Here is a 40,788-nt window from a genome sequence, read left to right as displayed (position 1 = left end):
AGCCCATGGCGCCAGGCCCATCGTGTTGTGGATTTGTACCGAGACAGCGGGTTCAAGCTGGGTGCGAGTCACCGAGGTGTTGATGAGCAGCCCGACAGCGTCAGGAGAGACTCCGGCCTCGGCCAGGGCTTTGACCCCGGCTTGGGCTGCCCCGTGGACGTAGTCTTCCGGACCTTCCCACATTCGACGGGCCGTGACCCCTGCGACACGTTCTAAAAGCCGTTTTGGAAGGCGGAGGCGTTTGAGCACGGCCGCGAGTCGTTCGTCGAGCATATCCGATGTGACTTCTAACGGAGCGGTCACTTCGACCACAGAGAGTAAAGCCGCGTTGTGGTGAATTGAAACCGCATTAGAACTCACGTTGGACTGTCCATTTCTGTGTACTTGCATCGAAACTGGTGCTCGAGTTTCAGTCTCTTGACTTGTCATAACTTCTCAGCTTAGCGCGGTTTTTAACCCCGCGCGATTCCCGTGAGGTCTCATCACCTTGCAGCATAGTTTCTCCTGCAGTGGACCCAATGTTTGGGTTACACCAAACTGAAGAATGCCGGCACCGTGATCACTAAGATCGCGAGAAATACGACCAGGCCAACCTTACCTGAACTCAACGCGTCTTCGGGATCTAACAGACGCAGCAGCCGTCGAGATGTCGGGGTGTCATCTATTGCCTTAGATGGGAGGGCTTCGGCTGTGAAAGTTTCGGTCGTATTAATTGTATGAACCAGGGCAGTGGTGAGGTCTGTTTGCCGATGTTGCATCAGAGCCGCATCATCGGCCAAAATTTCGGTGAGCTCGGTAACTTCGTTCACGGCAACACTAGTGACTGGGAGCCATGGTGCAGCCTTGTGCCAGGCCTGAAACGCCAGACGCAGCAGATCGTGGCGTTGTGTCAGGTGGGCGGCTTCGTGTGACAGGACTGCTTTGAGCTGTGGCGTTGACAGTGTATCCAGCAACCCCTGAGAAACAATCGTTAGAGGTTGATTAGACCCTGGCAGGCAATACGCCAGAGGATGATCCACCGGGAGCACACGGGTGGTTTGAGCCGAGTGTGAACCGTCGAGCAACTCACGGTCATGTTCCTGCAAAGAGGCTGATAACAGTTCGACGAATTCACGATGCTTCTTGCGTTGAGTAAAGGTTCGATATGCGGTGTGCACCAGCACAAGGGCGAGGTGTCCAAAGATGATGAACCCCAGCGTAATGGCGGCAAAGCTTAATGGATGCCATCGTGGATCGTAGGCCAGGCCTTCGAACCCTTTGGCTTGGAAGACGCGCCATAGCTCGGAACCTGCACTAATAATGCCCGCTCCAAAGGGCTGCAGCCCCCAGGTCAGGGGTGCTGTGACTAAGGACAGGCCACCGCTGATGCCGATGGCTTGCCAGAGGATCAGTGCTGCACCTGGTGCGCGAGAGGGCCACTTGGCTTGTTGTAGCCACAGTGGCGCAGGCCAGGCCAATAAGATTGCTAGGACTGCAAGCCCGTACGGTGTCAGAACAGATCTCCCGTCGAATGGTATTTACTGGTCGCGCGAGCTGAGTAGCTGCTGGACTTTTTGTGCATCCGACGGGTTGATGCCACCAATAAATCGTGCCAACACGGCATGTTTGTCCACGGCCGAACCCAGCACGTTATTCAATAACTGTACGGTGTGTTCTTCGCGAGAGGTTGCGGCGGAGAATTCGTGAGGTCGGCGGGCATCATCTTTGACGACAAAACCTTTTTTGTGCAACCGTCCAAGCACTGTGAGTACCGTGGTGATCGCCGGGCCACTTTCATGGCGTTGAGCCAGTAGTTCGCGCACCTGGTTTGCGGTCATCGGCTCGGCTGCATCCCACAGCAAATCCATAATTGCTTGTTCAAGTTCGCCCAATGAGATCCCTTCTATCTTCGTCACCAACGCAGCTGGTCTCCGTGATGACCGGCCGAATGAAGCGTCCGTGGTGAGTTCGTCATTACATTGTAGCGGGGTTGTGCCAAAATTTTCTACGTCATGTAGAAGCATGATTTCTACAATGTGTAGAAATGTGGTTATGATGAGTGTGGATTGGCTGAAAGCAGCCGGTGTATCTGCGCCCAACGAACTAAAATGTACAAGTGGCGTAGTGCAAGTGTACTTTCCTACGTTTCGATCACCAGTAAGTTGTGCTGGTGGGGGAGGGACCCTGATGGATCCTCTTGAGGTAGCTCGGTGGCAGTTCGGGATCACAACGGTCTACCACTTCTTGATGGTGCCGTTGACCATTGGCCTGGGCATCGTCCTAGTCGCAATGCAAACCGCCTGGCATCGAACAGGTAAAGAACATTACCTGCGGATGACCAAGTTCTGGGGCAAAATCTTCATGATTAACTTCATCATGGGTGTTGCCACCGGTCTGGTCCAAGAATTTCAATTCGGTATGGCTTGGAGTGAGTACTCTCGGTTTGTCGGCGATGTCTTTGGTGCGCCGTTGGCCTTGGAAGCACTCCTTGCCTTCTTTTTAGAATCGGTCTTCATCGGTATTTGGGTCTTTGGCTGGGGACGTGTAAACCCCCGAGTCCACTTGGCGGCCCTATGGCTGGCCGTACTGGGGTCTGTGATCTCTGCGTACTTTATTCTGGCCGCCAACGCATTCATGCAACATCCCGTTGGCATTGAACTCGTTGACGGGCGCGCCGAAATGGTGGATTTCTGGGCTGTGATGACCAACTCGACCTTGCTGCTCCATTTCCCGCACACCATTTTTGGGGCGCTGGCAGTTGCCGGATCGATGCTATTAGGCATCGCCTGGTATCACCTATGGAAGCGCCGCAAAGACGGCATCGATACGGTTGATGAACAGGGCTACGTCGTCGTGGGCTCATCGGGTTCTAAAGCCCGGGACGAAGCAGACTACCGTGGCTGGCGTTCATCATTTCGCTGGGGCGGTTGGATAGCCATTGTGGCCTTTTTAGGTACTGCCTTTACCGGGCACGCCCAGGCTCAGATGATGATCGAACAACAGCCACTGAAAATGGCCTCAGCCGAAGCCGCCTGTCACGATGGCACTGGATTCTCCGTGTTGTCAGTTGCTAGCGGCGACAGCGGCGGTGCAACGACCTGTGACGACGTTGTCGGGGTATTTGAAATCCCGGGGCTGTTGTCCTTCCTTGCCCACAACGATTTCACTACTCCGGTTGAAGGCGTTAACACCCTGATCCCGAAGTATGAAGAAGCCTACGGCACTCACCTGCCCGACGATCCACGCTACGGTGAACGCGCCGGGGCAGAGATCGAATACCTGCCGATCATGGAAGTCACCTACTGGGGCTTCCGTTTGATGATCACCTTTGGTGGAATCGCCGCACTGGCAGCAGCCATCGGCCTGTTCATTGGTCGAAAGGGCACCGTACCGCACGACAAGACGCTGATGAATATGGCCTGGCTTTCGATTCTAGCGCCATTTGCCGCCAACTCGACCGGTTGGATCTTCACTGAGATGGGCCGTCAACCATTTACCGTGGCGCCTAATCTCAACGGTGTTGACCAGGTGTGGCAATTTACTGCGGCGGCAGTGTCTCCCGGAGTCAGTGGTGAGGAGATCTTGTTCTCGCTGATTGCTCTGACGCTCATCTATGCGCTGTTGCTCGTGGTCGAAATTGTGCTGTTAGTCCGTTATACCCGGGGTGGTCACCCGGCGGCTATGCCGGAACTGTTGGCCGATGAACACCATGACGATGACGGCGATAAACCATCGTCCGACGTGTTGTCCTTCGCATACTGATGCGGGCCACAACAATAATAGAAAGGTAATACATTCTCATGGAATTTCTTCCAACGTTGTGGTTCATTCTGATCGCAGTGCTGTGGACCGGATATCTGGTGCTGGATGGTTTCGATCTGGGCGTGGGCATGCTGCTGAAAGGCTGGGCGAAAAACGAATCTCAGCGCCGCGTACTTCTCAATACGATCGGCCCGGTGTGGGACGGCAACGAGGTGTGGCTCATTACCGCAGCCGGAGCGACATTTGCGGCATTCCCGCATTGGTATGCCTCAATGTTTGCCGGGCTTTACATTCCGTTGACCATTGCACTGCTGGCGCTGATCTTACGCGCTGTCTCTATCGAATATCGCGGCAAATCCCATAGCCAACGTGCCCGTAATATTTGGGACTGGTGCATGGCCGGAGGCTCCTTTTTTGCAGCCTTCGCCATTGGCGCGATGCTGGCGCTGACCTCAACTGGGTTACCACTGAATGAATACGGCGACCGAATCGGCGGACCATTTTCATGGTTGAATGGCTGGGCTGTCATCGGTGGGCTGTCTGTGGTCGGCATCTCATTGGCCATGGGCTGGGCATTCCTGTCGCTGAAGACCTTGGGCGCGCCTCGCGAAGCCGGCAACTATCATCTGCGCCGCTACCTGCCGATCTACCTGGCGCCGGCTGCGATTTGGGTCATCGGTGTGGTGTTGCGTTATCCCAAGATCGCCTCAGTAAGCATGGTCGTGCTGGCGGTAATCGGGATGATCATCTCCTGGTTTGCCTCTCGCCAGCGCAAAGAAGGCCTCACCTTTATCGGCATGGCGATCTTCGTAGTCCTGGGTGTTGGAGCGATCTTTACCTCACTGTTTCCCAACGTCCTGCCGTCTACGATCGATGCGGCCTACAATCTCACGGTGACGTCTTCGTCCTCGTCGGATTACACTCTGACCATCATGGCGATTGTCACCGCGATCTTCTTACCGATCGTGCTGGCCTATTCCGTCTGGAGTTACTGGACGTTTCGCAAACGCCTTGGCGAACAGCACATCCCTGAATCCGCAGTGGTGACGCCGGTCTGATCCCAGAACTGCCTACCTCACGCACAGGACGTCGAGCCTTCATGGGGCTCGGCGTCCTCGCCGCGGTCAAACTCACCGGGTGGATCCTCATCGCCGTGGCCCTGGCCCGCGGTATCAGCCACCTGGCTGCCTCACTGCCCGCATCCGATGCCGCACAGCTGTTGCAGCTGCTGTTCAACTCACCGCGCACCTCACCGGGACTCATCGATTCCCTAGTGGAATACACCACCAGCAGCCATTTTCTAACCACTCTGGCGTTCGGCTTCAGTGGAGCCTTACTACGCGGACTGGCCCAATGGGGCCAACAGGTGCTGGCCACACGTGGGGCACTGGGTGAAAAAGAACACCTGCGTGAACAACTCGTCCGGCACCGTCTGGCCGCAGCAGGCGCTCACGCCGATCGGGCTGGTGAAGACACCATCCTGGCTTCCAAAGGCCTCGATGGGCTGGACGACTACTACACAGACTTCCTACCCGCACTGGTTTCGGCAGCAATCATCCCCTTCGGCTTGGGCATTTGGATCCTGGTGCACGACTGGGTCAGCGCCGTTATCCTCGTGTTGACCATCCCACTGATTCCCTTATTCATGATCCTGATTGGTCGTTTCACCGAACACCGCGTTGATGAGGCGGCCTCTGGTTTGCACAAACTTTCCCAACACCTGCTGGAATTAGCACGCGGTCTGCCTGTGCTGGTGGGACTGCGCCGGGCCGGAATGCAACGCAAAGCGCTGGCAGACGTGTCGAATAGCTATCAGCGCACCACAATGAACACGCTGAAAGCTGCGTTCATGTCGGGGCTGGCGCTCGAGCTGATTTCTACGTTATCGGTGGCTATTATTGCTGTCTTTATTGGTGTGCGCCTGGTCAATGGTTCCATGGAGCTCTACGCCGGCATCATGGTCCTGACGCTGGCCGCAGAAGTGTATCTGCCATTTCGGGATATCGGTTCGGCCTATCACTCCTCTGAGGACGGCGTGGACGCGCTCAAGCGGGCCAAAGCACAAATCAACCAGCCGGTGCCCCAAACGATGCGACAGCTGCTGGACACGAAAAACCGCCACGACGACGCCGTCGAATTGCGTGACATTACCATTGCTTATAAGGCGTTGCGTCGAATCGAGGACCCAACCTACACGGGTCCCGAATATCTGACACCGCAGCAATACGCTCAAACCAAACAGGATAAAGCCGACAGTGACGACGTCGAGGACACGGCATCGGTACCACGCTATGCGGTTGAAATACTAGAGCCGGTGGTCCGGGATTTCAACCTGCGCCTGACGCGTGGCCAGTACACGGTCTTTGGCGACGCTTCAGGCACCGGCAAGTCCACGGTGCTCAAAGCCCTGGCTGGCCTTTTGACCGATGCAGAAGCGACCTTTGACGGTCAAACCGTAGGGTTGACTGATCGCCCCCTGGCCTATTTGAGCCAGCATCCCACGTTTGTCAGCGACACCGTGCACGATGAACTCCTACTGGCCGCCCAAGCCATCCAACCAGCAGCGGAACATGAAACTGCGATGAGGTTGGGCCTGGAGTCGGCCGGACTGGCAGGATACCAAGCCCGCCGAATTGACGAGTTATCACCAGGGGAGCGACGTCGCCTCGGTTTTGCACGCGTGCTGGTCCGACTGCTCGTAGCGAGAGCCCAGGCCGAGTCACAAGGCGCATGGCTGGTAATACTGGATGAGCCCACCGCGCACCTCGACGCTCATTCGGCCGCCAGAATCCGTACTGTGCTGCGCGGACTGGCTGCTGGAACCTTACCGGATGGTTCCCACCTGCCGATCATCCTGCTGGTGTCCTCGCACGATGAACTGATCCATCACGATGCCCATCAACTGGTTGGCAACACCGTGGTGGGTGCGCAGTTCGAAATCGGCGGTGACGAAACTCCCGCCGAAAAAGTTGAGAGCAAACCCACCGTTGTGGATGTCGCGCCGCAGCCCTCGGTCAGCTTGATCGACTGGTTTTGTTTTCTGCCGCTGAATGAAGGCAAATTCATCAGTGGCATCGGATGGGCCGTGGCCGCACTATTATCGGCCGCACTATTATCGGCCCTATCGGGGTGGCTCATCGTCCAAGCCTCCTACGAGCCACCCATCTTATACCTGTTGGCCGTCATCGTCGCAGTACGGTTCTTCGGCATTGGACGAGCAGTGTTCCGATATGCCGAACGACTCGCCGTCCATGATGCAGTGTTGAGCTGGGCCAATCGCATCAGACTGAAAGTCTGGGATGTCCTGGGCAGTCAAGCCGGTCAGTGGAATCGACTCACCCGCTCCGGGGGTGCCTTATCGGTGCTGATTTCTGATGTTGATCAGCTCCGGGACGCCGTTCCCCGTGTTATTGTGCCGATCCCAGCGGCCATCATAACCTGGTTGGTGAGCACCGGCATTGTTGCCTATATGGCTCCCGGATCGTGGTGGCCAGCCCTCGTGTCCGGAATTCTCGCGTTTTGCGTGGTCCCGATTGTCGTACACTTCGTGGACGCAAAAACCACCACCCAGCTGGCGGATCACCGTACCTGGTTGGTTTCTGCCGTCTCCCGGTTATTCGGCTCAGCAGCTGACACCGCAGGCAACGGGATGGCCACCCGCGCCGCCGACCGCTTCGCAGCAGCCGATGCCCGTACATCCGCGCCCCTAAAACGCAGTAGCTTGGCTGCTGGGCTCGGGGAGGGACTGGCCACCATGATCTCGGCCTGGGCTGCGATTCAAACCATGTGGGTTGCCATCAGCAATGGTATTTCTGCACCGAATACCGCCCTGGTTGTGATGCTGATGCTTGCTCTGGCCGAACCCTTCGGATTATTTAGTCAGGCTGCCCGAGAATCTCGTCTCCTGAACCATCAATTGTCCAAACTCTTGCCTTTATTACAAGGAAACACCACGCCGGGTGCCGATTGGGTTGAAGTCGAAGACGTCACGGATACCGGAATTGACACGCTGCACCTTGACGACATCACGGTGGGATATCGACCAGATGCCCCGGTCGTATTGGATGGTTTATCCTTGACGGCGTCCAAGGGGGATTTCGTGGTGGTCACCGGTCCGTCGGGGTCCGGAAAATCAACACTGCTGGCTGTTTTGCTCGGATTCTTACAACCGCTGGATGGTACGTACCGGTTGACTGCCGCAACCAGTAATCCTGCCGAAGCGCTTCAACATGTGGCCTGGTGCCCTCAGGAAGCCTACCTATTTGATTCCACGTTGCGCTCGAATCTCGCCCTGGCCAGAGATCCAGCCCAGCGACCCACCGACGAAGAGCTCTTGGCGGTGCTTGACACCGTGGGACTCACCGACTGGTTAGCAAGTTCACCAGAAGGCCTCGACACCCGTCTGGGACCGTCAGGGCATTTCATTTCTGGCGGCCAACGTCAACGTGTAGCCGTAGCCCGGGCACTTCTAGCTGACGCCCAGGTCGTGTTGCTTGATGAGCCCACCGCCCACCTGGGAGTCGATGAGGCCGCTGCACTGATCGCCGACCTGCAAACTGCGCTGGCCAACAAAATCGTCATCATGGTCACCCACGACCAACGTTTCGCTTCGATGGCCGACTCCCTCCAACTGCACTAGGGCAGCCAGGGCAGTCACACCGTGCGGCTAGTCCTGATCAACGTCCTGGGATGGTAACACCGGCGAAGTACCCCGGCCGATCACCCCGATGGCCGAATCCAACATGATACCCGAGGCATCGCGTTCGGAGTGCTCCTGCGGCAAAGCTCGTGCCACCCCGCCGGTGGTCGAAGCCAGCGGGTGCGGTCCTGCCCATGCCAGTTCTAATGCAATCTCGCCGCGTAAGAACCGGTGAGCGCGCACCCCCTGGGTATTGCGGCCCTTAGCTGCAAACTCTTCCAGTGTCGTCACCTTGGCTGTCGGGGAAGCTTCCAACATGCCATCATCGGTCTTGGTGACGGTCACGACCACGGACTCGTCGAGTTCCAGCGCAGGAGCCACATTGAAGGACAACACCTGATCGTTGTCTACCAGTTTTATCCCGGCAATTCCGCCACCAGAACGCCCCTGCGGACGCACTAGCTCGGCCGCAAAGCGCAGCAGTTGACCTGATTCGGTAACAAATACCAACTGGTCGTTATCCTCGGGCGCTGCAGCAGCACCAACCACGGTGTCACCATCTTTGAGCGTAATGGCTTCAAACTCATCTTGGTTCAATGGCCAATCATCAGCACGCACCCGCTTGACGACACCATTGCGGGTCCCCAGCGCCAACACCCGATTCAACGGCACGATCGCAATGATCTTTTCCCCGCGCTGCACCGTAATGAAGTCACGAATTTTGACCCCATCGGTCATCGCAGGAGTCCCCGTGGCCTCTTGGAGCGCAGGAATCTCCACGACGTTGAGCCGAATAATCCGTCCAGTGTCCGTCAGGGCACCGACCTCGCCGCGTGCAGTCGTAGCTACCACAGAGGTATACACATCATGTCGACGACGGCGACCCTGGCCCGTCAGCGGTGTTTGATCTTTGGTGCGAAGCAAGCGACCCGATGCCGAGAGCACTACCCAGCAGGGATCATCTGGCACCAAGAGCGCGGATGCGGCCGCTGCACGATCAGCCTTTGATGACGACGCAGTCACAGCGGGCGCCAGCTCTTCGGACTTCACCAGTTTGGTACGGCGGGGATCATTAAATTTTTCGGCTATTTCGGCCAGTTCATTCGAAACCGTTTCGCGCAATACGGCATCCGAACCCAGAATCTTTTCCAACGCCTCAATGGCTGCCAGCAGATCATCACGCTCAGTTTCTAAATCGATACGCGAGAACTTCGTAAGCTGTCGTAAACGCAGTTCCAAAATGTGATTGGCCTGGATCTCGGTGAGATCAAAGACCATCATGAGCCGCTGGCGCGCAGCTGCGGCATCATCTGACGTGCGGATAATCTCAATGACTTCATCAATATCCACCAGGGCCAGTAACAAGCCCTCAACCAGGTGTAAACGGTCTTTGCGTTTGCCAAGGCGGTGCGCGGTACGACGGCGTACCACCGTGAGACGGTGATCGACATAGACGCTCAAGAGATCTTTCAACCCAAGTGTCTGGGGTTGACCATCAACCAGGGCTACATTATTGATCCCGAAGTTTTCTTCAAGCGGGGTGTGCTTGTACAGCTGAGCCAGCACCGCCTGAGGATTAAACCCGGCCTTAAGTTCAATGACGAGTTGCATCCCGTTGTGGCGATCGGTCAAGTCTACGACGTCAGCGATGCCCACCACTTTTTTCGCATTCACGGCGATTTTGAGTCGATCAATGATGCGCTCGGGACCGACTCCATAGGGCAGCTCAGTAACGACTAATCCAGTGCGCCGAGCAGAAACCTGTTCAACGTTTACGGTCGCGCGCATCGTAAACCGACCACGCCCGGTTTCATAGGCTTCCTTGATGCCATCCAGCCCTACGATGCGTGCTCCTGAGGGCAGATCCGGGCCGGGTACAAATTTCATCAGGGCCTTGGTATCGGCCTCTGGATACTTCAGTAAATGCCGGGCCGCAGCAATAACCTCACCTAGGTTGTGGGGTGCCATATTGGTGGCCATACCAACTGCAATACCTGCCGCACCATTGACTAACAGGTTCGGAAAAGCCGCGGGCAATACGCTAGGTTGTTGCATTTGGTTGTCATAATTGGGCTCAAAATCCACCGTATCTTCGGTCAGATCCGCCGTCATAGCCACCGCGGCCTGCGACATGCGAGCCTCGGTATACCGGGCGGCTGCCGGACCGTCGTCAAGGGAACCAAAGTTGCCGTGACCATCGACCAACGGCAAGCGTAGGTTGAAATCCTGGGCTAGACGAACCATCGCATCGTAAATGGCCGAGTCACCGTGGGGGTGGAGCTTACCCATCACTTCGCCGACCACGCGAGCAGATTTGACGTGGCCCTTATCCGGGGTCAGACCCATCTGGTTCATCATGTACAGAATGCGGCGTTGCACGGGTTTCAACCCGTCACGTGCATCAGGAAGGGCACGCGAGTAGATCACCGAATAGGCATACTCCAAAAAGGAGTGCTCCATTTCGGAAGCAACATCAATGTCGATAATGTTCTGGTCTTCGGTTGGTACCACTGCGGTACTCGAATTCCCCGAAGTCTTAGATTTTGAACGTTTTGACATCTGACCTTTCCCGTCACGTGGATACCACGTCCTGATTGTGGCTTAAGATAATTATATGGCTGAGCAGATAACCAAACGCCCCTATCCGGCCCACTGGGAAGCTGATGTGCTGCTGCGTGATGGCGCTACAGCCCGATTGCGACCGGTTTCCCCAGATGACGCCGAGGCATTACAAAAAATGCACGAGGGTCAATCCCAAGATTCTATCTACTTTCGCTACTTTACGTATAAGTCCCAGCTTTCAGCCAAAGAACTCGAGCGTTTCACCGTAGTTGATTACGTGGACCGCGTCGCATTTGTGATCCTACTTGGTGATGAACTCTTGGGGATCGGACGTTATGACCGGCTCAGTGAATCAACTGAAGCCGAAGTGGCCTTCAATATAGCCGATGTCCACCAGGGCCGGGGTCTGGGGTCAATTCTTATAGAACACCTGGCCGCAGCTGCTCGAGAAAACGGTATCCGCTCGTTTGTGGCCGAAGTACTGCCAGAAAACCGCAAGATGCTCACCGTCTTTCAAGCTGCCGGTTTCGATATTAAACGATCCTTTGAGGACGGCGTAGTCGTTGTCGAATTCCCCGTTGACCCCACCGCTAGAGTCCGTGCTGTTATGGAAGCTCGTGAGCATCGTGCTGAAGCTCAATCCGTAGCCGAACTACTGCGACCTGAATCTATTGCGGTCATCGGTGCCTCCCGACAGTGGGGCTCGATTGGTTTTGCTCTGATTGAGAACATTATCGAAGGCGGGTATAGCGGACCCGTGTACGGGATTAATAAAGATGCCTTTGAAGTTGCCGGTATGATCTCGCGGAGCTCTCTGGCAGAGGTGCCCCAGCACATTGATTTGGCGGTTATCGCGGTCCCATATGACCAGATCCGATCGGTGGTGCAAGACTGCGCAGCACACGGAGTCAAAGGCTTGTTGATTGTCACCGATGGTTTTGATGGGGAAGAAGGACTCGCCGAACAACGCCGATTGGTTCGTGTGGCCCGTGCTCACGGTATGCGTGTTATTGGTCCAGCCTCGGCCGGGATCATCAATACGGATCCACAAATCAGCCTTAATGCTTCGGTATCACCGGCGCTACCGCAGCACGGGTCCATCGGATTATTCTCTCAGTCAGCTCCCATCGGAGCGATGCTATTTACCGCCGCATCCCAGCGTGGCATCGGAATTTCATCGATGATTAATGCTGGCAACCGTGCAGATGTCTCAGGTAACGACGCCATGCAGTACTTAGAGGACGACCGCAGTACGAGTGCGGTGGGGCTGTATTTAGAATCCTTTGGTAATCCACGCAAATTCTCGCGCATCGTACGACGATTAGCGCGTAAGAAACCCGTCGTGGTGTCACGCTCCCACGGGATGGGTCGACGAATCCCACCGGGACACGCCACCCGGACTACCGAGGCTCCGCGCGGCACAGTACCATCCATGTTGCGCCAAGCCGGGGCAATTGAAACCGATAGCTACACCGCCATGATGGATATTTTGCAGGTGCTGGCCTGTCAACCGGTACCCGCTGGGCCACGATTGACAGTGATCGGCAATGCACCGGCCTTGAACCGTTTGGCCGTGGAGAACGCACGCACCGCAGGTTTGGAGATTGTCGGCGTTCAAGACGTTCGGATGCTTGATGCCGAACATCCCGTTGAAGAAACCATCCAAGCCGTGACGCAGGCTGTTGACACGGTGGTTCAATCTGGACAAACTGACGCGATCATCGTGTTGGTGCAATCGGGTATGTACCAGCTGGAAGGGGACGCGACCAGAGTTGCTCATGCGATCAACGAGGTTGCTGGGGATACTGATGTGACCATCATGGCGTCGTTTACCTCAGTGCTGGAAAAGAATTTCCGACCAACATCGGTAATCAGCAATGGCCAACTCCGCCAAGGTCCGGTCGATGAGGGTGACGACGCCGAGCGCGTGAAACCCAAACAATTTGGTCTGCCCATTTATGCCTCGGCAGAACAGGCTGTACACGTGCTGTCCGAGTTGGTCCAATACCGTGCATGGCGTGAAGCTGAGCGTGGCATTGCGATCGAATATGAAGACATTGATCGGTATAAAGCAGAAGAACTGGTCAATGAGTGGACCCAGGATGCCACCGGCACCGAACTGGTGAAATTGACCCGAGCCCAGACCGATGAACTGCTGGAGTGTTACGGTATTAGTGTATTGCCGTCGCGTCGTTTCCAAACCACCGATGAAGCCCTGGAATACGCTGAGGAATTCGGGTATCCGGTAGCACTGAAAGCTGATAACACCATTTTGCGCCACCGGTTAGATCTTGGTGGTGTGCGACTCAATATCGAAACCTCAGACGGTTTGCGAGCCAATATTGAGTCCATGCGTGAGGTACTTGCCCCGTATGGTTCCCCATCAATTGAGGTGCAAGCAATGGCACCAGCAGGACAAGGATGTATCGTTGCTGCCGTAGAGGACCCGCTGGTTGGACCGGTGATCTCCTTTGGCATCTCAGGTGATGCAGTTGAGCTACTTGATGACTGGGTGCACGTAGTGCCGCCGCTGTCTGACCAGGACCTAGAACGACTTATCCGAACACCCCGTGCTTCGGCTAAACTATTTGGTTACGGTGATATCCCAGCGGTCGACGTTGAGGGGATCAAAGACCTCCTGGCACGCGTGTCACAGCTCAAAGATGATCTTCCCCAGGTTGCCCGCATAAAATTCAATCCGCTGCTTGCTGCTTCGGAAGCCACCACCGTATTGAAAGCAGAAATCTATATTGCAAATGCTGCAATACGTACCGACTCGGCACGCCGTGCGCTGCTGAATAATTAATCGTGCAAAGGACAAAAACACATTAAGATGCCTTATCCCGTATTGCCAACTGATTTGGCACTCGACATTCAACGTGCTGGTTTCTACCCGCAGCTCGTGGCCGATGTAATGGGCCAACAACTTGGTGACCGGGAGATTCTGAGTCACTATGTACACGTCGAAACCCACTTCAGCTATGATGACCTGCACCGACACATCACGGTTTTGGTGCTGGCTCAAGGTAGTCTGCTGGCAGCCCTGCACCTCAACGATCTCGAAGATGAAATGGAAATGGGCCCGGCCAAGGCTTCGGTAGCTACCGAAATTATCCCGCTGTCTAAAGTCCGTTCCTGTGTTGTAACTACCGGCTATGATAATCCGCAAAATTATCAGCCCGGCGATCCACCTTCGGAAGTCACCCTGGTGCTCAGCTGGGCCGGAGGTGCGCGCATGGAATTCGTACCTAATTTGTGTGATGATCCTAACTGCGAAGCAGACCACGGCTATTTAGGAACACGCATCTCAGAAGATCTCGTGTTGCGCATTGCTGGGAAAGCCGATGGCCAAGAAGCCGTCAATAAAGCTCTGGTATTTGGCCGTAACCTTCGAGACGCGATCCTTGATAACGCCTCATGAATGCACTGACCCCTGCAGGCTATAGCTCCCAGCGAAACCTCACACACGTGGTACCTTCGCTTGCCGCAAGCCTTGGTGCACCATCACACAACCAATTGGCGTTACCGCAAGCATCGTCGGCGATTTTGCTGCTGGTTGATGGTCTCGGGTTGGAACAGCTTGAACACTATGCAGCCCACGCCCCATATTTCCGTCGGGTGATGAAATACCAAACGGTGGCCGAAACCGAAATGTCATCGGTCTATCCTTCCACGACTGCAACGGCGCTGTCCTCATTGGGTACAGCATTGTCGCCCGGCCAACACGGACTGGTAGGTTACGACGTCTATGACCCTGACCGGCAAGTAGTGATTAATCAACTTGGCGGCTGGGACGAACGGACCGATCCGGAAACTTGGCAATCAGCTCCAACGGTTTTTCAGCAACTCAACAAACAACGACAAGCGGGCGTTCACGACATTTGCCCCGTGACGATCTCGTTGTCGGCCTTTGAAGATTCGGCGCTGACCAGAGCCTCGTTAAAGGGACCTCGTTTTGTCGCAGCAGACGACCTTGGTGAACGTTTTATGCGGGCAGCTGAAGCGGTCCAGCAGCCGGGGAACCTGATCTATCTTTACGTGAATGAACTCGATAAAGCAGGTCACCAACACGGTCCGGGTTCTACGACCTGGTTGGAAGTTTTAGAAGAAATTGATTCGCAGGCTGGCCGCTTAATCCGAAAACTACCGACCAGCGCATTGCTGGCAGTCACCGGAGATCACGGCATGATCGAGGTGAGACCAGAACATCGGATCGATTTTTCTCAGCATGAAGAACTTATTGAGCATGTTGCTCACACCGCAGGTGAGCCACGTATGGTCCAGTTGCACTTTGACGCAGCAGCAACCGATGAGCAAAGACGAACGACAATGGAGGCATGGCTTCGCCGCTTCGGCGATCAAGCCTGGGTTGTAACTCGACAACAGGCGATTGAAAGCGGTTGGTTCGGCAATGTCTCACCGCGGGTTGAACAGCGGATCGGCGACATTTTGGTTGCTGGCTTCGAGCCAGTAGCCTTATACGACGGTAGGCGAGCGGCGCCACATAGTTTTCACATGGTTGGCCACCACGGAGCACCGACCTCGGCAGAAGTACGGGTACCATGGTTAGTGCTACAGGCGCCTTAAGCCGACGTCAGTACAGCTTAGCGCCAGAGTACGATACGGCTAAGAGTCTTTTCTTGTGCCGAAAATAATCTCGTCCCAACTTGGTACCGTAGGTCGTTTGCGTGAACGACCTTGCTGTTCAAGTTTCTTTGACTCGTCGCTGGGTGCCCCATCGTCAGTATCGGCAGAAGTCTCTGCCTGAACCGGGTGCGGTACTGGTGCATGTGCCTCTGATGGTGCTTCATCGTCGTCTGGCACAAATTCGCCTGCTACTACTTCACGTCCATCCCAATGTGCCGGGTCTTCTCCGTTGTCGTCGGACCAGGCGACTTCTACTTCGCTGGTAACTGCTGAAACCTCGTGGTCTAAATCGTCATAGTCTTCTGAGACGATTAGCTTAGGTCGGTGCGGAGTCGAGGGCTGTTCTTCGCGAGTAATCATCGCGGCTAATTCATCATCGGATTCTTCATCAACGCCTAGGCGCTGTCCGCGGCGAGCATGTAACACATCCAGGAGGTCTTCCTGTGCCTCATTATTCTGGCCGTGTGGTTCGCGTCCTGGACGTTGATCAGACTCAACATCAAACGGATGATCGCTTACCGTGGTGAACAAGCCCCGCGTGGACGTCGAAACCAACGGAGAGTCCGCAGGCCCAAATTCACTGAGTACCTGAGCCCAGTGATTGGCATTGTCCAGATGTTGGGACTGCAGTTTGTAATTCCACAATGCTGGGGGAGGATCTCCAATCGAGGAATCCGCCAAGCCTTGTACGGAAAAGTTGGCTGAAATAGTCCAGAGAGTGGAATCAGCATCCCGCCAGGCGTCCCACTCAAGGGTTTCAGGATCCAACCCCAGGGCTTCTAGTCGATGGCTCACCATTTCGCCAAGAAGCGCTGGTTCGTCCCCAAATACCGCTTCGTAGGCTTGGTTTCCAAGTTGTGGAGCCGCGACTTCAATGTCTTGAGCTTGGCGAGCAATCCAATCACGCTCAGCAATGATTGGTGTGGCGTACACCTCAAGGCTACTTCGATCGTAGTCGTGTTGCTCGGCAAGTTCGTCCACTGTCGCACCGGCGCGCAGCATCGACTGGATTTCGCGCGGAGAAAGCTCTTTGGCTGCCTCGTCGGCGGCGGCAGCTGATGGTCTGCCGATTGGTCGTGTGGCAGCGTTGCGCAACGCGTCGGTGATAGGCAGGTAAAACTCTTCACCGTCACTGTTAGACAAGACCAGCTCGTCTGCGTTATCAGCAACTCCCACTAAACGAAGCCGACGAGCGGAATCGTTCCTGATAGTTGAACCCATGCAAGGCCTCCGAACATTTACTGCTTCTGTGTGAACTCTGCCATGTATCCTGGTAAAATGCAGGGAATTTACGCGGTGTGGCGCATATTTTAGCGGTCATCTTAGCCACACTCTTGACATCTAGTGAACCCAATTTGCAAACTAGCCCTCAATAAGGTTAGATCACCACGAAACGCGAGACAGAATCCGCTTAAGGTGAATCTGCCTCGCAGCTGTTTACCTTCGTGATAGAACGTAGATCAGCATCTGAAAGAATGCATCAAAAATTGATGCGAACACCTAACCGAATGCGAGATTCATGGCTACGGATTACGACGCTCCCCGCAAGAACGACGAAGAGCTTCGCGAGGACTCCATTGAGGAATTACAGTCACGCCGCACTGACACACAGTCTGCTGTCGTAGACGAAGATGAAGCCGAAGCAGCAGAAGGATTCGAGCTGCCTGGTGCAGACCTGTCTGACGAAGAGCTCCAAGTGACTGTTCTTCCCGCTCAGCAAGACGAATTCACTTGTGCTTCATGCTTCTTGGTTCGTCACCGTTCGCAGGTCGCACTTGAAGAAGACGGTCTGCTGTACTGCACCGACTGCGAAGGCTAGCACCAGACGTCTGAGGCGCGACTGCGTAAAGCTTTTTGTCGATCAGATAACAAAGGGGCCTATCCGTGATGCTCACGGTTGCCCCTTTGCCTGTTTTAACAGTGAATATCAGCGCAGACCATTATCGTTTTGCTGTTTGCGATTGTCTTCAGCTTGTTCTGCTTCTAGCCGTTGTCGCTCGGCTTCGATTAACCATTCCGGAATATCTTCGTCGTCGGTTTGGGTAGCATCTACCACGTGCATGGAACCACCCAGCACAGAAACCAACTCTTCTGGGTTACGAGTCGAAGTCAACCAGTATGGGGTACGGTCCTGAGCATCTTCGATTTGAATGCGGACCACTGGTTTAATCCAGCTGCGAAGATGTAGGTAAGCCAACCCATGCAATTTTCGACCTCGCTGAGCAAACGCATCATCGCCTACATAACCGATCACCGCACCAACATGCTCGCGCTCAATGGTGGCACGTCCAACCTGTAGATGGGTAGTAGTCACGGTAACGTCCGAGGAAGAAGCAATTAGACCGAACGCTGCAATACCAGCCACAATCACACCAGACACAATGCCCCAGCCGATACTAAGGGGGGCTAAGGTAAGCCAACCAAGCGCTGCGGCAAGTAATACCAATAACCACATAGACCAAGAAGGCCGAAGCGTCTCATGATAGACGATCGGTGAACCTCCCGGCCCTATTCGTTTGTCCGCATTTTCTGTCATGATCTCCAGCCTACAGGCCTGGCCGAGCAGACTCCTATTTTGGGTGTTAACCACCGCCGACGACTAGACTGTGGATCGATAGTATTCAACATAAGCGCCAGGAGAGTGCACCGCATGCCGACTTCACCGTCTGACCATGATCGTTCCCCACATCAGCTCAACATTGAGCTGCAACTTTTGGACGACGGTATTGCGCTTCCTACCTATGCGCTCCCCGGTGACGCCGGAGCTGATCTGGTGACTACCATCAACGTCACGCTGGCTCCCGGTCAGCGTCAACTCGTTCCGACTGGTGTGGCCGTAGCTATCCCCAACGGTTTCGCCGGCTTCGTCCATCCTCGTTCCGGTCTGGCAACACGGCAAGGCCTGAGTATCGTTAATGCTCCGGGTACCATTGATGCCGGGTATCGAGGAGAAATAAAGGTGGCACTTATTAACTTGGATCCCAACGAATCCATTGAGCTCAAGCGCGGCGAACGCATCGCACAGTTGGTTATTCAACCGGTATATCAGGCTGAATTTACGGTCGTTCAAGAGCTTCCAAACTCCATTCGTCAGGATTCAGGTTTTGGTTCCACCGGTAGTTTCAGTGCTCGGCAATAAGTCGAAAGCGCCGACGGGAAGAATTTAAGGAGAAGTTATACGATGCTTTTTGGACGCAATAGACACGTTCAAACCGAAACTGTTGTCTTGCCTGAGCACCTACGGGACGCAGAAGACGACCCCGTCGCTGATCAACGTCCAGAAGGTCCTTTCGATATTTCCGAAGTTGATACCCACGACTTCAGCAAGGGCTACATGGACCTGGGGACAATCAAAGTTCCCTTGCGCAAAAATGTTTCTTATCGGTTAGAGCAGGAACAATCCAAGCAAAAAGTATTTGCTGTTTCAGCCGTTCATGACAATTCCACGCTGCAAATTCAAGCATTTGCTGCTCCGCGTTCCGGCGGTCAGTGGGAAGAAATTCGCCAAGAGATGTACGAGCAGAATAAGGGTGCTCAAGGAGCCTCGGTCACCGTCCAAGAAGGCGAATTTGGCAATGAACTGCTCATCCGAATTCCAGCTGAACTCCCAGATGGCCGTAAGGGCGAACGCATCGCACGATTCATTGGTATTGATGGCCCCCGGTGGATGATTCGCGCAATGCTTATGGGGAAGTCGGCAATCCAAAAAGACGAAGCCGACATACTGTACGACATTTTGAAAAATACCGTGATTGACCGCGGTGAACGTCCGCTACCTGCTCGTCAGATGCTGGAGCTGATACCACCTCAAAGCGTGGTGACGGCTATGCGAGAAGCTGCAGTCCGTCGACGTCAACAAGCAAAACAACAACCAGACGCCCAACAATAGACTCCGGTCAGGAACTGTTTATTGTATAACGAACCGGAAACGAGCACGGTCATGGACAACGCGGAACACGAGCCAATAAATAACAAAGAACCGCTCGAGCAAGTCGCCAAGAAGCTTGCTGGCCGAACCGCGGTGACAAGAGTAGGCGAACTCGACCTGCTGGCGTCAGTCGGTGGGATTCGCGGTATTGCCGAGGCTATTGTGCCGGCACTGGTCTTTCTCATCTCGTTTATCATCACCACCGACGTGTGGACTTCGGCACTTTTCGCGGTAGGTCTGGCAGCACTAGCCAGCCTAATGCGCCTTCTACAAAGACAACCGCTGACACAAGCCCTCGCCGGAGTCTTAGGTGTTGCGGTGTCGGCCGCAGTGGCATTGCTTCAAGATGATGCACGTGGCTATTATGTGATCGGTTTTTACATCTCGGCGGCATATGGGGCGGTCTTCGCATTGTCGATGGCTGTGAAATGGCCCATCATGGGTCTCATCTATGGATGGGTCCGTGGCGAAGGAATTGGCTGGCAAAAGAACCTCCTTCGTCGAAGAAAATACCAAATCGCAACGGCGTTGATGGTCCTGGTTTTTGGGGCTCGTTTGCTTGTCCAGCTCCCAATGTATTGGGCAGATGATGTTGTAGCTCTAGGGACGGCGCGTCTTGTAATGGGTGTGCCACTTTATGCTTTGGTCTTGTGGTTTGGCTGGTTGGTCTCAAAACCGGCCAAAGATCGACATATGACACGAGACCAATTTTCATCAGATACTAACACCCCAGGTGAGAGCGGGACTGAGCCAAGAATATGACCTTACACGTCACGGTGATACATCACACAATGCGAAGCGATACTATGGTGACTGGACATTGATAAATGAATTCCGCGTGAAATTCGGTCTGCCGAGTTTCACAATCCAGTACCACTCACACCAAGATTTGAAGCAGGGCGATCAATGACAAGCACAGGTTCACAAACTGCCGCGCATCTGGCAGCACATGACAAAGATGCTGGCCAGATCCTCACACTTGAAGTAGGCGCTATGGCTCATGGCGGGCATTGTGTCGCTCGACATGATGGACGAGTTGTTTTTGTACGTCATGCGATTCCAGGTGAAATCGTCAACGCGGCAGTAACATCAGGGGGAGAGGACGCCCGGTTCTGGCGTGCGGATACTGTGTCAGTCGTTCGGCCTTCCGAGTTTCGTCGTTCACACCAATGGAAGCTCGCAGATTCCATCCGCGCCCATGCCTCTGGCCGTTTCCCGGTTGGTGGCGCGGAATTTGGCCACATCACGTTAGAACATCAGCGCCGTCTTAAAGCACAAGTATTCCGTGACACGATGACACGTATTGGCAAACTCAACGTAGAAGCCGCAGTTGTAGGTATTGCCGAAGACGAACCCACTGGATTGCACTGGCGGACCCGCAATGCTTTCTCTGTAACTTCCACCGGCCGGTTGGCAATGAATGTGCATCGATCTGCCACAGTCGTCCCGGTACGCAATATTCCGCTGGGCGTTCGACAACTTGATGCCCTGCAGCTATGGGACATAGATTTCACAGGGGCGGCGCGTGTAGAAGTCGCCACGCCAGCTCACGGCGAAGAAGTCCTGGTGGTGATCTTCCCACTGGAGGCCGTTGCATCAAATAAGAAACAACTCGAGCAGCACATTGCGCAGTGGCGTAAACGCATGATCCACCTCCCAGCCAAGGTTTCGGTGGTCGTCGGCCTACGCAGCGAACAATTCGGGCCATTGGAGATGGTGCGACTACGCGGCCGAACCTGGTTGACCGAGGTGGTGGAAACAGAAGAATTCGGAAGCCACACATTCCGGGTATCGGGTGATGGTTTCTGGCAGGTGCACCGTGATGCTCCATCAACCCTGGTCGAAGCTGTCATCCACGCGTTGGATCCACAACCAGGTCAAGTTATCGCTGATTTATACGCCGGTGCGGGCCTCTTCTCCAAGTTCTTAGCGGACTCAGTTGGAAATAGCGGTGTCGTATTATCTGTTGAGGCTTCTCCCGGTGCATCGCGTGATGCACGGAAGAACTTGCACGACCAAAAACAGGCCTATGTGATCAATGGTCTCACCGACCGCATCATTGGGTCTTGGCTACAACGCCCGCAAGCTCCAGTGGCCAATGGTGGTCTAGACGGTCGTCGGGTCAATGCTGTGGTCCTTGACCCACCACGAGCAGGCGCAGGGCGAGCCACGATTACAAGAATTCATCAACTAGCTGCTGAAAAGATTGTTTATGTCTCGTGTGACCCGGCCTCGTTTGCCCGTGACACCAAATGGTTGGTAGAACACGGCTGGGAAATTGAAGACAGTACCATCTACGACCTGTTCCCAGATACTTATCACATGGAGACCGTAACAACATTTCGGCCCTCCGCTACATTGAGACAATCGCGAGACAGCGAGTAACTGGCGTTAGAATAAAGTTCACACCGCCCACGCATGCTCTGACCGGGCTGGGCGGTTCGCACCGGCAGTGCCCTGGCGTGTCACTTGCATGCATTGAGCGACACAGCTTACACAGGACAATGGAAACGCCCCTTGTGGGCGGGAAAAGAGGAGTCCACTGTGACTACAGTTGATAGCTTCGGCTCCAAAGGCGTCTTGGACGTCGATGGTGCTGAGTACGAAATTTTTCGACTCAACAAAGTTGAAGGTTCTGAGAAACTTCCTTTCTCACTGAAGATTCTTTTAGAGAACCTGCTCCGTACAGAAGACGGAGAGAACATCACCAAGGAGCAAATCCAGGCCCTGGCCAACTGGGATCCTTCCGCTCAGCCCAACACCGAAATTCAGTTCACTCCGGCTCGCGTCTTGATGCAGGACTTCACTGGTGTTCCCTGTGTTGTTGACTTGGCTACGATGCGTGAAGCCATTGTGGACCTGGGTGGAGACCCCGAGCTGGTCAACCCACTGGCACCAGCCGAACTGGTTATTGACCACTCGGTACAGATCGATCACTTTGGCACCCCTGACGCCGTCGAACGTAACGTCGAAATCGAATATCAGCGAAACGGTGAGCGTTATCAGTTCCTACGCTGGGGTCAGACTGCATTTGATGACTTTAAAGTTGTTCCCCCAGGCATGGGAATTGTCCACCAGGTCAACATCGAATATCTCGCACGCGCTGTCATGACTCGTGAAGTTGACGGCGTACTGCGCGCCTACCCGGATACCTGTGTTGGTACTGACTCCCACACCACCATGGTCAACGGGCTGGGTGTTCTCGGCTGGGGTGTTGGCGGTATCGAAGCCGAAGCAGCCATGCTTGGTCAACCAGTTTCCATGCTTGTGCCACGCGTTGTTGGTTTCAAACTCACCGGAGAAATCCCATCGGGCGCCACCGCAACCGACGTTGTCCTGACCATCACCGAAATGTTGCGTGAGCACGGCGTTGTTGGAAAATTCGTAGAATTCTACGGTGAGGGTGTCGGCTCTGTCCCATTGGCCAACCGCGCAACCATCGGTAACATGTCGCCAGAGTTCGGCTCGACCGCCGCAATCTTCCCAATTGATCAAGTCACCCTTGATTACCTGCGTCTGACCGGTCGCTCCGAAGAGAACATCAAACTCGTCGAAGCCTACACCAAAGAGCAAGGCCTGTGGCACGATCCTTCCAACGAAGTTGAATATTCCGAATACATGGAACTGGATCTGTCCACCGTTGTCCCATCGATCTCGGGACCACGTCGTCCACAGGACCGCATCATCCTGGATGACTCCAAAGATCAGTTCCGCAAAGACATCCACGACTTTGCTGACACCGATGAAGCTGGTAAAGGCCGCCCATCGCGTACCGCCGAAGTGCAGCTTGATGACGGACGCGAATTCGAACTAGATCACGGTAAAGTCGCCATCGCATCGATCACCTCGTGCACCAACACTTCGAACCCATCGGTCATGATGGCTGCAGCTGTGCTAGCTCGAAACGCCGTTGAAAAAGGTCTGACCGCTAAACCGTGGGTCAAGACTTCTGTTGCCCCAGGGTCTCGTGTCGTGACTGAGTATTATGAAAAATCCGGTCTTATTCCACACTTAGAAGAACTCGGATTTTCCATCGTTGGTTACGGGTGCACCACCTGTATCGGTAACTCCGGTCCACTGGCACCAGAAATTTCCAAGGCTGTCAACGATAACGACTTGGCAGTCACCTCGGTGTTATCGGGGAACCGTAACTTCGAAGGCCGCATTAACCCAGACGTGAAAATGAACTACCTGGCATCACCACCACTGGTTGTCGCCTACGCTCTGGCTGGCACCATGGACTTCGATTTCGAAAACGAACCACTGGGTCAGGACTCCGAAGGCAACGACATCATGCTTGCCGATATCTGGCCAGATCCAACCGAAGTTCAGCAAATCATCGACCGTTCCATCGACACCGAAATGTTCAACAAGGAATACTCGACGATCTTCGATGGCGACCACCGCTGGCAGAGCCTGGATACTCCAGAAGGTTCGACCTTTGACTGGGATCCAGAATCTACCTACGTTCGTAAACCACCCTATTTCGAGGGCATGACCCTGCAGCCAGAACCTGTCCAGGACGTTACTGGTGCGCGCGTCCTGCTGAAACTGGGCGACTCGGTCACTACTGACCACATTTCCCCAGCCGGCGCGTTCAAGTCCGACACTCCAGCAGGTCAATATCTGCTCGAGCACGGCGTCCAGCGTAAAGACTTCAACTCCTACGGCTCCCGTCGTGGTAACCACGAAGTTATGATTCGCGGTACCTTCGCCAACATCCGTATCCGTAACCAGATGTTGGACGGCGTAGAAGGTGGGTTTACTCGCGACTTCACCCAAGAAGGCGGCCCACAGGCTTACGTTTACGACGCAGCTATGAACTACCAGGAAGCCGGCACACCGCTGGTTGTTTTGGGTGGTAAAGAGTACGGTTCCGGTTCATCTCGTGACTGGGCAGCCAAAGGTACCGCGCTGCTCGGCGTCAAAGCCGTCATCACCGAATCCTTCGAACGTATTCACCGTTCGAACCTGATCGGTATGGGCGTGCTCCCACTGGAATTCCCGGCCGGTGAATCAGCCGACTCGCTGGGCCTTGACGGTACCGAAACCTTCGACATCTCAGGTGTTTCGGAACTCAACAACGGAACGACACCAAAGACCGTACACGTCACCGCAACCAAGGAAGACGGCAGCAAAGTCGAATTCGATGCAGTAGTTCGCATTGATACACCAGGTGAAGCAGACTACTACCGCAACGGTGGTATTCTGCAGTACGTCTTGCGTCAGATGGCCGCCAAGAACAAATAAGAAGCGGAACACTCAGCTGACACGTCGAACCTTTTGACGTAACAATGGCCCGGTACCCAGACGGTGGGTGCCGGGCCATTACGCTGTACGATGCACCCAAAACCTCCCGGTAGTATCACTACTGAAATATATCCGTATCTATCTCTAGGATTTTTGTGAGTATTCTTCGCATGTACTACACGGCAGACGGCGCGCAACGCCCGACCCACTACCGCGAAGCCTGGTGGGAAGAAGAAACCGGTGAATTTGTGCTTCACCACGGAGCAGTTGGGGACACCGGGACGACTACAGTCGAAAAAGTCGCCGATGCAGCTGAAGCAGATGTCCTGCTGGCATCTTTTGAACAACAGAACCTTACCGATCATTATGTGGATGCCGCCGATACTGAACACGAGACAGTGACGGTCAAAATTAGATTTAAGGGGACAACCCCTACCCAGGTTGAAAAGACCAACGCAGAGAAATTCACCATAGCGTATTCCGGACTGCTCGGCTGGAGAGGTTTGGGCACTGTGGATGAATATCACATGACACCTGATGAACCGGCGTTCAGCATCGCAGTGCACACGGTGCACCGAGGCAAGGCGATGAAGCTTACACAGGAAGTGCTCAAGAAGACTGACTTCCGAAGTGACCGGTTGCGGATAGAACGGAGCTAAAAATGCAATATCGCCGTGTTGGCCAATCCGGACTGGTGGTATCGGCCATCGGTTTCGGCTGCAACAATTTGGGACGTCCGCAATCTGCTACAGAAGAGCCCAAAGAAGCAATCCGAGTTGTCAACGCCGCCGTTGATGCCGGTATTACGTATTTCGATACAGCTGATATCTATGGCAAAACACCTGGCCTTTCTGAACAGTACCTCGGACAGGCGCTGGCTACCAGACGAGAGCACGTTGTCATCGGCACGAAATTTGGGATGGACATGAAAGGCACCAACGGCCCAGATTTTGGTGCACGAGGATCCCGCCGCTATATCATCGCAGCAGTAGAGGCGTCTTTGCAGCGACTCAAGACTGACTACATTGATTTACTGCAATATCACACCCCGGATCCGCTGACACCGATCGAAGAGACGTTGGCCGCCCTCGACCATCTTATTACTGAGGGTAAAGTCCGGTACATTGGGCATTCAAACTTTGCCGGCTGGCAAATTGCACAGGCCGAATACGTAGCTAGAGAGTTGGGAACGGAACGGTTTATTTCTGCCCAAAACCATTACAATCTCATGGATCGCAGAGCGGAGCTGGAGGTTCTGCCTGCAGCACGGGCGTTCAACTTGGGAGTATTCCCCTATTTCCCGTTAAATAATGGCTTATTGACCGGAAAATACAATCCCAGCGGAGGACCGGTTGGTGCCAGACTATCGTATGTTCGTCAACACATGGTCAAAAATGCTGACTGGGATCAGCTAGCACGCTATGCACGATTTGCCGAAGAACGTGACATTAGTCAGGTTGATGTAGCATTTGGTTGGTTAGCGGCGCAAAATCCCGTGGCATCTGTGATTGCCGGAGCGACTCGAGTGGAGCAAGTTCAACAGAATGCGCGAGCTCTTGAATATCAATTCACGGAGGATGACCTCGCGGAGTTAGATGAGATCTTTCCGGCCGTCGACAAGATTGCACTATTCTAAATAGTTCACGTCGTATGAAAGTAGCCGATCATCAGTACAGTTTTTGACATCGCCATAAACATCGGGGCAATCAGCCTCGTAGGGCTCATGGTTTGGTCGCTGTGGAGCCTGACGAAAGCACCGCTGAACGCAGTACAACGTCTATGGTGGGTCTTGGCCATCTTCATTTTGCCCGGTATCGGCTCCGTCGCCTGGTGGTGGTGGATTAAACGCTACTATCCACGTCGCCATGCCGAAGACCCGACCTGGGATCCGGCGAAGAAAGTCTCAACTCGACAGATTATGGGGCGCCCGCGCCCGAACCGGGGCCCTTATTCAAATCCGCGGGATTGAGCGCTAGGCCGGCTCTACCTGCACGAGAATCCAACCGTCTTTAATGGCTGTCTCATGTCTGGTTAGCGGCCGTTGCGCAGGACCCGCGACCGTATCGCCTGTCAGCTTGTCAAATTTCGAGGCGTGACATGGGCAAACAAACGGAGATGAGGCATCGTCGTCGTTCACGCCGACAATGCAGCCTTGATGCGTGCAGACTGCAGAATAGGCATGCACCACATCCTGACTTTCACGATGTATCAACACTTGATTGGCACCTACTGCCATCTGCACGGATGTTCCGGGCTGCAGATCCTCTAAAGCCAGCGCTTTGGTCAAAGCGCCACCGGAAAAGGTCTCTTGTTCAGGGCCTGGTGAACATGCCGATAAGGCGACGGCTGCGGTTACAGCGGCTCCAGTAGCGGTTAGGAATGTTCGACGGTTCGGAAGTTTTTTGCAGCAGGTCATATTGTGTTGAATCCTGGCTTTACAGCTGGGTCTGATGGTGGAGTGGATTAATTGTCGAGAGGATCTGGGTCCAAAAGGGCAACGGTGACAACCGCTGAGGTTGCTTGTACTTGCCATGGACGAGCACCGAGGTCCCGCAGGCGACGTTCGACCGATTGCGGGGTGATCGGCTCGGGTGGACGCCAACATAACTCCCGAAGAGTCTCGGGTAAGAGGAGATTTTCAAGTGGCATGCTCCGTTCTTCAGCGATCTTAGTGAGCCGTTTTCGACATGTTTGCAGACGCCGTGAGGCTAGCGGGTCTTTTTCTCGCCATGCTTTGACCGCTGGGGGAGCCTGAGAAGAAACTCTTAATGGCGGGACTTTATCGGGGTCCTGGGCTATTTTGATACCGTCTTGGATTGCTTGTAGCCAGCGGCGTGCATCTTTAGCTGCAGCACGACGCCGCATGCGGGGGATCTTCATGAGTTGCGGAACCGTTCGGGGCCGCGCCTTTGCCACTGCAATCAGGGTGCGGTCATTGAGTAGCTTCCCAGGAGGGACATCACGAGACTGAGCAAGTTTTTCGCGGGTTGTCCATAGAGAGCGAACGACAGCTAACGCTTTACGATCGGTAATCTCGTGAATCCCTGAGGTCTTGCGCCATGGATCCTTCCGTGGCGGCTTGAGTGGGCGCGTCAGTAGTGCATTGAACTCTTCATAAGCGATTTCAAGTTTGTGCTCACTGCGGAGCTCATCAATCATTGCTTCGCGCAGTTGATGAAGCAACTCAACGTCCAGTGCGGCGTAATTGCGCATGTCTTCAGTCAGCGGTCGAACAGACCAATCTGCCGCCGAATGCTCTTTAGCTAACGTGACGTTGAGCTTGCGTTCCAACAAGGCGGACAAACTCACACGAGGATACCCGAGCAGTCGGCCGGCAAGCTCAGTGTCGAAGAGTCGGTCAGGCCATAGACCGGCTTGCCGTAGCGAAGGCAAATCTTGAATGGCCGCATGCAGAATCCACTCGACTCCTGTCAAGGCTCGTTGTATTGGTTCAAGGTCCTTAAGAGCTTCAGAATCAATGAGCCAAATCGTGTCGCCATCACGCTTGAGTTGGATCAGAAAAGCCCGTTGCCCATACCGGTATCCACTGGCCCGTTCGGTATCTACGGCCACAGGTCCGGTGCCAGCGCTGAGTTTGTCTGCAGCGTGCTGGAGCTGAGCCGGGGTGTCAATTACTGACGGTATCCCGGCGATAGGCTGGTCAATGAGAACAGGATCGTGAACCTGTGAGGTCTCAGCGGCGTGCTGAGATTCCTCGGAATCACCTGCCGTGAGATGTGTGCTAGAAATTGTTACTTCCTTCGATGTCGGCTAAGCGGAACGACACCCTCGGTTACGGGTGGTAGTCCTGCGAATGTGCAGACCATATCACTCCAAGCAGTCAGATGCCGATCAAGATAGTCACCTTCTGGAGTCCAGGACGCACGGAGCTCTAAGTCTATCGTCTCGATTTGCTGATCCAACATGCCAAACCCTTGTGACAATACTCGACTTGCGGTGCCTCCGGGTTGACGGTAGGTGGCATATGCGTCCTCGAGTGCCTCAACCATCCAAGTCCAGGCAACCTCTGAGACGAGCGGGTCTTCTCCCAAGTCGGACTCAAGCCGAGTTTTGATATACGTAACAATTCGGAAATTTCCGTCCCAGACTTCCGAATATTCAGGATCGTAGAGCATGATGAAGCGACCAACTGCCAGTGCTTCGCCGTTGGTGGCTGCAACATCAGCAGACATTGCCACTGCATAAGGGGCAAGTTTGACAGGCGCAGGAACCTCGTTGAGCTCGACCTCATCGCGTGTCTTGGCTTGACGCAACTGATTAAGAGCCACTCTGAATGTCTGCGGAGCGGCCTGCAGGGCTTGCGCATGAGACTGTCGTGGGTTCACATGCCCAGCTTAAACCCCCACTTGAAGGATTTGTGGACGGCGCGCCGCAAACCTGCTAACGAGTAATTACTCGTTGGACTTTGTCAAGTTTAGACTCAGGGAGTTAATACAGTAGCGAAGGTCTGTTGGGGTATCGAAACCTTCGCCGGCAAAAACATGTCCCAGGTGTGAATCACAATTGGCGCACCGGACTTCCACTCGTGTCATGCCTAGTGAATTATCTTCGATATAGACGATGCGTTCGTTATCAGTTGGCGCATAGAACGACGGCCAGCCACATCGGGCATCAAATTTTGTCGTGGAAGCAAAAAGTTCCTGGCCACAAGCTCGGCAGGAGTACACCCCCGCTTCTTCAGAGTCCCAGTATTCACCGGTAAAAGGACGCTCCGTCCCAGCTTTGCGTAGCACCTGGAAGGCCTCGGGACTCAATCGTTGGCGCCATTGGTCCTCCGATAAGGCTCGTGCTTGCTCAGCGGCTAATGGCTCATTGGCTGACTGGGAGAAACCTGATGTGCTTGTCATGTAGCCAATCTATCGTTAGTGACAATGACAATTCCACTGTTTTGCCTCATTGCAAAACTTCCCATACGCAATCAGGCGAAACGGTTCCGAGCGGCTGGTAAAAAATTGCACTTCGCGTCAGAATGTTAGGCATGGGTGACAACTACCTGGGTAATTTTGTCCGAACGCCATTTTCCCACACCCAAAATCGTCGAACGAAACGTACCATTCGTTGGTCAGCCGTGGGAGCTATCACTGGGGCACTGGCAGGTAGTGTCCTAGCAGCGATTCCCACGCTTGCTTCCATTTTTGCTCGCACGGTGGTCACTCCCGAGCCGCATCCAGCAGAAGATGTTCGCATCTATCGGTATCGGCCCTCCACCGATGACAAGACTCCGGATCTCGTCGATCTTGCGGTTACGAATCAGACCACTGTACGCGGGCAATATGCCTTGGTCTTTCACGAGAGCCAAGGAGTAGCTCGCATCGGTGAAATCGTATCAATCGATCGTAAGCAACAAATTGTTACCCGACAGGTAGAAGAAATTTACAGTGGGGACCTGTCCACGGCTGTACGTGGACGGTGGGCGGGATTCGTGTGGCCTACGCCACGAGAAGCCGGTTATGTATATCGAGATGTATGGATTTCCGTAGACAACGGTCTTGCGCCAGCATGGTTTATTCCTCCCAGGCGTCAAACGCAATTCCATGATACCTGGATGATTACCGTTCACGGGCGTGGTTCTAAACGCAACGAAGGACTGCGGATGATGGGCGTCGCACAACGAATGGGAATGCCTGGACTATTAGTTTCCTACCGCAATGACGGTGAAGCACCGGATGCTCGGGACAAACGATATGGGTTGGGTGCCACCGAATGGCCGGATATTGAGGCCGCAATCTTATATGCGCTCAATAACGGTGCAACATCTGTGGTCCTGGCTGGATACTCTATGGGCGCGGCAGTCAGCCTGCAACTAGCTCGACGCTCCTCACTGGCCCGTTATGTACAAGGCCTCGTGCTGATCGGTCCGGTCATTGATTGGTTAGATGTGTTGCGGCATCAAGCTCGGATCAATCGTTTGCCACATCCTGCCGGTAAATTAGGACGCTGGCTGATCGAATCTCCCTGGGGACGCACCATCACAGGACTGGCAGCCCCGGTAGATTTCCGCCAACTCGATTGGGTCAGTCGCTCCGGTGAGATCACCCATCCGATCTTGATATTGCACTCCCAGGACGACGACTTTGTCCCGATTGGTCCTTCAGAACAATTAGCACATAAGAACCGTCGTCTTGTCAGCATGATTCGATTCCAACAGGCTCGTCACACACGCGAGTGGAACGTTGACCCAGTGCTGTTTGAATCGGCTATATTGACGTGGCTGCATGTTTTACTCAATGGAACCTCCCCTTCGCGACTGAGCCTGTCAAGCGCAAGACCTGCTGAATAACGACTAAGCCTCTATACTGGGAGGCGTTCAATCTACCCTTGACACCCGTTGTGTTAAACGGGAGAGGAGTCTACTACAGTGGCAGGTCACTCAAAATGGCATACAACGAAGCATAAGAAAGCCGCGCTGGACGCCAAACGCGCCAAAATGTATGCCACCCACATTAAGGCTATTGAAGTGGCCGCTCGGGCTGGTGGGGCCGACCTAGACGGAAACCCTGCCCTTGAGCTGGCCGTAACCAAGGCCAAAAAACAATCTGTTCCCAATGACAATATCGATCGGGCTATCAAACGCGGCGCCGGACTGACCGGTGAAGTCGTTGACTATGTCGAAATCATGTATGAAGTGCGTGGTCCGGCAGGATCGGCGCTGCTCATCGAATGTTTGACCGATAACCGAAACCGTGCAGCGTCTGAAGTACGGGCCACCGTCACTCGTAATGGCGGACAAATGGCTGACCCCGGATCTGTCGCCTTCATGTTTGAACGCCGTGGAGTAGTCCGTGTACCGGCCGAAAATACTGAAGAAGACGACGTCATGATGGCAGTTATCGAAGCTGGAGCCGAAGAGATAGTTCGATCAGGCACAGTATTTGAAATTATTTCCGACCCATCAGATGTACAGAGCGTTTCAACAGCTCTTGATGACGCAGCCATCGAATACGAATCTGATGATGTGGAATTCTATGCTGAGACGAAAATTGAACTGGACGCGAAAGCAGCTAGCTCCTTCGTACAACTTTGGGACGCCGTCGAAGAACTCGATGACGTACAAAATGTTTATACCAACGTCGAAATCTCTGCTGAGGTGCTTGAAGAAATGGCAGCCCAGGACGCCTAAGTGACCAACCGACGTGTCCATACAAAGACTACCTCCGGGATACTCCGTGTCATCGCCGTTGACCCGGGGCTGACGCGCTGCGGTATTGCCGTTGTTGACATCGCTGCGAATCGCAGCGCGCGGCTCGTTGATGTGACCGTGGTAGGAAGTCCAGGTACAGAATCAATAGGTCATCGGTTGTCAGTTATTGACCGAGCCATGGATGCCTGGCTTGTGAAGTATCAACCTGACCATCTTGCAGTTGAGCGGATGTTTGCCCAGCATAATACCCCGACGGTGATGGGCACAGCACAAGCCTCTGGCGTGGCTATTGCTGCGGCGGCCCGCAAAGACATTCCTACCGCATTATTGACGCCCTCTGAGGTCAAAGCTGCGGTGACCGGTTCGGGCAGTGCCAATAAGCAACAAGTCACTGCCATGGTGACTCGCATTTTGAACCTCGAAACCACTCCGAAGCCGGCCGATGCAGCTGACGCGATTGCTGTTGCTATTGCACACGCATGGCGGGGAGGACTCTTTGGACGCGGACTAGACACGGGCAAACTGACCAGTCCAGCAAAAAAATCTAGATTCGAGAATAAACCTGCGAATTTAACCCCCGCTCAGAAGCTGTGGCTGGCAGCTGAAAAACGAACGAAATAGGCCTGGTACCACCGCCCGGACCGTAATCAAGGCGTATAATCACGTGAAAATATGATGGTGGATAGCCGTCAGAGGGAGAGTATATGATCTCGTCGCTAACGGGCGAAATCCAACATATTGGGACGGATAAGGCCGTGATACAGGTTGCCGGCGTTGGCTACGTATTTTCGGCTAGTCCCAACACTCTGTCGGCACTCCGGCTCGGCAGCGAAATGACGGTTCAAACATTGCTGATGATCCGTGATGACGACCCAGTCCTTTTCGGATTTGGCACCGCTGATGAACGTGAGATCTTCGAAACGATGATGACCGTCTCAGGCATCGGGCCGCGAATCGCGTTAGCGGTGTTGTCCGTTTTTGACCCTGATGAGGTTCGACAGCACATCGATCAACAAGACGATAAAGCCTTTACCAAGGTCCCGGGTATCGGGCCGAAGTCTGCACGGCGGATCATACTTGAACTGTCTGGCAAACTTGTCCCACGGGACGAACCCGATCAGCCATCAACGACGAGTAGCCGTAGACATGAGCCAACGTGGAAAGATCAAGTCCAGCAGGCGCTTATCGGTCTTGGCTGGAACGAAAAAGATGCGCTGAAGGGGATTGCCAACGCGTTGGAAACGAATCCAGATCTGGCAGAGTCTCCTGACGTTTCAGCTGCTCTGCGCGCAACCCTGCAAAATCTTGGCGAAGGCCAAAGAAGGCAACGGCTCTAATTTATGACAGACTCAAGTTTCTCCCCGCACAATGAAGAACGGATCGTGACCGGTAACGCGTCCACCGAGGAACGCGATGTCGAAGCAGCCTTGCGACCCAAAAACCTCGCGGATTTCGTAGGTCAACACCGCGTTAGACAACAACTGGCTCTCGTATTAGAAGCAGCAAAGCTTCGCGGCGCGACCGCAGATCATATTCTGCTATCGGGTCCTCCCGGCTTGGGCAAAACGACACTGTCGATGATTGTGGCTGAGGAAATGGGAGCACCGTTGCGGATCACCTCTGGACCAGCAATCCAACACTCAGGTGATCTAGCCGCAATTTTGTCTTCGTTGACGGAAGGTGAAGTGCTCTTCCTGGATGAAATCCATCGCATGTCTCGACCAGCAGAAGAAATGCTCTATATGGCCATGGAAGATTTCAGGGTCGATATTGTGGTCGGTAAAGGTGCAGGCGCGACTTCTATTCCACTTGAATTGCCCCCTTTTACCATTGTTGGAGCAACCACACGGGCGGGCCTGTTACCGGCTCCGCTGCGGGACCGTTTTGGCTTCACCGGACATCTAGACTTCTATTCGACTGAAGAACTCGAAATGGTGATTCGTCGATCTGCGGCCATGTTGGATGTAGGCCTGACAAGTGAGGCATTTACTGAGATTGCCTCCCGTTCTCGCGGCACTCCGAGAATCGCTAACAGGCTGTTAAGACGGGTCCGTGACTGGGCCCTGGTTAATAATTTAGCTTCAGTGGACGCACGTGCAGCAGCTTCAGCACTGGAAATGTATGAAGTTGATTCGCGTGGGCTGGACCGACTCGACAGGTCGGTACTGGAAGCCCTGTGCACGAAATTCAATGGGGGACCGGTAGGGCTGTCAACACTTGCCATCGCCGTAGGAGAAGAAATTGAAACTGTTGAGACTGTAGCAGAACCATATCTCGTACGCGAAGGTTTATTAGGTCGGACCCCCCGAGGGCGGATCGCCATGCCGGCCGCGTGGGAACACCTTGGTCTTAAGCCTCCCGAGGATACTGCCTCGGAAAGTCTGTGGTCGCTGTTACCAGAAAGCACGACTCATGAACCACACGTCGATGGGCATCATGACGCGCGAGGAAGCTACGTGCCGCAGGAAGATACAGAAGGAATGCTCTTTTTTGATGACGGAGACTGAGCGACACAACATGCACCGGTTACCGCGGGATAGCGACATGAAATTCACGGTATTTAAGTCAGGCCATTAGGATAGGCTCAGACATTGTGTGTAAGTGCCGTAAGACCGGCAGTTTTCCGTGAGTGCACAGCCCTGTACTGTATGACAACAAGATAGTTGGTAGATGATTAATGACCCATAACGCTGAGTTCGCCACCGTTATCGCACAAGCCGAAGGCGGTCAAGAAGGCGGTTCGAGCATGTTTATGCTCCTCATGTTGGCAGTGCTTGGTTTACTGTTCTTCATGATGATCCGTCGTAGCCGTAAAGCTATGAAAACTCAACAAGAACAACGCGCTTCGATGCAACCAGGAATGCAGATCATGACGACATTCGGGCTCTACGGGACTATCATCGAAGTTGATCGTGATGACAATAAAGCCGTCATCGAACTGTCTCCGGGACACTTTGCGACTGTTCACCTGCAAGCAATCGGACAGGTAGTTGAGGAACCGAACGCTGAGGAACTTCCTGAATCTGACATCACCGTCGACGATATTCCAGATTATCCTGAACAATCGTCGCCGGACAGCCCAGATACCGAATACGGGTCAGAGTACAAAGACCCGCGTGACGATCGCGACCGCTAAACCCGACAGCACAGTTCCTCCTTGTCAGAAAACATATTGAAAGCCCGTTATATCCATGGCGTCTAAGAACCCACAGTCCCGTGCTCGACGTTCGCTGGCATGGTTGACCGCAATAATAGTTAGCCTGGGTGTCCTCATGGGCATTGGCATTGCCACTAACAATTCCAATGGTCTACCGCTGTTAGCCCTAGATCTCGAGGGTGGCACCCAAATGGTTCTGTCCCCAGAAACCTCGACGGGCGAAGCCGTCACCTCCGAACAAATGAACCAGGCCGTTGAAATTATTCGTCAACGTGTCGACGGTTCCGGTGTCTCAGAGGCCGAAATTAATACACAAGGAGATAACAATGTCGTTGTCTCTATGCCTGGAACCCCTGATGCCCAGACCCGCGAATTGATCCAAGCATCAGCCAACATGGAATTCCGGTCGGTTCTCACCTCCGGACCGTTCCAGGCCACTGCCGAAGAAGAACGCCTTGACATTTCTGAAATTCCAGAACCCGAGGCGACTCCTGAGAACGGCTCCGATCCGAACTGGATTACACCAGAAATCTACGATGAGTTCCAAAGCACAGACTGTACGGCTCCGGAAGCTGGACAGGTGCGTGACGACCTACCTGCAGATCAGGCAATTGTCGCGTGTGACTTCAGCACACAGACCAAGTACATTCTTGGGCCACTGGAAATTTCCGGCGACGAGATCGACTCTGCTGAGCACGGGATGGCTTCAACCCCAACAGGTGTCTCTTCTAACCAGTGGGTCGTAAACATCAGTTTTGAAGATGAGGGTGGGGAAAAGTTCCGCGAAGTCACTCAACGACTGACCGGCATGAGTTCGCCACAAAACCAGTTTGCGATTCTGCTCGATGGCCAGATTGTGTCTGCACCTGCGTCGCAAGCTGTCATCCTTGACGGCCAAGCGCAGATTTCTGGCAACTTTACCGAAGAAACTTCAGCACAACTTGCCGAACAGCTCCAGTATGGTTCGCTGCCTATCTCCTTTGACGTTGAATCAGAGCAACAGATTTCAGCCACGCTGGGGCAGGATCAGCTGTTCTGGGGGCTTATCGCAGGTCTGATTGGACTCGCACTGGTTGCGATTTATCAATTCTTCCAATACCGTGCCCTCGGTTTGGTCACCTTGACATCCATTGTGATTATGGGCGTTTTCACCTATCAAGCCATTGTCTTGCTGGGCTGGTCTGATAACTACCGCCTGTCGCTAGCAGGGATCGCGGGCATTATCGTGTCGATAGGCCTGACCGCGGACTCGTTTATCGTGTATTTCGAGCGCATCAAAGACGAAATGCGCAACGGCAGGCCCTTCGAGTCCGCCGTCAACTATGGGTGGGATCGAGCCAAACGAACTATTACCGTATCCAAGCTGGTCAACATCCTTGCGTCGGTAGTGCTGTTTTTCGTGGCAGTCGGTAACGTTAGAGGATTTGCCTTCACTCTCGGACTGACCTCTATTGCTGACCTCATTGTGGTGTACATGTTTACCCACCCGGTCATGCAACTGCTTGCTAAGACCAGATTCTTCGCTTCAGGACACCCGATGTCGGGTATGGATCCGTCACTTCTAGGTCAAAAGCCCTTATATCAGGGGGCTGGACGAATTCGTGAGTTCCGTCCAGAACAAGAAGTTGTTGAGCTTCGGACCAAGAAAAATAAACGGTCTGGCAAAGAATCCGAACGTCGTCAGACGATTGCCGAACGCCGTGCAGCAGAGCGTGAAGCAGCGCTGCATACATCCAGAACATCAGACAGCGAGCCTGCACAGGAGGACTCATGAGTCGCTTAGCAACCTGGGGTAACGAACTCTATGCGGGCAAAAAATCCTACCCGTTTGTCCAAAAATGGAAAACCTGGTTTGTCGTTGCATTGATCCTTTTGATTGTAGCCGGTGGCATTACCGCACTTCGCGGGGGTTTCAATCTTGGTATTGAATTTCGCGGCGGTTCTGAATTCACCGTCTCGGCAGTAGAAAATACTGATCCATCCATTGGTGAAGAAGCCGTATCGGAAGTTCTGCCAGACGTTGAAGCCACAGCCACCACCATCGCGCCGGGAACAATCCGCGTTCAAACCGCCGAATTATCCGACGATCAAACATTACAGGTAGCCACGAATCTTCAAGAAGGCTACAGCGTGGCTCCAGAACAGGTGACGTCGAACTTTGTCGGTCCAACCTGGGGTGAGGCCGTATCGCAGCAGATGCTGATTGGCCTGATCGTGTTCCTGGTATTGGTCGCACTGTATTTAGCGATCTACTTCCGAACCTGGAAAATGTCAGCAGCGGCCATCGTTGGCCTGATGTATGTTGTCGCACTGACTGTTGGTATTTACGGGGCAGTGGGCTTTGAAGTAACGCCACCAGCCATTATCGGTTTTCTGTTGATTCTGTCCTATTCGCTGTATGACACCGTCGTGGTATTCGATAAGATCCGCGAAAATACCCAAAACCTCGACGAGGACAGAAGGCGAACCTTTAACGAGCTGGTCAACCTAGCCGTCAACCAAACATTGGTTCGTTCTATTACGACCTCCATCGTGGGTATTCTGCCGGTTGGGTCCATCCTATTCATCGGTGCAGGACTGCTTGGCGCAGGAACACTTCGCGATATTTCATTGTCGATTTTCGTCGGCATCATTGTTGGCACTGTTGCCACCTTGTTTATCCAGGCGCCACTGTATGCGCTGTTCCGGAGAAACGAAGCAGCCATCCAAGACCGTGATGCCAGAGTTCTAGATCGCAGAGGTGCACAAGAACCGCAGGGCGAGGACGTAGAAGCTGGGACACCGTCGCAGAAGTAGTCGTTCCAGGACCGTTTACCTGGTGTCCTATAGCCTCGAACCGGAGGTTATAGGACACTGTGGTTTTAAGCTGATATGTTCGAATCCATCAATGAAGTGTCGCCTAAGGTTTATGAGACACTAAACTAGTTGACTAGATCGACGTTCGTGGTAAGGGGAGGGTTTGTGGCTTCATCACAACCAACATCACCTCAAGGTGGACAGAAGGGCCCCGATGCCCTGCCTCCAGCGCGAGGTTTTGGTCGTTTCGCCCGTCTGACTGGTCGAGGCTACTCGCCGCTGCTGGAACCCCTGATTCGCACCTTAAAGGTTCGGAATCCCAAAGATGATATCGGCCCTATTATCCGAGCTTTCAACGTGGCGAATTATCATCACCGTGAACAATACCGGAAATCGGGTGACCCATATATCACCCATCCGGTAGCGGTAGCCACAATTCTTGCCGAACTCGGATTGACCGGTGAAACGCTCATCGCAGCGCTGTTACATGACACAGTCGAGGATACTGAGTATACGCTCGAGCAGCTCACGAAGGACTTCGGTGCAGATGTTGCACTGCTGGTTGATGGGGTCACCAAACTTGACCGCGTCGATTTCGGATCTGCTGCAGAAGCAGAGACCGTGCGCAAAATGATTATTGCGATGGCCAAAGATGTGCGAGTGTTGATGATCAAACTTGCCGACCGGCTACACAATGCGCGCACATGGCGTTATGTTGCTCCCGAATCCTCTGCTCGAAAAGCCAAAGAAACCCTGGAAATCTATGCTGCGCTAGCACATCGACTGGGACTGAACACGATCAAGTGGGAGCTAGAAGATCTCTCATTTGCGGCACTGTCTCCAAAAGTTTATGCAGAAATCGTTCGACTGGTGGGGGAGCGGACGCCTCAACGCCAACGGGTTGTTGCGAATCTGACGGAACAAGTCGATAAAGAACTGCGCTCGGTTAAAATTAAAGCCACGGTGACTGGTCGATCGAAACATTATTACTCGATCTACCAAAAGATGCAGGAACAAGACAAAGAATTTAATGAAATTTACGACTTGCTGGGCATCCGCGTGCTTGTTGACTCGGTTCGTGATTGTTATGCCGTTTTAGGTGCGCTTCACGCTCGGTGGTCACCGATTCCGGGGCGATTCAAAGACTACATTGCCATGCCGAAGTTCAACATGTACCAGTCACTGCACACCACAGTGATCGGGCCAGGCGGCAAACGTGTTGAAATTCAGATCAGAACCCATGAAATGCACCACCGAGCTGAATACGGCGTGGCTGCCCACTGGGTTTACAAACGCGGTGGGACGGCCGATGCAGAGACCCCTGGTTGGCTCAAGACGGTTCTCGACTGGCAGCAAGACGCTTCGGACCCGAATGATTTTCTTGACTCCCTGCGTACCGAAATCGGGTCAGCAGAAGTTTATGTTTTTACCCCGAAAGGGGAAATCAAGGCATTGCCCTCCGGTTCCACACCTGTGGACTTTGCATACAGCGTTCACACACAGGTCGGACATCGTACCGTCGGTGCACGTATCAATGATCGGTTAGTGCCGTTAAATACCGTGCTCAACCACGGCGACACTGTTGAGATCTTTACTGACAAAGATGAAAATGCTGGCCCCTCACAAGACTGGCTTGGATTCGTGCGTTCAGGCCGAGCACGCAATCGCATACGCCACTGGTTCTCGAAGGAACGCAGAGACGAGATAATCGAACGCGGCAAGGAGCTCCTAACCAAGGAGGCCCGTAAACGTACCCTCCCACTGCAACAGATGCTCAGTACTGATACCCTCAGCAAAGTCGCAGAACAAGTCAACCGCGAAGACATTCAGGGCCTCTACGTGGGTGTCGGCGATGGAACATTGTCACTCACAAATGTCTTGGACCGAATCGAACGTCTTCTGTCTCCAGAAGATGAAAAAACGGAACCAGAACCTGATACGGTGTCGATCCCAACCATTCCACCGCCATCGCGACATGCTGACTCTGGCATCGTGGTTCCTGGAGCCGGCGACGTGATGGCTAAACTGGCACGGTGCTGTGCGCCCGTACCGCCAGATAGCATTATCGGATTTGTCACCAGAGGTTCAGGGATTTCGGTCCATCGCAAGGATTGTTTGAATATAGTCAACACAACCGAAAAAGATCGGCTCATCGAGGTCGAATGGGCTCCGACTTCGGACACGACCTTCAACGTTGATATTCTCGTGCTTGCATTAGACCGCAAGCAGCTGTTGTCAGACCTAACTGCGGTACTAGCTGACCATCATGTCAACATTCTCAGCGCCAATGTGAAAACTCGTCGGGATCGCGTGGCTGAGACAAGCTTTGTCTTTGAAATGGGTGACACCGATCACCTTGATCATCTTATGAACGCAGTACGTCAAGTTGATGGCGTTTACGATGTCTATCGACGTTCTGACCGCAATAAGAACTCCGCAGCGACCTAAGCTACCTTCCGAGGAACACCCTGATATTGGCGCACTAGGGATTCGAAAAGCTTTTGCGCAGCAACTATATCCGGTGAGGTATTGTGATCCTCGAAACGTCGTCTTAATGAGTCAATATTAGTTCTTCCAAGGAGTGCATACGCTCGATCTTGGTGCCGTTGTGTGCCACCAATTCGCAACAGATCCATGACGGTCAACTCTGGTGCTGTGACGACAACACCGCCGATGATCTGCAAGTCATCGTCCGAGATATCCGGGCGTTCCAAGTAATCTGACTGTCGAATAGCAGCTGACATGATGCGCGATCTTTTCCTCTGGCGTGTTGTGCAAGCAGTTGCTGCCTCGAAGTATTCTGGTGCCTGGCCACCTAAATGAATCCATGCTGCGGTCAACAAGGTTGCAGTCCAGCTGCCAGAGATCAGACGTTCGCCAATCATCCGTACACTTTTAGCTCGCTG

Annotated in this window: 33 protein-coding genes and 3 pseudogenes; 24 read left to right on the top strand and 12 right to left on the bottom strand. The window is 53.9% G+C overall.

Annotated elements, in window-relative coordinates; translation table 11 throughout:
• The 3 genes and pseudogenes from K8V32_RS12880 to K8V32_RS12870 all read right to left on the bottom strand — a co-directional run.
• Positions 1–360, bottom strand: a pseudogene (locus tag K8V32_RS12880) (3-oxoacyl-ACP synthase III); the annotation flags it as partial.
• Positions 361–527: 167 nt separating this feature from the next.
• Positions 528–1,457 (bottom strand): M56 family metallopeptidase, encoded by a 930-nt coding sequence (locus K8V32_RS12875; RefSeq protein WP_303908213.1) that lies wholly within the window; start codon positions 1,455–1,457, stop codon positions 528–530.
• Between the two features lie 60 nt (positions 1,458–1,517).
• On the bottom strand, positions 1,518–1,895 hold the full coding sequence (locus K8V32_RS12870) for a BlaI/MecI/CopY family transcriptional regulator (protein WP_303908210.1): 378 nt from the start codon (positions 1,893–1,895) through the stop codon (positions 1,518–1,520).
• A 271-nt stretch (positions 1,896–2,166) separates the two neighbouring features.
• On the opposite strand from K8V32_RS12870, the gene K8V32_RS12865 reads away from it, so the two are divergent.
• Genes K8V32_RS12865 through cydC form a run of 3 tightly spaced genes read left to right on the top strand, consistent with a single transcriptional unit; the run spans position 2,167 to position 8,380 of the window.
• The gene (locus K8V32_RS12865) at positions 2,167–3,741 is read left to right on the top strand and encodes a cytochrome ubiquinol oxidase subunit I (protein WP_303908207.1); all 1,575 of its coding nucleotides are present in this window, start codon (positions 2,167–2,169) and stop codon (positions 3,739–3,741) included.
• Positions 3,742–3,779: 38 nt separating this feature from the next.
• Positions 3,780–4,799 carry a cytochrome d ubiquinol oxidase subunit II gene (cydB, locus tag K8V32_RS12860; RefSeq protein WP_303908204.1) on the top strand — a complete coding sequence of 340 codons (1,020 nt, stop codon included), beginning with the start codon at positions 3,780–3,782 and terminating at the stop codon, positions 4,797–4,799.
• Positions 4,800–4,840: 41 nt separating this feature from the next.
• Positions 4,841–8,380 carry a thiol reductant ABC exporter subunit CydC gene (gene cydC / locus K8V32_RS12855; protein ID WP_303908200.1) on the top strand — a complete coding sequence of 1,180 codons (3,540 nt, stop codon included), beginning with the start codon at positions 4,841–4,843 and terminating at the stop codon, positions 8,378–8,380.
• A gap of 27 nt (positions 8,381–8,407) precedes the next feature.
• On the opposite strand, the gene K8V32_RS12850 is transcribed toward cydC, so the two are convergent.
• Positions 8,408–10,939 carry a DNA gyrase/topoisomerase IV subunit A gene (locus K8V32_RS12850; protein ID WP_303908198.1) on the bottom strand — a complete coding sequence of 844 codons (2,532 nt, stop codon included), beginning with the start codon at positions 10,937–10,939 and terminating at the stop codon, positions 8,408–8,410.
• 55 nt (positions 10,940–10,994) lie between these two features.
• Between K8V32_RS12850 and K8V32_RS12845 the strand changes: the two genes are divergently transcribed.
• From K8V32_RS12845 to K8V32_RS12835, 3 genes are read left to right on the top strand one after another with little or no spacing between them, the layout of a single operon-like run.
• Positions 10,995–13,748, top strand: coding sequence for a bifunctional acetate--CoA ligase family protein/GNAT family N-acetyltransferase (locus K8V32_RS12845; protein WP_303908196.1), 2,754 nt, complete (start codon positions 10,995–10,997; stop codon positions 13,746–13,748).
• A gap of 27 nt (positions 13,749–13,775) precedes the next feature.
• Complete coding sequence (locus K8V32_RS12840) at positions 13,776–14,363, top strand: DUF5998 family protein (RefSeq protein ID WP_303908193.1); 588 nt, start codon at positions 13,776–13,778, stop codon at positions 14,361–14,363.
• Entirely contained in the window at positions 14,360–15,529 is a 1,170-nt protein-coding gene (locus tag K8V32_RS12835) for an alkaline phosphatase family protein (RefSeq protein WP_303908190.1), read from the top strand. The genes K8V32_RS12840 and K8V32_RS12835 overlap by 4 nt, the downstream gene beginning before the upstream one ends.
• A 39-nt stretch (positions 15,530–15,568) precedes the next feature.
• On the opposite strand, the gene sepH is transcribed toward K8V32_RS12835, so the two are convergent.
• Positions 15,569–16,810, bottom strand: a complete 1,242-nt coding sequence (gene sepH, locus K8V32_RS12830) for a septation protein SepH (protein WP_303908186.1) — start codon at positions 16,808–16,810, stop codon at positions 15,569–15,571.
• Positions 16,811–17,108: 298 nt separating this feature from the next.
• Here sepH and K8V32_RS12825 point away from each other — a divergent pair, with 298 nt between their 5' ends.
• Complete coding sequence (locus K8V32_RS12825; protein WP_043057917.1) at positions 17,109–17,408, top strand: DUF4193 domain-containing protein; 300 nt, start codon at positions 17,109–17,111, stop codon at positions 17,406–17,408.
• Between the two features lie 108 nt (positions 17,409–17,516).
• Here the strand turns inward: K8V32_RS12825 and K8V32_RS12820 are convergent, their stop codons facing one another.
• Complete coding sequence (locus K8V32_RS12820) at positions 17,517–18,125, bottom strand: DUF3093 domain-containing protein (protein ID WP_303908183.1); 609 nt, start codon at positions 18,123–18,125, stop codon at positions 17,517–17,519.
• 114 nt (positions 18,126–18,239) lie between these two features.
• On the opposite strand from K8V32_RS12820, the gene dut reads away from it, so the two are divergent.
• From dut to K8V32_RS12780, 8 genes are all read left to right on the top strand, one after another.
• Positions 18,240–18,728, top strand: a complete 489-nt coding sequence (gene dut / locus K8V32_RS12815) for a dUTP diphosphatase (protein ID WP_303908180.1) — start codon at positions 18,240–18,242, stop codon at positions 18,726–18,728.
• A 42-nt stretch (positions 18,729–18,770) separates the two neighbouring features.
• On the top strand, positions 18,771–19,478 hold the full coding sequence (locus K8V32_RS12810) for a DUF3710 domain-containing protein (RefSeq protein ID WP_303908177.1): 708 nt from the start codon (positions 18,771–18,773) through the stop codon (positions 19,476–19,478).
• Positions 19,479–19,499: 21 nt separating this feature from the next.
• Positions 19,500–20,279: a DUF3159 domain-containing protein gene (locus K8V32_RS12805; protein WP_303908174.1), complete on the top strand. Its 780-nt coding sequence runs from the start codon at positions 19,500–19,502 to the stop codon at positions 20,277–20,279.
• Positions 20,280–20,423: 144 nt separating this feature from the next.
• Positions 20,424–21,902 carry a class I SAM-dependent RNA methyltransferase gene (locus K8V32_RS12800; protein WP_303908171.1) on the top strand — a complete coding sequence of 493 codons (1,479 nt, stop codon included), beginning with the start codon at positions 20,424–20,426 and terminating at the stop codon, positions 21,900–21,902.
• Between the two features lie 159 nt (positions 21,903–22,061).
• Positions 22,062–24,767, top strand: coding sequence for an aconitate hydratase AcnA (acnA, locus tag K8V32_RS12795; protein WP_303908169.1), 2,706 nt, complete (start codon positions 22,062–22,064; stop codon positions 24,765–24,767).
• 155 nt (positions 24,768–24,922) lie between these two features.
• The gene (locus tag K8V32_RS12790) at positions 24,923–25,426 is read left to right on the top strand and encodes a hypothetical protein (RefSeq protein WP_303908166.1); all 504 of its coding nucleotides are present in this window, start codon (positions 24,923–24,925) and stop codon (positions 25,424–25,426) included.
• 2 nt (positions 25,427–25,428) lie between these two features.
• Positions 25,429–26,403: an aldo/keto reductase gene (locus tag K8V32_RS12785; protein ID WP_303908163.1), complete on the top strand. Its 975-nt coding sequence runs from the start codon at positions 25,429–25,431 to the stop codon at positions 26,401–26,403.
• A gap of 87 nt (positions 26,404–26,490) precedes the next feature.
• Positions 26,491–26,736, top strand: coding sequence for a hypothetical protein (locus K8V32_RS12780; RefSeq protein ID WP_303908161.1), 246 nt, complete (start codon positions 26,491–26,493; stop codon positions 26,734–26,736).
• A gap of 3 nt (positions 26,737–26,739) precedes the next feature.
• Here the strand turns inward: K8V32_RS12780 and K8V32_RS12775 are convergent, their stop codons facing one another.
• The 5 genes and pseudogenes from K8V32_RS12775 to msrB form a co-directional block, all read right to left on the bottom strand.
• A complete protein-coding gene (locus K8V32_RS12775) occupies positions 26,740–27,054 on the bottom strand; it encodes a QcrA and Rieske domain-containing protein (RefSeq protein WP_303908158.1) in 315 nt (104 codons plus the stop codon).
• Between the two features lie 42 nt (positions 27,055–27,096).
• Positions 27,097–27,183, bottom strand: a pseudogene (locus tag K8V32_RS14660) (twin-arginine translocation signal domain-containing protein); the annotation flags it as partial.
• A 47-nt stretch (positions 27,184–27,230) separates the two neighbouring features.
• Positions 27,231–28,421, bottom strand: coding sequence for an HRDC domain-containing protein (locus K8V32_RS12770; protein ID WP_524536744.1), 1,191 nt, complete (start codon positions 28,419–28,421; stop codon positions 27,231–27,233).
• Between the two features lie 98 nt (positions 28,422–28,519).
• Positions 28,520–29,113, bottom strand: coding sequence for a DUF3000 family protein (locus tag K8V32_RS12765; RefSeq protein WP_524536742.1), 594 nt, complete (start codon positions 29,111–29,113; stop codon positions 28,520–28,522).
• 66 nt (positions 29,114–29,179) lie between these two features.
• Complete coding sequence (msrB, locus tag K8V32_RS12760) at positions 29,180–29,635, bottom strand: peptide-methionine (R)-S-oxide reductase MsrB (protein ID WP_303908155.1); 456 nt, start codon at positions 29,633–29,635, stop codon at positions 29,180–29,182.
• A 221-nt stretch (positions 29,636–29,856) separates the two neighbouring features.
• On the opposite strand from msrB, the gene K8V32_RS12755 reads away from it, so the two are divergent.
• The 9 genes from K8V32_RS12755 (at position 29,857) to K8V32_RS12715 (ending at position 40,330) form a co-directional block, all read left to right on the top strand.
• On the top strand, positions 29,857–31,068 hold the full coding sequence (locus K8V32_RS12755; protein ID WP_303908152.1) for an alpha/beta hydrolase family protein: 1,212 nt from the start codon (positions 29,857–29,859) through the stop codon (positions 31,066–31,068).
• Between the two features lie 78 nt (positions 31,069–31,146).
• Positions 31,147–31,908 (top strand): YebC/PmpR family DNA-binding transcriptional regulator, encoded by a 762-nt coding sequence (locus tag K8V32_RS12750; RefSeq protein WP_303908149.1) that lies wholly within the window; start codon positions 31,147–31,149, stop codon positions 31,906–31,908.
• Positions 31,909–32,550 (top strand): crossover junction endodeoxyribonuclease RuvC, encoded by a 642-nt coding sequence (gene ruvC, locus K8V32_RS12745; RefSeq protein ID WP_303908147.1) that lies wholly within the window; start codon positions 31,909–31,911, stop codon positions 32,548–32,550.
• Positions 32,551–32,633: 83 nt separating this feature from the next.
• Positions 32,634–33,266 carry a Holliday junction branch migration protein RuvA gene (gene ruvA, locus K8V32_RS12740; RefSeq protein WP_303908146.1) on the top strand — a complete coding sequence of 211 codons (633 nt, stop codon included), beginning with the start codon at positions 32,634–32,636 and terminating at the stop codon, positions 33,264–33,266.
• A 3-nt stretch (positions 33,267–33,269) separates the two neighbouring features.
• Positions 33,270–34,436, top strand: coding sequence for a Holliday junction branch migration DNA helicase RuvB (ruvB, locus tag K8V32_RS12735; protein WP_303908143.1), 1,167 nt, complete (start codon positions 33,270–33,272; stop codon positions 34,434–34,436).
• A 170-nt stretch (positions 34,437–34,606) separates the two neighbouring features.
• Positions 34,607–35,065, top strand: a complete 459-nt coding sequence (yajC, locus tag K8V32_RS12730) for a preprotein translocase subunit YajC (RefSeq protein ID WP_303908140.1) — start codon at positions 34,607–34,609, stop codon at positions 35,063–35,065.
• Between the two features lie 55 nt (positions 35,066–35,120).
• Positions 35,121–36,860: a protein translocase subunit SecD gene (secD, locus tag K8V32_RS12725; RefSeq protein WP_303908136.1), complete on the top strand. Its 1,740-nt coding sequence runs from the start codon at positions 35,121–35,123 to the stop codon at positions 36,858–36,860.
• The gene (secF, locus tag K8V32_RS12720) at positions 36,857–37,882 is read left to right on the top strand and encodes a protein translocase subunit SecF (RefSeq protein ID WP_303908133.1); all 1,026 of its coding nucleotides are present in this window, start codon (positions 36,857–36,859) and stop codon (positions 37,880–37,882) included. Before secD ends, secF begins: the two co-directional genes overlap by 4 nt.
• 219 nt (positions 37,883–38,101) lie before the next feature.
• Entirely contained in the window at positions 38,102–40,330 is a 2,229-nt protein-coding gene (locus tag K8V32_RS12715) for a RelA/SpoT family protein (protein ID WP_303908216.1), read from the top strand.
• Here K8V32_RS12715 and K8V32_RS12710 read toward each other — a convergent pair.
• Positions 40,327–40,788 (bottom strand): annotated as a pseudogene (locus tag K8V32_RS12710) (hypothetical protein); the annotation flags it as partial. The gene K8V32_RS12715 and the pseudogene K8V32_RS12710 sit on opposite strands and share 4 nt — an antisense overlap.

Source organism: Enteractinococcus helveticum (assembly GCF_020742345.1).
GTDB classification, from domain to species: Bacteria; Actinomycetota; Actinomycetes; order Actinomycetales; family Micrococcaceae; genus Yaniella; species Yaniella helvetica_A.
Note: the sequence above shows the minus strand (reverse complement) of the source record. Positions and strands in the feature narration are given on the sequence as shown.

What these genes read in the sequence shown, in the direction of transcription:
- ruvB (WP_303908143.1), top strand. Translation starts at nt 33,270, where the DNA reads ATGACAGACTCAAGTTTCTCCCCGCACAATGAAGAACGGATCGTGACC.
- cydB (WP_303908204.1), top strand. Translation starts at nt 3,780, where the DNA reads ATGGAATTTCTTCCAACGTTGTGGTTCATTCTGATCGCAGTGCTGTGG.
- K8V32_RS12835 (WP_303908190.1), top strand. Translation starts at nt 14,360, where the DNA reads ATGAATGCACTGACCCCTGCAGGCTATAGCTCCCAGCGAAACCTCACA.
- K8V32_RS12800 (WP_303908171.1), top strand. Translation starts at nt 20,424, where the DNA reads ATGACAAGCACAGGTTCACAAACTGCCGCGCATCTGGCAGCACATGAC.
- ruvA (WP_303908146.1), top strand. Translation starts at nt 32,634, where the DNA reads ATGATCTCGTCGCTAACGGGCGAAATCCAACATATTGGGACGGATAAG.
- K8V32_RS12825 (WP_043057917.1), top strand. Translation starts at nt 17,109, where the DNA reads ATGGCTACGGATTACGACGCTCCCCGCAAGAACGACGAAGAGCTTCGC.
- K8V32_RS12845 (WP_303908196.1), top strand. Translation starts at nt 10,995, where the DNA reads ATGGCTGAGCAGATAACCAAACGCCCCTATCCGGCCCACTGGGAAGCT.
- K8V32_RS12850 (WP_303908198.1), bottom strand. Translation starts at nt 10,939, where the DNA reads ATGTCAAAACGTTCAAAATCTAAGACTTCGGGGAATTCGAGTACCGCA.
- cydC (WP_303908200.1), top strand. Translation starts at nt 4,841, where the DNA reads ATGGGGCTCGGCGTCCTCGCCGCGGTCAAACTCACCGGGTGGATCCTC.
- K8V32_RS12865 (WP_303908207.1), top strand. Translation starts at nt 2,167, where the DNA reads ATGGATCCTCTTGAGGTAGCTCGGTGGCAGTTCGGGATCACAACGGTC.
- K8V32_RS12780 (WP_303908161.1), top strand. Translation starts at nt 26,491, where the DNA reads ATGGTTTGGTCGCTGTGGAGCCTGACGAAAGCACCGCTGAACGCAGTA.
- yajC (WP_303908140.1), top strand. Translation starts at nt 34,607, where the DNA reads ATGACCCATAACGCTGAGTTCGCCACCGTTATCGCACAAGCCGAAGGC.
- dut (WP_303908180.1), top strand. Translation starts at nt 18,240, where the DNA reads ATGCCGACTTCACCGTCTGACCATGATCGTTCCCCACATCAGCTCAAC.
- K8V32_RS12840 (WP_303908193.1), top strand. Translation starts at nt 13,776, where the DNA reads ATGCCTTATCCCGTATTGCCAACTGATTTGGCACTCGACATTCAACGT.
- sepH (WP_303908186.1), bottom strand. Translation starts at nt 16,810, where the DNA reads ATGGGTTCAACTATCAGGAACGATTCCGCTCGTCGGCTTCGTTTAGTG.
- K8V32_RS12785 (WP_303908163.1), top strand. Translation starts at nt 25,429, where the DNA reads ATGCAATATCGCCGTGTTGGCCAATCCGGACTGGTGGTATCGGCCATC.
- msrB (WP_303908155.1), bottom strand. Translation starts at nt 29,635, where the DNA reads ATGACAAGCACATCAGGTTTCTCCCAGTCAGCCAATGAGCCATTAGCC.
- K8V32_RS12810 (WP_303908177.1), top strand. Translation starts at nt 18,771, where the DNA reads ATGCTTTTTGGACGCAATAGACACGTTCAAACCGAAACTGTTGTCTTG.
- secD (WP_303908136.1), top strand. Translation starts at nt 35,121, where the DNA reads ATGGCGTCTAAGAACCCACAGTCCCGTGCTCGACGTTCGCTGGCATGG.
- K8V32_RS12820 (WP_303908183.1), bottom strand. Translation starts at nt 18,125, where the DNA reads ATGACAGAAAATGCGGACAAACGAATAGGGCCGGGAGGTTCACCGATC.
- secF (WP_303908133.1), top strand. Translation starts at nt 36,857, where the DNA reads ATGAGTCGCTTAGCAACCTGGGGTAACGAACTCTATGCGGGCAAAAAA.